This is a genomic window from Pseudomonas bubulae, from assembly GCF_900618535.1.
Lineage (GTDB): Bacteria > Pseudomonadota > Gammaproteobacteria > Pseudomonadales > Pseudomonadaceae > Aquipseudomonas > Aquipseudomonas bubulae.
The window spans coordinates 57,672-115,342 of sequence record NZ_UYJA01000001.1 but is presented as its reverse complement, the minus strand read 5'-3'; the positions used below and the strand labels follow the sequence as shown (position 1 = coordinate 115,342).

The 57,671-nt window shown below is 60.4% G+C and carries 51 protein-coding genes, 1 tRNA gene and 2 pseudogenes (2 of these 54 cut by a window edge); 25 read left to right on the top strand and 29 right to left on the bottom strand.

Annotation, left to right across the window (positions count from 1 at the left end):
• The 4 genes from alr to PPTH39_RS00505 form a co-directional block, all read left to right on the top strand.
• Positions 1-593 carry the 3' end of an alanine racemase gene (gene alr, locus PPTH39_RS00520; protein ID WP_095038891.1) on the top strand. It extends 637 nt beyond the left edge of the window, so 593 of the gene's 1,230 nt are visible here — the last part of the coding sequence; its start codon lies off the left edge, out of view; its stop codon occupies positions 591-593.
• 165 nt (positions 594-758) lie between these two features.
• Positions 759-1,271: a sigma-70 family RNA polymerase sigma factor gene (locus PPTH39_RS00515; protein ID WP_095000093.1), complete on the top strand. Its 513-nt coding sequence runs from the start codon at positions 759-761 to the stop codon at positions 1,269-1,271.
• A complete protein-coding gene (locus PPTH39_RS00510) occupies positions 1,268-2,239 on the top strand; it encodes a DUF4880 domain-containing protein (protein WP_095000092.1) in 972 nt (323 codons plus the stop codon). The genes PPTH39_RS00515 and PPTH39_RS00510 overlap by 4 nt, the downstream gene beginning before the upstream one ends.
• 111 nt (positions 2,240-2,350) lie before the next feature.
• Entirely contained in the window at positions 2,351-4,762 is a 2,412-nt protein-coding gene (locus tag PPTH39_RS00505) for a TonB-dependent siderophore receptor (protein ID WP_130871373.1), read from the top strand.
• Between the two features lie 45 nt (positions 4,763-4,807).
• Here PPTH39_RS00505 and nikR read toward each other — a convergent pair whose 3' ends face one another.
• Positions 4,808-5,215 carry a nickel-responsive transcriptional regulator NikR gene (gene nikR, locus PPTH39_RS00500; protein ID WP_095000090.1) on the bottom strand — a complete coding sequence of 136 codons (408 nt, stop codon included), beginning with the start codon at positions 5,213-5,215 and terminating at the stop codon, positions 4,808-4,810.
• A gap of 90 nt (positions 5,216-5,305) precedes the next feature.
• Here nikR and nikA point away from each other — a divergent pair, with 90 nt between their 5' ends.
• Genes nikA through PPTH39_RS00475 form a run of 5 tightly spaced genes read left to right on the top strand, consistent with a single transcriptional unit; the run spans position 5,306 to position 10,219 of the window.
• On the top strand, positions 5,306-6,880 hold the full coding sequence (gene nikA, locus PPTH39_RS00495; RefSeq protein ID WP_130871372.1) for a nickel ABC transporter substrate-binding protein: 1,575 nt from the start codon (positions 5,306-5,308) through the stop codon (positions 6,878-6,880).
• Positions 6,881-6,883: 3 nt separating this feature from the next.
• Positions 6,884-7,825, top strand: a complete 942-nt coding sequence (gene nikB / locus PPTH39_RS00490) for a nickel ABC transporter permease subunit NikB (protein ID WP_095000088.1) — start codon at positions 6,884-6,886, stop codon at positions 7,823-7,825.
• Positions 7,822-8,667: a nickel ABC transporter permease subunit NikC gene (nikC, locus tag PPTH39_RS00485; protein WP_095000087.1), complete on the top strand. Its 846-nt coding sequence runs from the start codon at positions 7,822-7,824 to the stop codon at positions 8,665-8,667. Before nikB ends, nikC begins: the two co-directional genes overlap by 4 nt.
• Complete coding sequence (locus tag PPTH39_RS00480; protein WP_095000086.1) at positions 8,664-9,437, top strand: ATP-binding cassette domain-containing protein; 774 nt, start codon at positions 8,664-8,666, stop codon at positions 9,435-9,437. The genes nikC and PPTH39_RS00480 overlap by 4 nt, the downstream gene beginning before the upstream one ends.
• Complete coding sequence (locus PPTH39_RS00475; protein ID WP_095000085.1) at positions 9,434-10,219, top strand: ATP-binding cassette domain-containing protein; 786 nt, start codon at positions 9,434-9,436, stop codon at positions 10,217-10,219. Before PPTH39_RS00480 ends, PPTH39_RS00475 begins: the two co-directional genes overlap by 4 nt.
• A 161-nt stretch (positions 10,220-10,380) precedes the next feature.
• Here the strand turns inward: PPTH39_RS00475 and PPTH39_RS00470 are convergent.
• Positions 10,381-11,474, bottom strand: a pseudogene (locus PPTH39_RS00470) (polyamine ABC transporter substrate-binding protein).
• Entirely contained in the window at positions 11,471-12,295 is an 825-nt protein-coding gene (locus PPTH39_RS00465; protein ID WP_130871371.1) for a carbon-nitrogen hydrolase family protein, read from the bottom strand. The pseudogene PPTH39_RS00470 and the gene PPTH39_RS00465 overlap by 4 nt, the downstream one beginning before the upstream one ends.
• Positions 12,296-12,388: 93 nt before the next feature.
• Between PPTH39_RS00465 and PPTH39_RS00460 the strand changes: the two genes are divergently transcribed.
• A complete protein-coding gene (locus tag PPTH39_RS00460; RefSeq protein WP_095000082.1) occupies positions 12,389-13,171 on the top strand; it encodes a helix-turn-helix transcriptional regulator in 783 nt (260 codons plus the stop codon).
• 103 nt (positions 13,172-13,274) lie between these two features.
• The gene (locus tag PPTH39_RS00455; protein WP_130871370.1) at positions 13,275-15,014 is read left to right on the top strand and encodes a dipeptidase; all 1,740 of its coding nucleotides are present in this window, start codon (positions 13,275-13,277) and stop codon (positions 15,012-15,014) included.
• Positions 15,015-15,091: 77 nt separating this feature from the next.
• Here the strand turns inward: PPTH39_RS00455 and PPTH39_RS00450 are convergent, their stop codons facing one another.
• The 10 genes from PPTH39_RS00450 to PPTH39_RS00405 all read right to left on the bottom strand — a co-directional run bounded on the left by PPTH39_RS00450 (position 15,092) and on the right by PPTH39_RS00405 (position 29,077).
• Positions 15,092-16,192, bottom strand: a complete 1,101-nt coding sequence (locus tag PPTH39_RS00450; protein ID WP_095018487.1) for a DmpA family aminopeptidase — start codon at positions 16,190-16,192, stop codon at positions 15,092-15,094.
• An 88-nt stretch (positions 16,193-16,280) separates the two neighbouring features.
• On the bottom strand, positions 16,281-17,381 hold the full coding sequence (locus PPTH39_RS00445) for a polyamine ABC transporter substrate-binding protein (RefSeq protein WP_095000079.1): 1,101 nt from the start codon (positions 17,379-17,381) through the stop codon (positions 16,281-16,283).
• Between the two features lie 269 nt (positions 17,382-17,650).
• Complete coding sequence (locus PPTH39_RS00440; protein ID WP_095019854.1) at positions 17,651-19,237, bottom strand: FadD3 family acyl-CoA ligase; 1,587 nt, start codon at positions 19,235-19,237, stop codon at positions 17,651-17,653.
• A gap of 19 nt (positions 19,238-19,256) precedes the next feature.
• A complete protein-coding gene (locus PPTH39_RS00435) occupies positions 19,257-20,288 on the bottom strand; it encodes a ferredoxin--NADP reductase (RefSeq protein ID WP_095038883.1) in 1,032 nt (343 codons plus the stop codon).
• A gap of 1 nt (position 20,289) precedes the next feature.
• A complete protein-coding gene (locus PPTH39_RS00430; RefSeq protein ID WP_130871369.1) occupies positions 20,290-21,051 on the bottom strand; it encodes an SDR family oxidoreductase in 762 nt (253 codons plus the stop codon).
• A complete protein-coding gene (locus tag PPTH39_RS00425) occupies positions 21,048-22,769 on the bottom strand; it encodes an FAD-binding protein (protein WP_130871368.1) in 1,722 nt (573 codons plus the stop codon). Before PPTH39_RS00425 ends, PPTH39_RS00430 begins: the two co-directional genes overlap by 4 nt.
• Complete coding sequence (locus PPTH39_RS00420; protein WP_095023322.1) at positions 22,766-24,511, bottom strand: FAD-binding protein; 1,746 nt, start codon at positions 24,509-24,511, stop codon at positions 22,766-22,768. Before PPTH39_RS00420 ends, PPTH39_RS00425 begins: the two co-directional genes overlap by 4 nt.
• Before the next feature lie 56 nt (positions 24,512-24,567).
• Positions 24,568-25,755: an acyl-CoA dehydrogenase family protein gene (locus tag PPTH39_RS00415; protein WP_095000073.1), complete on the bottom strand. Its 1,188-nt coding sequence runs from the start codon at positions 25,753-25,755 to the stop codon at positions 24,568-24,570.
• Between the two features lie 227 nt (positions 25,756-25,982).
• On the bottom strand, positions 25,983-27,548 hold the full coding sequence (locus PPTH39_RS00410) for an amidase (RefSeq protein WP_095032529.1): 1,566 nt from the start codon (positions 27,546-27,548) through the stop codon (positions 25,983-25,985).
• Positions 27,549-27,640: 92 nt separating this feature from the next.
• The gene (locus PPTH39_RS00405) at positions 27,641-29,077 is read right to left on the bottom strand and encodes a coniferyl aldehyde dehydrogenase (RefSeq protein WP_130871367.1); all 1,437 of its coding nucleotides are present in this window, start codon (positions 29,075-29,077) and stop codon (positions 27,641-27,643) included.
• A 173-nt stretch (positions 29,078-29,250) separates the two neighbouring features.
• Between PPTH39_RS00405 and PPTH39_RS00400 the strand changes: the two genes are divergently transcribed.
• From PPTH39_RS00400 to PPTH39_RS00375, 6 genes are all read left to right on the top strand, one after another.
• On the top strand, positions 29,251-30,231 hold the full coding sequence (locus tag PPTH39_RS00400) for a flavin reductase family protein (protein ID WP_095000070.1): 981 nt from the start codon (positions 29,251-29,253) through the stop codon (positions 30,229-30,231).
• Positions 30,232-30,260: 29 nt separating this feature from the next.
• A complete protein-coding gene (locus PPTH39_RS00395) occupies positions 30,261-31,034 on the top strand; it encodes a glucose 1-dehydrogenase (RefSeq protein ID WP_095000069.1) in 774 nt (257 codons plus the stop codon).
• Between the two features lie 102 nt (positions 31,035-31,136).
• The gene (locus PPTH39_RS00390) at positions 31,137-31,928 is read left to right on the top strand and encodes a fumarylacetoacetate hydrolase family protein (RefSeq protein ID WP_095000068.1); all 792 of its coding nucleotides are present in this window, start codon (positions 31,137-31,139) and stop codon (positions 31,926-31,928) included.
• Positions 31,929-31,949: 21 nt separating this feature from the next.
• Positions 31,950-32,879 carry an acetaldehyde dehydrogenase (acetylating) gene (locus PPTH39_RS00385; protein ID WP_095000067.1) on the top strand — a complete coding sequence of 310 codons (930 nt, stop codon included), beginning with the start codon at positions 31,950-31,952 and terminating at the stop codon, positions 32,877-32,879.
• Between the two features lie 10 nt (positions 32,880-32,889).
• Positions 32,890-33,912: a 4-hydroxy-2-oxovalerate aldolase gene (gene dmpG, locus PPTH39_RS00380; protein ID WP_095018480.1), complete on the top strand. Its 1,023-nt coding sequence runs from the start codon at positions 32,890-32,892 to the stop codon at positions 33,910-33,912.
• A gap of 71 nt (positions 33,913-33,983) precedes the next feature.
• Positions 33,984-35,297 (top strand): MFS transporter, encoded by a 1,314-nt coding sequence (locus PPTH39_RS00375; protein ID WP_095000065.1) that lies wholly within the window; start codon positions 33,984-33,986, stop codon positions 35,295-35,297.
• On the opposite strand, the gene PPTH39_RS00370 is transcribed toward PPTH39_RS00375, so the two are convergent.
• Complete coding sequence (locus PPTH39_RS00370; RefSeq protein ID WP_130871366.1) at positions 35,270-36,352, bottom strand: NAD(P)H-dependent flavin oxidoreductase; 1,083 nt, start codon at positions 36,350-36,352, stop codon at positions 35,270-35,272. The two genes, PPTH39_RS00375 and PPTH39_RS00370, sit on opposite strands and share 28 nt — an antisense overlap.
• Before the next feature lie 142 nt (positions 36,353-36,494).
• Complete coding sequence (locus PPTH39_RS00365; protein WP_095000063.1) at positions 36,495-38,054, bottom strand: L,D-transpeptidase family protein; 1,560 nt, start codon at positions 38,052-38,054, stop codon at positions 36,495-36,497.
• Positions 38,055-38,198: 144 nt separating this feature from the next.
• On the opposite strand from PPTH39_RS00365, the gene PPTH39_RS00360 reads away from it, so the two are divergent.
• Complete coding sequence (locus PPTH39_RS00360) at positions 38,199-38,918, top strand: murein L,D-transpeptidase catalytic domain family protein (RefSeq protein WP_095000062.1); 720 nt, start codon at positions 38,199-38,201, stop codon at positions 38,916-38,918.
• 53 nt (positions 38,919-38,971) lie between these two features.
• Positions 38,972-39,829, top strand: a complete 858-nt coding sequence (locus PPTH39_RS00355; protein ID WP_095019847.1) for a GNAT family N-acetyltransferase — start codon at positions 38,972-38,974, stop codon at positions 39,827-39,829.
• Positions 39,830-39,993: 164 nt separating this feature from the next.
• Here the strand turns inward: PPTH39_RS00355 and PPTH39_RS00350 are convergent.
• From PPTH39_RS00350 to PPTH39_RS00340, 3 genes are all read right to left on the bottom strand, one after another.
• Positions 39,994-40,068: transfer RNA gene (locus PPTH39_RS00350), tRNA-Gln, on the bottom strand.
• 274 nt (positions 40,069-40,342) lie between these two features.
• Positions 40,343-40,813 carry an anti-virulence regulator CigR family protein gene (locus PPTH39_RS00345; protein WP_130871365.1) on the bottom strand — a complete coding sequence of 157 codons (471 nt, stop codon included), beginning with the start codon at positions 40,811-40,813 and terminating at the stop codon, positions 40,343-40,345.
• Between the two features lie 87 nt (positions 40,814-40,900).
• Positions 40,901-41,413, bottom strand: coding sequence for a GNAT family N-acetyltransferase (locus PPTH39_RS00340; RefSeq protein ID WP_130871364.1), 513 nt, complete (start codon positions 41,411-41,413; stop codon positions 40,901-40,903).
• A 396-nt stretch (positions 41,414-41,809) separates the two neighbouring features.
• Between PPTH39_RS00340 and PPTH39_RS00335 the strand changes: the two genes are divergently transcribed.
• Positions 41,810-42,646 (top strand): endonuclease, encoded by an 837-nt coding sequence (locus PPTH39_RS00335; RefSeq protein WP_095018476.1) that lies wholly within the window; start codon positions 41,810-41,812, stop codon positions 42,644-42,646.
• Positions 42,647-43,158: 512 nt separating this feature from the next.
• Here the strand turns inward: PPTH39_RS00335 and PPTH39_RS00325 are convergent.
• From PPTH39_RS00325 to PPTH39_RS00300, 6 genes and pseudogenes are all read right to left on the bottom strand, one after another.
• Positions 43,159-44,148, bottom strand: coding sequence for a hypothetical protein (locus PPTH39_RS00325; RefSeq protein WP_130871363.1), 990 nt, complete (start codon positions 44,146-44,148; stop codon positions 43,159-43,161).
• A 48-nt stretch (positions 44,149-44,196) separates the two neighbouring features.
• Positions 44,197-45,174, bottom strand: coding sequence for a hypothetical protein (locus tag PPTH39_RS00320; protein ID WP_130871362.1), 978 nt, complete (start codon positions 45,172-45,174; stop codon positions 44,197-44,199).
• Positions 45,159-45,851 (bottom strand): hypothetical protein, encoded by a 693-nt coding sequence (locus PPTH39_RS00315; RefSeq protein ID WP_106117233.1) that lies wholly within the window; start codon positions 45,849-45,851, stop codon positions 45,159-45,161. Before PPTH39_RS00315 ends, PPTH39_RS00320 begins: the two co-directional genes overlap by 16 nt.
• A 5-nt stretch (positions 45,852-45,856) precedes the next feature.
• Positions 45,857-46,312 (bottom strand): annotated as a pseudogene (locus tag PPTH39_RS00310) (baseplate complex protein); the annotation flags it as partial.
• Entirely contained in the window at positions 46,249-47,007 is a 759-nt protein-coding gene (locus PPTH39_RS23585; protein WP_198417381.1) for a hypothetical protein, read from the bottom strand. The gene PPTH39_RS23585 and the pseudogene PPTH39_RS00310, both read right to left, overlap by 64 nt.
• A gap of 93 nt (positions 47,008-47,100) precedes the next feature.
• Positions 47,101-48,162 carry a site-specific integrase gene (locus PPTH39_RS00300; RefSeq protein WP_130871360.1) on the bottom strand — a complete coding sequence of 354 codons (1,062 nt, stop codon included), beginning with the start codon at positions 48,160-48,162 and terminating at the stop codon, positions 47,101-47,103.
• 102 nt (positions 48,163-48,264) lie between these two features.
• On the opposite strand from PPTH39_RS00300, the gene dusA reads away from it, so the two are divergent.
• Positions 48,265-49,275: a tRNA dihydrouridine(20/20a) synthase DusA gene (gene dusA / locus PPTH39_RS00295; RefSeq protein WP_130871359.1), complete on the top strand. Its 1,011-nt coding sequence runs from the start codon at positions 48,265-48,267 to the stop codon at positions 49,273-49,275.
• Between the two features lie 80 nt (positions 49,276-49,355).
• Here dusA and PPTH39_RS00290 read toward each other — a convergent pair whose 3' ends face one another.
• Positions 49,356-50,945 (bottom strand): tannase/feruloyl esterase family alpha/beta hydrolase, encoded by a 1,590-nt coding sequence (locus PPTH39_RS00290; RefSeq protein WP_130871358.1) that lies wholly within the window; start codon positions 50,943-50,945, stop codon positions 49,356-49,358.
• Between the two features lie 177 nt (positions 50,946-51,122).
• Positions 51,123-51,785 (bottom strand): TetR/AcrR family transcriptional regulator, encoded by a 663-nt coding sequence (locus PPTH39_RS00285; protein WP_130871357.1) that lies wholly within the window; start codon positions 51,783-51,785, stop codon positions 51,123-51,125.
• 213 nt (positions 51,786-51,998) lie between these two features.
• Here PPTH39_RS00285 and PPTH39_RS00280 point away from each other — a divergent pair, with 213 nt between their 5' ends.
• The 3 genes from PPTH39_RS00280 (at position 51,999) to PPTH39_RS00270 (ending at position 54,894) form a co-directional block, all read left to right on the top strand.
• On the top strand, positions 51,999-52,838 hold the full coding sequence (locus tag PPTH39_RS00280; protein ID WP_095021135.1) for a TauD/TfdA dioxygenase family protein: 840 nt from the start codon (positions 51,999-52,001) through the stop codon (positions 52,836-52,838).
• A 51-nt stretch (positions 52,839-52,889) separates the two neighbouring features.
• The gene (locus PPTH39_RS00275; protein ID WP_095021136.1) at positions 52,890-53,660 is read left to right on the top strand and encodes a class II aldolase/adducin family protein; all 771 of its coding nucleotides are present in this window, start codon (positions 52,890-52,892) and stop codon (positions 53,658-53,660) included.
• A gap of 130 nt (positions 53,661-53,790) precedes the next feature.
• Entirely contained in the window at positions 53,791-54,894 is a 1,104-nt protein-coding gene (locus PPTH39_RS00270) for an alkene reductase (RefSeq protein ID WP_095024602.1), read from the top strand.
• A 48-nt stretch (positions 54,895-54,942) separates the two neighbouring features.
• On the opposite strand, the gene PPTH39_RS00265 is transcribed toward PPTH39_RS00270, so the two are convergent.
• The 3 genes from PPTH39_RS00265 to PPTH39_RS00255 all read right to left on the bottom strand — a co-directional run bounded on the left by PPTH39_RS00265 (position 54,943) and on the right by PPTH39_RS00255 (position 57,556).
• Complete coding sequence (locus tag PPTH39_RS00265) at positions 54,943-55,890, bottom strand: LysR family transcriptional regulator (RefSeq protein ID WP_095032362.1); 948 nt, start codon at positions 55,888-55,890, stop codon at positions 54,943-54,945.
• A 161-nt stretch (positions 55,891-56,051) separates the two neighbouring features.
• A complete protein-coding gene (locus PPTH39_RS00260; protein WP_095000034.1) occupies positions 56,052-56,495 on the bottom strand; it encodes a nuclear transport factor 2 family protein in 444 nt (147 codons plus the stop codon).
• Between the two features lie 167 nt (positions 56,496-56,662).
• On the bottom strand, positions 56,663-57,556 hold the full coding sequence (locus PPTH39_RS00255; protein WP_095018463.1) for a LysR family transcriptional regulator: 894 nt from the start codon (positions 57,554-57,556) through the stop codon (positions 56,663-56,665).
• A 109-nt stretch (positions 57,557-57,665) separates the two neighbouring features.
• Between PPTH39_RS00255 and PPTH39_RS00250 the strand changes: the two genes are divergently transcribed.
• A protein-coding gene (locus PPTH39_RS00250; RefSeq protein ID WP_095000032.1) for an ankyrin repeat domain-containing protein crosses the window boundary here: on the top strand, positions 57,666-57,671 show its 5' portion. 654 nt of this gene lie beyond the right edge of the window; 6 of the gene's 660 nt are visible here — the first part of the coding sequence; its start codon is at positions 57,666-57,668; its stop codon lies beyond the right edge, outside the window.

Here is a 57,671-nt window from a genome sequence, read left to right as displayed (position 1 = left end):
TGCGTGCAGGGCTCAAGGCGTTCAACGAGCAGGCACAATGGCTGATCAATGTTGCAGAACTCGATCGCAGCAAAATCACCCTGCATGCGGCCAACTCGTTCGCCACCCTGGAAGTGCCGGAATCGCATCTGGACATGGTTCGCCCGGGCGGTGCGTTGTTCGGCGACACGGTGCCGTCGCACACCGACTACAAGCGCGTGATGCAATTCAAGTCCCATGTCGCCTCGGTCAACAGCTACCCCAAGGGCAACACCGTGGGCTATGACCGCACCTGGACGCTGGGGCGCGACTCGAAACTGGCCAATATCACCGTGGGTTACTCCGACGGTTACCGCCGTGCCTTTACCAACAAGGGTATCGTGCTGATCAACGGCCATCGCGTGCCGGTGGTGGGCAAGGTCTCGATGAATACCCTCATGGTCGACGTTACAGACGCGCCGGATGTCAAAAGCGGCGACGAAGTGGTGTTGTTCGGGCAACAGGGCAAGGCCGAAATCAGCCAGGCGGAAGTTGAAGACATCAACGGTGCATTGCTGGCCGACCTGTATACGGTGTGGGGCAACTCCAACCCGAAGGTCCTGGTCGAGAAGTAGGGCCTGCATAGAGCTTGTAGAGACTCTGTTGCAGGTCAAGCCCTAGTGTGGGAGCGAGCAGGCTCGCTCCCACATCTGACACAGCGCGAAACATTCCCGAGCATACGTTAATGAGAAGCGCTATCATTGCGATCCTTGTCAGTGTCTGCTCCGGGATTGCAATCGATGCTCACGTCCTCCCCTTCCTCACGCCGTGCCGTGGGTGAACTCTATGTTCAGCATCACGGCTGGGTGGTGCAGTTGCTGCGCCGCAAGCTGGGCAATCAGGAGCAGGCTCTGGATCTGGCCCAGGACACGTTTGTGCGCATGCTGCGTACCGACACACCCGCGCCGCTGCGCGAACCCCGGGCCTATCTCACCACCATTGCCAGCCGCCTGTGCGGCCAATACTTCCGTCGTCAGGCGCTGGAGCGGGCCTATATGGAGTCCCTGGCGCTCCTGGAGCCGCAGCTTGTGCCCTCCCCGGAATCTCGCCTGCTGGTGTTGGAGGCACTGGACGCCGTCGGCCAGGTGCTCGATGGCCTGGGCGCAAAAGTGCGGGAGATTTTTTTACTGTCGCAACTGGACGGCCTGACCTACCCGCAGATCGCCGAACGCATGGGCCTGACCGTCAACGTGGTGCAAAAAGCCATGCTCAAGGCTTACCGACACTGCTACAGCGCGGTCTACACCGGGTGAGTCTGTTCGAGCCCGCCAACACCCAGCGCCTCGACCAGGATGTGGTCGAGCAAGCCTTGCAGTGGATGGTCACCGTGCAATCGGGCGTCAGCACCGAGGCCGAGCTTCTGGCCTGCCAGCATTGGCGCGCGCAATCCGCGCAACATGAACTGGCCTGGCAGCGCCTCACCGGGCTTAATACCGACATTCGCGACAGCACCCGCATGCTGCCTGCCGCCGGTGCCCGGACGTTGCTGCGCTCGCGTAATGCCCCGGGCAGACGCACGCTGCTCAAGGGCTTTGCCGGTCTGGGCGTGATGCTGGCTACCGGCTATGGGGTGCGGGAACGGGTGCTGCTGCCAGAGCTGTTCAGTGACTATCGCACCGCCACCGGCGAGCGGCGCCAGTTAACTCTGGCAGAGGGTGTCGACCTGACCCTCGACACCCACACTGCCCTCGATACCCGCACCACCGCCGCTGGCACCGAACTGTTCCTGAGCCTGGGCCGCGTGCTGGTCAGCGCTGGCGATATCAGGCTCAGCACCGCCAATGGCCAGGTGCTGCCCGCGCCCCGCTCACGCCTGGTGATCAGCCACAACCTGCCGTGGCAGGCAGGCACCCAGGTCCAGGTGCTGAGTGGCAGTGCATCGATCAAGCTGGCACGGGGCGACAGCTTGAGTCTGGATGCCGGCCAGCAGGTAACGTTCGACAGCCAGACAGACAGCACACCGCGCCCGGTCACGGTCGGTGCCGATGCCTGGGTCAACGGCCTGCTGATCGCCGAACGCATGCCACTGGGCCAGGTGATTGCCCAGCTCAACCTCTACCGCCGTGGCGTGGTGCGCTGCGACCCGCAAGTCGCGGCATTGCGGGTGTCAGGATCGTTCTCCATCGACCGCCCCGATGCCAGCCTCGACCTGCTCACGCGGGTGCTGCCAATCCGCGTGCAGCGAGTGTTTGGCTACTGGGCCAACGTGGTCGCGGCCTGAAAATAAATATTTTCAATACCGCCGGCAGTTTTTCTTATCTGGTGCATCAAGTTCAGGGAAGACGCTGATTAACAGCGCAACGCCGACCCTTTTCACACATGGACAGTCTTTATGCACAGCCGACTTACCCCCCTCGCCGGTGCCTTGCGCACCTTTGTATTCGGTTTATCCATTGCCACGGCCAGCCAAGGCGCATTCGCAGCCTCAGGCAGCGAGCATGCCTACAGCATTGCGCCGGGCAGCCTGGACGCGGTGCTGGGCAGTTTTGGCCAACAGTCCGGGGTGATGATCGCGGTGGATTCGAGCCTGACAACCGGTATGCGCAGCAGTGGCTTGAGCGGCAACTTTGCCGTCGACGAAGGCCTGCAACGGCTGCTCGCCCCGCTGGGCCTGCAGGCGGTCACTGACGGCGACGGTTACCGGGTTGTTGCCAGACCAGCGCAAGGCAACGGTGAACTGCAATTGCAGGCCACCCAGGTTACCTCCAACCAGCTAGGGACCATCACCGAAGGCAGCGGCTCGTATACCCCCGGCACCATCGCCACGGCCACACGCATGGTACTGACGCCACGGCAAACGCCGCAGTCGATCACCGTGATTACCCGCCAGCATATGGATGATTTCGGCCTCAACTCCATCGACGAGGTGATGCGCCATACCCCTGGCATCACCGTCTCGACCTTCGACAGCGAGCGCACCAACTACTATGCCCGCGGTTTCTCGGTGGAGAACTTCCAGTACGACGGCATTCCCACCCTGCGCAACTCGGCGTACTCCTCGGGCCAGACCCTGAGTGACATGGCCATCTACGACCGCGTGGAAATCCTCAAGGGCGCCACGGGCCTCTTGACCGGTGCCGGAGCCCCGGGGGCGACGATCAACCTGATCCGCAAAAAGCCGACCCGCGAATTCAAGGCCAGCATCGATGTCGGTGCCGGCAGTTGGGATAACTACCGCACCCAGGTTGACGTCAGCGGCCCGCTGACCGACAGCGGCAACATTCGCGGCCGTGCCGTGGCGGCCTACCAGGACAAGCACTCGTTCATGGACCGCTATGAGCGCAAGACCGGGGTCTATTTCGGCACCCTCGAAGCCGACCTCAGCGATGACACCCTCCTGACCCTGGGCTTTGATTACCAGAACAACGACCCCCACGCCTCGGGCTGGTCGGGCAGCCGCCCGCTGTTCGACCGCAACGGCGAGCGTATCGACGTCAAGCGCTCGTACAACAACGGCGCCAACTGGAGCCGTTGGGAGCAGACCACCCAGAGCGTGTTCGCGACCCTGGAGCACAGCTTCGCCAACGGCTGGGTCGGCAAGGGCCAATTGACCCATCAGGTCAACAGCTACGATGCGCCGCTGGGTTCGGTCATGAGCGGCCCCTTCCCGGCCACCGGCCTGTCGTCGATCTATGCCAACAAATTCACCGGGAACACCCGCACCGACGCCGCCGATGCCTACTTCAGCGGCCCCTTCAGCCTGGCTGGCCGCGAGCATGAACTGGTGATCGGCGCATCGGCCTCCAGCGCCCACTGGCAAGGCAAGGACTACGGCAACCCGACCTTCCTCAGCGCCAACGTCATTGATTTCTGGAACTTCGACGGCAAGACCACCGAGCCGGACTGGGGCGCACCGACCCAATACAACGACACCACCACACGCCAGACCGCAGGCTACATCAGCGCACGCTTCAACCTGACCGACGACCTTAACCTGCTGTTGGGCACACGGCTGGCCAACTACTGGCTGACCGGGGATTACCACACCACCGAGACCGGCCGCCTCGTGCCTTACGTGGGTGTGACCTACGACCTGAACGACAACTTCACCGCGTATGCCAGCTATACCGACATTTTCATGCCGCAAACCTACAACCGCGATCGCAACAACAAAGTGCTTGAGCCCGATGAAGGCAAAAACTACGAAGTGGGAATCAAGGGCGAGTTTTATGGCGGCAGGTTGAACACCAGCCTGGCCTATTTCGAGGTACATGAAAGCAACCGCGCCGAACCGGACGCCGAGTACAACGCCGATCCGACCAACCCGTCGATCCTCTATGCATCAGTCGGCACCAAGGCCAAGGCCAAGGGCTTCGAAGCCGAGATGTCCGGCGAACTGGCACCGGGCTGGCAGGCCCAGGCCGGCTTTACTCACAAGGTCATTCGCGGCAGCGACGACGAAAAAATCTCGACCTGGGAGCCCGAAGACCAGTTGAGCCTCTACACCACCTATAAATTCAAGGGGCCGCTGGACCGCTTGACCATCGGTGGCGGCGCGCGCTGGCAGAACCGCAGCTGGCAGAACATCTACAACCGCGCCAAGGACCAGTACCAGGACTTCAGCCAGGACGCTTACTGGCTGGTCGATGCAATGGCCAAGTACCAGGTCAGCGAGCACCTGTCCACCACACTCAACGTCAACAACCTGTTCGACAAGCAGTACTACACCAATATCGGCTTCTACAACACGGCGTATTACGGTGACCCGCGCAATGTAATGGTCAATACCCGCTGGGATTTCTAAGGCGCATTCTTTGCGCCCGCTGGACACTCAAGCACTGACCCAGCGCTACTCGAGATCTCCCAATGGAATAATCTGCGCGCTGCCATGGCGCACTCCGCGCTCGGCCATCACCTGGCGCGTCAGTTGCGCCACCTCGCCGACCGTGCCCTTGAGCACCGAGACTTCCATGCACTTGCCCTGGTCCAGATGCACATGCAGCGTCGACAGGGTCAGGTCATGGTGCTCGTGAAAGGCCGTGTTCAGACGCTTGGACAGCTCCCGGGTGGCGTGGTCATAGACGTAGCTCAAGGTTGCCACGCAAGCGCTTTGCGGGTCGCCCTGCTCCGGTTCCAGCAGGCCGGCGCGCAACAGATCGCGGATGGCCTCGGAGCGCCCCTGGTAGCCGTGGGTGCCAACGCGCTCATCAATTTCGGCCAATAAAGCATCGTCCAGCGAAATAGTGACCCTCTGCATCTAATCGGCCTCGCAGTTATGAACTTTTGACATAGACTTCATACCCAGCATCTGATCAGGCCACTGGCCATCAACTGAGGGAGACGCAGTGTGAAGCAGTCATGGACTAAAAAACAGCTGACCTTATGGATGATTGGAGCCTGCCTGAGCGCAGGCTTGTCGACTGCATGGGCGGGCGATGCGGCCCCCACACTGACCTACTCGTGGCCAACCAATGCCGGGCCGCTGGACCCTCGCGGCTATTCGCCGAACCAGATGTATGCCCAGGCCATGGTCTATGAACCGCTGGTGCGCTACACCGCCCAAGGCACTCTGGAACCCTGGCTGGCCACGTCATGGACAGTGTCAGCAGATGGCAAGACCTACACCTTCACCCTGCGCGACGGTGTGACCTTCAGTGACGGCAGTTCGTTCAACGCAGCCGCAGCCAAGGCCAACCTCGACGCGGTGCTCGCCAACAGCAAGCGTCATCAGTGGATGGAGCTGGTCTCCACCCTGGAGCGTGTCGAAGCACCGGACGAGCACACCCTGGTGCTGGTGCTTAAACACCCCTACTACCCGACCCTGATGGAACTGGCGCAGGTTCGCCCGTTGCGCTTTGCCGCCCCCGAGGCAAAGCCCGGCGTGCCGGTGGGCACCGGGCCCTGGGTACTGACGCAAACCCGCCGTGGCGAGTTCGACCGCTTCGAGCGCAACCCGCACTACTGGGGGCCCAAACCGGGCTATGGTTCGGTAATGGTGAAAGTCATCTCCGACCCGGACAGCCGCGCCATTGCCCTGCAAACCGGTGAAATCGATCTGATTCAGGGTGCCGACGGCGAAATCTCCCCCGGCACCTTTGTGCGCCTGCGCGATTCGGGCTTCAAGACGGCCATTTCCGCACCGCTGGCCACCCGTACCGTGGCAATGAACACCGGCCTGGCTCCGACCAATGAACTGGCCGTGCGCCAGGCGATCAATCAGGCCGTGGACAAGGACACTATCATTGCCAAGGTGCTGCATGGCCAGGAGCCGCGGGCCGATGCGCTGTTCGCCAGCAACATGCCGTATGCCGACCTGGGCCTCAAGGCACTGCCCTACGACCCCGAACAGGCCAAAAAAAACCTGGAAGCGGCAGGCTGGAAAGTCCCTGAAGGCAAACGCATTCGTGAAAAAAACGGCCAGCCGCTAAGTATCGAACTGGTGTTTCTGGGCCCCAGTGCCCTGCAAAAAAACCTCGCCGAAATCATTCAGGGCGAACTGGCCAAGGTCGGCATCGACGTCAAGTTGCGCGCCGAAGAAGACGGTGCCCTGGTGCAGCGCCAGCGCGAGGGCAAGTTCGGCATGATCTTCGCCGATACCTGGGGCGCTCCCTATGACCCGCACTCGTTTGTCAGCTCCATGCGCTACGCCGGACACGCCGACTACATGGCCCAGCTCGGCCTGCCGATGAAGGCGGCCATCGACCGGAAAATCGCCGAAGTACTGGGCGAAACCGACGAGGGCAAGCGCGCTGACGATTACCGCGAGATCCTCACCACCCTGCACGATCAGGCCGTGTACCTGCCGATCTCACACCTGACGGCCATCAGTGTCAGCGGAAAAAACGTCGACAATGTTCAATTCGGCAGCACGCTGTTTGATGTGCCGTTCGAAGTGATGCACCCCACCACAGGGAAGCCATAAACCATGCTGCGCTATATTATCCTGCGGCTTGTGCTGCTGATCCCGGTGCTGCTGGGGGTGTCACTGATCGTCTTTGTCCTGCTGCACCTGGGCAATGGCGACCCGGCCCTGGACTACCTGCGCCTGTCGCAGATCCCTCCAACCGACGCTGCGCTGGCCGAGGCACGCCACGCACTGGGCCTGGACCGGCCACTGCCCGAGCAGTACCTCACCTGGCTGTGGAACGCCGTGCACCTGGACTTCGGCACCTCCTATATCACCGGGCGCCCGGTGCTCGATGACATCCTCTATTACCTGCCCGCCACCCTTCAGCTGGGTGGTCTGGCGCTGCTTGCCACGCTGGTAATGAGCATTCCGCTGGGTCTGGCGGCGGCCCGCTGGAAAGGTCGCTGGCCCGACCAGGTGGTGCGTTTCATCACCTTTATCGGTGTTTCCATGCCCAATTTCTGGTTGGCTTTTTTGCTGATTGCATTGTTCTCGCTGTGGTTGGGCTGGTTGCCGCCGATGGGCCGTGGTGGTCCGCAGCATCTGCTGATGCCGGTACTGGCGATTGCCCTGATGTCGATGTCGATCAACGCCCGCCTGCTGCGCGCCAGCCTGCTGGATGTGCGTGAGCATCGACACGTGTTTTATGCCCGGGCCCGTGGCCTGAACGAAAAGCGTGTATGGCGCGACCATATCCTGCGCAATGCCTGGATGCCGCTGGTGACCGCCACCGGCATGCACATTGGCGAGTTGCTCGGAGGTGCCCTGGTGATCGAAACCATCTTCGCCTGGCCCGGCGTTGGCCGCTTCGCGGTCAGCGCCGTGCTCAACCGTGACTTCCCGGTGATGCAATGCTTCACCCTGCTGCTGACCACACTGCTGGTGCTGTGCAATCTGGTGGTGGACATCTGCTACGCCTGGCTAGACCCGCGCACACGTTTCTCGGGGGTGATGGCATGAGCGCAATAGCGGCGGTCTATACCGGCAAAAAATACGCCGCGCGCATCGGCTACGGGCTGGTTGCCCTGCTGTTGCTGATGGCGCTGTTCGGCCCCTGGCTGGCACCCTACGACGCCACCCTGGTGAATCTGGACGAGCGTTTGCTGCCCGCCAGTACCAGCCATTGGCTGGGCACCGACCACCTGGGGCGCGACGTGCTCTCGCGCCTGATCGTCGGTACGCAACTGTCCCTGGGCAGCGTGGTGCTGGTGCTGGGTCTGGTACTGGTGCTGGGCGTGGTGATTGGCGGTATCGCCGGGATAGTCGGCGGCAAGCTCGACATGTTCCTGATGCGCCTGTGCGACATGTTCCTGACCTTCCCCACCCTGGTGCTGGCGTTTTTCCTGATCGCCTTGCTGGGTACCGGCCTGACCAATGTGATCATCGCCATCGCGCTGTCCCACTGGGCCTGGTATGCGCGGATGGTTCGCGGCATGGTGCTGGCCCAGCGTAACCGGGATTATGTGCTGGCTTCACGACTGGCCGGTGCCTCGCGCCTGACCCGGCTGCGCCAGCATGTGATGCCCAACGTCGTGGGGCAACTGCTGGTGCTGGCGTCGATGGACATTGGCCACATGATGCTGCACGTCTCGGGCTTGTCCTTTCTGGGTCTGGGCGTCAGCCCGCCAACCCCCGAGTGGGGCGTGATGATCAACGATGCCAAGGAATTTATCTGGACCCAGCCGCAGTTGCTGCTGTGGCCGGGCCTGATGATCTTTATCTCGGTGATGGCCTTCAACCTGCTGGGCGACGCCTTGCGCGACCGCCTTGACCCCAGCGTACTGGCGGAGATCAAGGAATGAAACACACATTGGTGATTCGCGACCTGACCCTCAAACACCGGCAACGCACCCTGGTCGACCGGGCCGAACTGACCCTCAGGGCCGGCCAGGTGCATGCGCTGGTCGGTGCCAGCGGTTCAGGAAAATCGCTAACCAGCCTGGGCATCCTCGACTTGTTGCCTCCTGGCGTACACAGCAGCGGCGCCACCCTGTTGCTGGATGGCCAGGTGGTGGATGCTGCGCAACTACGCGGGCGCGAAGTGGCATTGGTGCTGCAGAACCCGCGCAGCGCCTTCAACCCGGTACGCTCACTGCGCCAGCATGCCCTTGAAACCCTCCAGACCCGCGACCTGCACGGTGCCGAGGCCGAGCAGCTGATTCAGAGCACCTTGCAGGAAGTGGGCCTGCACGATGCTCAACGGGTGCTCGACTCATTTGCCTTTCAATTGAGCGGCGGCATGCTGCAACGGATGATGATCGCCCTGGCCCTGCTCGCCGACAGCCGTTTTTTGCTGGCTGACGAACCTACCAGCGATCTGGATGTTGTGGCGCAGGCACGTTTTCTCGACCTGCTGGAACGGCTGGTAGCGCAGCGCAACCTTGGCGTGCTGCTGATCACCCATGACATGGGCGTGGTGGCGCGCTGCGCCGATCAGGTCAGCGTCATGGCCCACGGCCGTATTGTCGAACAGGCCGATGTTCACCGGCTGTTCAATTCACCGCAAAGCCAGGAAGCACGCACGCTGCTGGCAGCACACCACTCATTGACAATGGAGAGCTGCGCGCCATGAGTTTTATTCAGGTACGCGACCTTGAGCACGGTTACAGCGCTGGCGGGCTGTTCAGCAAACGGCATCGGGTACAGGTGCTGAGCGGCTTGAATCTGGACCTGCACGAAGGTCAAAGCCTTGGCCTGCTGGGAGGTAGCGGCAGCGGTAAAAGCACCCTGGCGCGCCTGCTGATGGGGCTGGAAAGCGCCGACCAGGGCAGCATTGTGTTCAAGGGTCAGCCTCCGTTTTTACAGCGTGTGCAGATGGTCTTTCAGGATGCCCTCAGCGCTTTCAATCCCCAGCGCAGCATTGGCTGGAGCATTGCCGAGCCTTTGCGCCATCTTTCAGACATGGACGCCTCGGCGTGCAGGGCCCGGGTTGAGCAATTGCTCCAGCAAGTCCAGCTTGAGGCCCGTGACATCGACAAGCTCCCGGCACAACTGAGCGGCGGGCAACTGCAGCGCGCCGGTATTGCCCGGGCCATGGCGATCGGCCCGCAGCTGATTATCCTCGACGAAGCCCTGTCCAACCTTGACCGGGTGTTGCAAGTGCAGATTCTGGATTTGCTCGCACAGGTACGGCGCGAGTCCGGCACCGGTTTTTTGCTGATCACCCATGACCTGAGCCTGGTGCAGCGTTTTTGCCAGCGGGTGGTAGTACTGGCAGACGGCAAGCTGGTGGAAGACCTGCCGGTCACGGCGCAGATGCGCTTTACTCACCCGGCTGCGCGAACCTTGCAGGAGGCGGTGTTGCCGGCGATGCCCAGGGCCAGGAGCGTTCGTGAGCCGCAGTTGCAGGCCTGAAACGGCTAACACCCACAAACCGTAGCAGTTGCCTGTTCCTTCGACAGCGGCTACAGGAAACTGCAACTGTGGGAGCGAGCTTGCTCGCGAAGGTCGTTCGCGAGCAGGCTCGCTCCCACAATAGGGCTTGACCTGTCACAGAGTATCGACAAAGTTTGGCTTCACGTTCCGCTTTTAACCTTGCTCCACACCCGCGTGCGCACCCGTTCAAGCTTGAGCGGCAACGGCTCCAGCGGGAACAAAGTGGCCATGACTTTCTCGTCAGGGTAGATATCCGGGTTATCGCGCAACGACGGGGCCATCAGTGGCCTGGCGTCCTGGTTCGCATTGGGATATTTGAGGTAGGTCGAAGTCCGGGCTATCACCTGCGGGCGCAGCATGTAGTCGATAAAGGCCAGCCCCTGCTGCGGGTTGGGCGCGTCGTTGAGCAACACCAGGCTCTCAACCCAGATCGGCGCCCCTTCACGGGGGATGCTGTAGCGGATGTTGCGCCCATTGCCGGCCACCTGCGAGGCGGTTTTGGCGTCTTGCACCCCGCCTGCCCAACCCAGCACCACGCAGACGTTGCCATTGGCCAGGTCGGTAATGAATTTCGACGAGTCAAAATAGCGGATATAAGGACGTAACGTCAGCAGCAACGCTTCGGCCTTGGCATAGTCCCGGGGGTCGCTGCTGTTGTATGGCAAGCCGAGGTAGTGCAACGCAATTGGAATGATTTCACCGGGGGCATCGAGCATGGCTACACCGCACTGGCTCAATTTGCTCAGGTTCTCGGGCTTGAAGATCAAGTCCCAGGAATCCACCGGCGCATCCGGCCCAAGTATCGCCCTGACCTTGTCGACGTCATAACCCACCCCGGTCGTGCCCCACAAATACGGCACGGCATAACGATTGCCGGGGTCATTGCTCTGCATCTTGGCAAGGATGGCCGGGTCCAGGTGTGCGAGGTTGGGCAACTGCCCCCGATCGAGTTCCTGAGCACCCCGGCCTTGATCAGGTTGGGTAGCAGGTCACCGGTGGCCACAACCACGTCATACCCGCTGCGACCGGCCATCAGCTTGCTTTGCATCACATCGCTGTTGTCGAACACGTCGTACATCGAGGCTGTGCCGGTTTCGGCCTGGAAGTTTTTCATCGTGTCCGGAGCGATAAAGTCGTACCAGTTGTAGATATTCACCTGAGGTTCGGCGGCGTGAACCAGGCTGCAACCCAATAGCGCAGCCAGGGCAAGTCCCGTCGTGTTTTTAGTCTTCATTGGCTGGCTCCGATCAACAGTTCGCGACGCCCGTCCGGGTGCTCAATCTGTTCACCCGACAGCAGCAAGCGACGATCCTTGAGGTAGTCGTAGTCTCGCCGGGCAGCCTTGAGCTGATCCAGATCCAGCGCTACAACATGGCGAATCTCATCGCGCCCGGCCTCGAGCAACACCCGCCCGAACGGATCGACCGCCATGCTGCCACCCGCGAACACCAGCCCGTCATCCCCGCTACCGACGCGATTGACCATCACCGCAAACGCCTGGTTCTCCTGGGCACGGGCCATGATCGAGGTACGATGCACCGGGCCGTAGGGGTCCATATTGCCGTTGGTGGCAATGATCAGTTCAGCCCCCAGTTGCGCCAGTGCTCGGCCGGTTTCCGGCAGTTCAATGTCATAACAGATCAGCAGGCCAACCCGCACACCCTGCCAAAGCACGGTGGTAAAACGGTCGCCGGGGGTAAAGTCGCCGCGTTCACTTGGCCACAAATGGGTCTTGCGGTACTGCAAGGCGATCCCCTCGGGCGTGACCAGTACCGAGGTGTTATAGAAGGTGCCGTGATGATTTTCCGCCAGCCCCACCACCACACTGACTCCACGTTCGCGTACGGCCTGCAATACCGCACCCAGGGTCGGGCCGGTCAATGGCTCCGCCACCTGCGCCAGTTGCTGGCCGCCGACAAAGCCGGTCAGGTGGGTCTCCGGGAATACCAGCAGCGCAGTATCGTCAGCGCAGCTGGCGATGGCGCTCAATGTACGCGACAGGTTATAAGCGGTGTCGCCGTCACGGCCTGCCAGTTGCACCAGTTCAATGTTCATCTCGGATCCTTGCAGGGTGGGATGAGCCGAGTATGGTGCGCGGCACCGCGCCAATAAATGACTTCGATGGGGTAACACCCGGTGGGTAGTGAGATGAATCTGACCTTGCAGGATGTGGCCTGGCATGACGCGATGGGCCGCGTGATCGAAACCCTGGACCGGCCCAATTTCTGGACTGCGCTGGTACGTTTGCTGGGCCGCTATGTACCCGTGGACAACTGGGTGGTGCTGATCTACAGCGCTGGCAAGCCACAGGTTCTGGCCGAGTCCCCCGGTGCAGACGGTGGCATGGATTCGCTGTTCCAGGACTACCTCAAGGGGCTTTACCTGCTGGACCCGTTTTATATCGCCAACCGTGAAGCACCGCAAAGCGGCTTGTTCCGCCTGCAGGACGTGGCCCCCGAATGCTTTGAACAGACCGACTACTACCAGCGTTATTTCCGCCTGAATATCGTTACCGACGAGGTGCATATCAATGTGCAACTCGACAATCAACGCACCCTGAGCCTGTCACTGGGCAGCCAGTGCCGTTTCAGCCTGGAACAGAGTGCATTGCTGGGGTTGGTGCAGCCGTGGGTGGCCGCCTTGATGCGCCAGCGCCTGGTTTTTGAGCGCGACCCCAAGGAGGCACCGGAGCTCACGCCCAACTGGCAAAGCCGCCTTGAAGCGGCTGCCGAGCAGTTGACCTCGCCGTTGACCGCACGCGAAATGGAAGTCGCCCTGTTGCTGCTAAGTGGTTGTTCGAACAAGGAAATCGCCCGAAAACTGGCAATTTCTGCGGAGACCGTCAAGGTCCATCGCAAGCACATGTACGGCAAGTTGGGAATCAAGTCACAGTCCGAACTGTTCTCGCTGTTTTTGCAGGCTCAAGAATAAAAAGCGCTTAACGTGGCAGCGCCTCGCAGTGTAAGTTTGGAAATGTTTTGTTTCACTTACTTCATGTTTCCATCCAACGACCTGTACAGGAACGCCCTGCAAAATGGACTTTTCACTTAAACAACTGGCCGCTGCAACCATGATGATGGCCAGCCTCGCTGCGTTCAGCACTGCAGCCCACGCCACCATCACCCCGCAACAGAGTGCTGTCATCCTCAAGACGTTCAGCGACACCCATGTCACTGACTTCCGTCAGTTTCTGGGGGCGTTGGCCAAGAGTGAGCTGGCGCAAAAAGATAATCTCGGCCCGACCATCAGCGCCTTTCTCGACAACAAGGCACTGGCCCCCGAGCAACAGAACGAGATCTATCGCCTGCTGGGTCTGTATACCCGGCTCAAATACGGCAAGGCGGCTACCGACACCCTGCGTGAACTGGTGGCCATCCCCACCGTCAACCTGGACGACGTGCCCCAGTACGAGAACCCGCAATTTCTCAAGATCGCCGACAAGATCAAGGATCTGGCCAAGGCCTTTAACCTGAACTTTCGCAATATCGACAACCGTGTCTATGAAGTCTCCCTCGAAGGCAGTGGCGATGAAGTGGTCGGTATTCATGCCCACGCCGACGTAGTGCCGGTAACCCCGGAAAACTGGGTACTCAAGGACGGCACCCAACTCGACCCGTTCAAGGTCACACTGATCGGTGACCGTATGTACGGGCGCGGTACGGAGGATGACAAAAACGGCATCGTGGTGGCGATGTACGCCATGAAAGTCATCAAGGAAGAACAACTGCCACTGGCCAGGAACTTCAAGTTGCTGATCGACACCACCGAAGAAACCAGCGGTGATGCCATTCCTTATTACTTCGAACACAACCCGGTGCCCAACTACAACCTGGCGCTGGATGGCGGCTACCCGGTGGTGATTGCCGAAAAAGGTTACGGCACCGTTATGGCCACCTTTGCCCGGCGCAAGGGCGAAGGCCAGGGCGCCGAAATCGTCTCGCTGACCGGCGGCATGGCGACCAACCAGATCCCGTCGACTTCGGTAGCAACCCTGGTGACCGACAAACCCGCCGAGCTGGCGGCCAGCCTGAACAAGGCCGGTGCAGAATATGCCAAACGCAATGGCGGTGATTTCGAGGTCAATGCCAAGGTGGTTGGCAAGGATGTCGTGCTGACCGTAACCGGGGTTTCTGCCCACTCCTCAGAGCCCGAGTCGGGGGTCAACCCGGTGGCACGGATGCTCGACTTTATCAGTAGCGTCGACGACCCTATCGCCCTCAAGCACAACCACATTACCGAAGCAGCGCACTATGCTGCCGACAACTGGGGCCTGGACTACAAGGGCGGCAAGCTGGGGGTCGGTTTTGCCGATGACTTTATGGGGCCGCTGACCACCTCACTGACCTTTGTGGGGCTGGACGACAAAGCGCTCAAGCTGGCGGTCAACCTGCGCGTGCCCAAGGGCAAGTCGCCGGAGGCACTGAAAGCGCAGATTGCCGAGAAGCTGACAGCCTGGAGCAAGAGTCAGCAGGTACCGGTGAGTTTCGAGTACTCGATTGCCGAGCCGATGTACCGCAACCCCGAGGGTGAGTGGGTCAAGGCGCTGTTGGCGGTAGCCAGCGAAAACCTGGGCATGGAGCACACGTACGGTACTTCGGCGGGTGCAACCTCGGTGCATGAACTGCCTAATGGCGTGCAATTCGGCCTGGCCATGCCAGATGTGAAATACACCGGGCATACCGATAACGAGTTCAAGACCGTGGAGCAGTTCATGCTGGACCTGCAGATCGTCACCGAGATGATGGCCCGGGTGGGGCAGTTGCCGAAACTGTAAGGGCAAATCCCCGTAGCAGCTGCCGAGGAACGCAGCCTCGTTCCTACGGCAGCTGCTACGCAAGGTTGAGGCAGCCCTCAGGAGGCTTTCCAGCCCACCTGCTGCAACGCTGCCAGCAACCGCTCGGGCTTGAGCGCCAGCACGGTATTGCCACATCCGCTCAGGTCATCCGCACCGAGCATGGCATTGAGTATCGCCTCCTCTACCGCATCCGCCGCCGCCACAAACAGCGCCGAGATGTAATCGTTGTTGACCATCTGCAATGCCGTGGTCGGCTCACCCGGATGGCCGAAGTTGGCCGCCGGCAAATTGCTGTTGCCCACCGCAAAGGCAATAAAAATATCGCCGCTGGAGTCTTCAGTGCCGCCCCCCACTCGCGCCAGCCCGACACTGGCACGCTGCGCCAGACGGGTACACTGGTGCGGCAACAACGGCGCATCGGTGGCGATGGTTATCACGATCGAACCCATGCCCGGCACGCCCACATTTTTCTCGCTCTTAAACGGGGACGGTACGTCATCCAGCACGGTACCCACCGGGTACCCCCCTACCCGCAAGGCTTCGCGCACACCATAGTTGGCTTGCACCAGCGCACCGACGGTCCAGCCCCCCTGCTCCGGGCTCAACACTCGCGAGGATGTGCCAATGCCACCCTTGAACTCGTGGCAGATCATCCCTGTGCCACCGCCCACATTGCCCTCCTGCACAGGGCCTGTCCTGGCATCCTGCAGGGCAAGTAGCACATGCTCGGCCGTGACATGCTGACCCCAGATATCGTTCAGCGTGCCGTCGTAGGTTTCCAGCACCACCGGCATGCACCAGTAGGTGTGCTGCTTGCCCAGCTCACGCTCGGCTGCCACCAGCGCATCGCGCACCACGCCAACACTGTGGGTATTGGTATAGGCAATCGGCGAAGTCAGCAAACCGGCTTCGCGAATCCACTCCAGCCCCGTGGCGTCGCCGTTGCCATTGAGCACATGCACGCCGGCGAAGCAGGGTTGCAGGTGGGTGGCTCCCGCACGCGGCTCAATCACGGTGACACCGGAATGGATGGAAACATCGCCGTTTTCAACGTTGAGGGTGTGATGACCCACTCGCACACCCGGTACGTCGGTGATGGCGTTGTACGCCCCCGGGGTGCCCGAACCGATGGTGATGCCAAGCTCACGGATACGCATGGTGCTTTCTCGTCGTTCGATTAAGTGCAGCCAGTGTAAGAACCTGGCCGGCACTTGACGATAACCCCCATGCACTACCTCCGAGGGGTTACTTGTCCGACTTGATGCTGGTCCACACCCGGGTGCGCACGCGCTCCATTTTTTGCGGCAACGGTTGCACCACATACAGCGACTTGAGCGCCTCGCTGGTCGGGGTCAGGTTGGGGTTACCAGTGATGTCCTTGTTGATCAGTGCCAGCGAGTCCTTGTTGGCATTGGGGTAACCCAGAAAATCACTGATCCCGGCAATGACCTTGGGCTCCAGCAGGTGGTTGAGAAATTCGTGGGCCTCTTCGACATTTTTTGCACTTTTAGGGATGGCGAAGGTGTCAAACCAGATCGGTGCGCCCTCCTTGGGCAAGCGCCAGTCCACCACCACGCCGTTGCCCGATTCTTTGGCGCGGTTGCCGAACTGATAGAAGCTGCCGGAATAACCAATGGCCACGCAGATGTCACCATTGGCGATATCCGTCATGTACTTGGCCGAGTTGAAGTAGGTCACGTAGGGGCGGACCTTGAGCATCAGCGCCTTGGCTTTTTCATAATCGGCCGGGTTCTGGCTGTTGGGGTCCAGCCCTAGATAGTGCAGGGCCAAGGGCAGGATTTCCGAAGGTGAATCGAGCATCGCCACGCCGCAGGATTTGAGTTTGGCCATGTTTTCGGGTTTGAACACCAGGTCCCAGCTGTCCACCGGCGCATCCTCACCCAGCGCAGCCTTGACCTTGGCCGGGTTGAAACCGATCAGCACCGTACCGTACATATAGGGTACAGCGTACTGATTGCCTGGGTCATTGGTGTCCAGCAGCTTGAGCAGGGCCGGGTCCTGGTGCTGCCAGTTGGGCAGCTTGCTCTTGTCCAGCTTCTGGAACACCCCGGCCTTGATCTGGGTATCGAGGAACTGGTTGGACGGCACCACCAGGTCATAGCCCGAGTTGCCGGTGAGGAGCTTGGCTTCCAGGGCTTCGTTGGTGTCGAAGGAGTCCCAGGTGACCTTGATGCCGGTCTGTCTGGCGAAGTCCTTGGGCACGGACGGCAGGATATAGTCCGCCCAGTTATACACCCGCAGCTCGCGCTGTTCGGCCTGTACGGCACTGGCCAGCAGCGTCAGCCCACAAACAGTGGCGCTCATCAAGCGTTTCAGAGTGTCCATGGCTCAGTTCCCCGGATTCGGCGTGAAATCGATCGTTGTTATGTTCTGTACACGGCAGCGGCCTGCAAAAGGCCAAGGGCAAGGACGAAGTGGTTTGTTGTTATTGAGTGACGGGGTTGATTCTTGCCGAGAGCCCGGCACGATCACAGAGGGAGGCAGGCCAAAAGGGGACAGTTATGGCCATTGTCGATGTCCGGTTCTATGTCCGAAAAAGCCCCCCTCACCCCGGCCCTGGAGGCCAGAGTGAGGGCGAGCGCACAGGTGGCCCGTTACATGAATCCCGCCCGCAACTCATTCTTCGCCACCTTGTTCGACGCATTCACCGGCAGCGCGTCATGGAAGCGCACCACACGCGGTACCTTGTAATTGGCCATATGTTCACGCGCCCACTGGATCAATCCTGCCTCATCCAGTTGCACACCATGACGCAACACCACGCACGCACACCCTACCTCGCCCATACGCGCGTCGGGTATACCGATTACCGCCACCTGGGCAATGCCCGGATGCTCCATCAGGCCGGCTTCTATCTCAGCCGGGTAACAGTTGAAACCACCGACGATAAACATGTCTTTAAGCCGGTCGGTGATGCGCAGATTGCCCGCAGCATCCTGCTGGCCTATATCCCCGGTGTGCAACCAGCCTTCACTGTCGATGGTTTCAGCGGTGGCCTGCGGGTCTTCAAAGTAGCCCTGCATCACATGAAAACCGCGCAGGCAGATCTCCCCCGTGCTGCCCGCCGGTAAAGCCCGGTTTTGCGGGTCACGGATGCTCACCTCGGTGCCCGGAATCGCCCGGCCACTGGTGCTGGCGATGATCGTCGCCGAGTCAGCAGGGTCGCAAATAGTGGCCAAGCCGCCGCATTCGGTCAGGCCATAGGCCGTGGTCACCACCGCAAACCCCAGTTCGCTGCGCATGCGCTCGATCAGGATCGGCGGCACCGTCGCCGCGCCGGTCACGGCAATGCGCAGGCTCGACAGGTCGGTTTCCGCCAGCTTGGGATGGGCCAGCATCGACAGGTACAGGGTCGGCGGCCCCGGCAACACGGTGATGCGCTCTGCGGCAATGCGCTGGAACACCGCTTCGGCGTCGAACACCGGGTGCGGCAGGATGGTCGCCCCCGCCAGCAAGCAGGTCAGCCACCCCGCCTTGTAGCCAAAGGCATGAAAAAACGGGTTGATCACCAGATAACGGTCACCGGCCTGTAAACCGATCACCGACACGTATTCGCTAAAGGCCCGAATCGTTTGACCATGGGCGCTCATCACGCCCTTGGGCTTGCCGGTGGTACCGGAGGTAAACAGCAGGTCGCTGAGGTCATCGCTATTCACGCTGGCTGCACGCAACAGCGCGGCAGACTCGCTGGTGGCCGCGCCAATGGCCACAAAACCGTCCCAGTCCAGGCCGGCGGAACTGGCCGCCGTGGTTTCGCCCAGCAACACCAGGCACTTGAGGCTGGCCGGTCGATAGGGCGCGAGCAAAGCCAGGTAATCGGTGCCCAGAAAACTCGGCTGCACAAACAGCAGACGGCTGCCGCTGCGCAGCAAGATATCGGCCGCTTCAGGGCCTTTCATCCGGGTGTTGATCGGCACCATGACCGCCCCCGCGCAATGAATGCCCAGCGCGGCAATGATCCAGTCCCGGCCGTTGGGTGCCCAGATCGCTACCCGATCGCCCTTGCCAATGCCCTGAGCCATCAGGCTGCGGGTTACGCCCAGGGCCAGGCGCGGCAGTTCGCTGTAGTCGATGCATTGGCCATGTTCTTCAATGGCCGTGCGCCCGGCATGCTGCACCGAGGCGTTGAACAGCAGTTGCGGGATCGAGCGCGGCAGGCTCTGTTGCAGGCTGGAAGTCATCGGTCACTCGTCTGGCAGGTTATTCGGGAAAGCACACGCGCAGCTGTTCGCTGCTGGGCACCGATTGGCACGCCAGCACCCAGCCGTCATTGAGTTCTTGTGGGTCCAGGGCATCATTGCGCAGCATTTCGACACTGCCGCGCTCAACCGTACACATGCAGGTTGCGCAGGAACCCACCAGGCAGGAGCTGGGCGGTTTCAGGCCGGCGCGATGCATGGCATTGAGCAGGGTTTCGCCTTCTGCACAGGGCACTTCGTACTCCTCCCCGTCCAGGCGCACCGACAGCTGGCTGCCGATCACATCGGTGTTGACCGGTGCCGGAGCGGCCACACTGCCCTCTTCCGGCAGCGAGACAAAACGCTCGACGTGGATGTGCCCGTGCTCCATGCCGATGTCGTGCAAGGCGCTGACGGCCGCATCCATAAACGGGCCGGGGCCACAGATATAAGCCTGGGCATGCACAAAAGGCTGTGCCATCTGCGCCAGTTGTGCCACCGCCGGTATGCCCTGGACCGAGTCCAGCCAGTGGATCACTTGCAATCGTTGCGGGTAGGCGCTGGCCAGGGCTTTAAGCTCGGCGGCAAAGATCACTGACGCTTCATCGCGATTGGCGTAAATCAGCAGGATCCGGCCTGTGCCGGCAATCAGCGCCGATCGCAGGATCGACAGCACCGGTGTGACCCCGCTACCACCGCCAAACAGCACAAAGTCATTGTCAAAATGCCGCGGTACAAATACCCCGGCCGGCGCCAGCACTTCCAGCTGGTCGCCCTCACGCAACTGCTCACACAGCCAGTTGGAGGCACGACCGTCACGTACTTGCTTGATGGTGACGCGCAGGGGCTCGTCCTCCAGCGGGGTGCTGGAGAGCGAATAACAGCGCGGCAACCAGCCGCCTTCAAAGGGCACGCGCAGGGTCAGAAACTGCCCTGACTTATAGGTAAACTGCTCACGCAAGGCCGCAGGGACATCGAACACCAGGGAACGGGAGTCCGCGGTTTCAGTCACAATTTGCGCTACGCGCAGGGAGAAATACGCCGGTTGGCTCATATCAGATACTCATCACAAACTGGCCGCTGTCGATCCGCAGCTCGATACCACTGATGGCGCGGGACTCGTCACTGGCCAAAAACAGTACGCTGGCGGCGACATCTTCGGGCAGGCACATGCGTCCCATGGGGTCGGCATCGATGGTCAGGCTCCACGGGTCGAGCCCGGCGGGCAGGCTCGCGGTGGTCATCGGTGTGAGGATGCCGTCAGGGTGCAGGGAATTGCAGCGAATGCGGTATTTGCGCCGGCGGCACAACACCGCCACGGTACGCGACAGGGCAGCGACGGCGCCTTTGGAGGCGCTGTAGGCAACGTAATCATCGCGTCCGGCCACCGCCGCAATCGAAGACATGTTGATAATGGAGCCGCCCTCGCTTTCCTTCATCAGGCTTATGGCGGCGCGACAACCCAGGAAGACACTGTCGGAGTTGATGCGCTGCACCCGTTGCCAATCACTATAGGCGGTATTTTCAATATCGCCCTTGAGCAGGATCCCGGCGTTGTTGAACAGGATATCCAGCCGCCCGTGGTGCTCGCGAACGGTGTCGATCACCCGCGCCCAATCTGCTTCGCTGCCCGCGTCATGCTCAATAAACAATGCTTGCGCACCGATCTCTTCAGCCAGGGCCAGGCCACCTGCCACATCGATATCGCTGATCACCACACGGGCACCTTCACGGGCGAGCAGCAGCGCCGTTGCCCTGCCCACGCCACTGGCCCCACCGGTAATCAACGCCACCTTGCCTGCAACACGTGCGCTCATAAGGTCACCCTTGCACTGTCTGTGGGAGCGAGCCTGCTCGCGATTGTTGTGCCAGGCTCGTTCCTGCCTGAGGCGGCAAGGCCGGCACGCCGCCCCGAAAACACGCAGTCGGCCAGGGACAAGCCGCTGATGTACAGGTGCGACGCCACACCGATGGCGGTGCGCCCGGCGCTGAACAGGCCGGCAATCGGCTGGCCATCGGTATCGAGTACAGCGCCGTTGCTTTCATCAACTTTAAGCCCGCCCAGGGTCAGCGCCCCCAGCGGAAAGATCGGGTTACCGACGCTGATATCGCAAGCGTAAAACGGCCCCTTATCCAACACCTGGCGGCTGCCTTCAGACTTGCCAAAGGCATCCGGCCCATCGCCCCGGGCACCGGCGTTGTAAGCGCGCAGGGCACCACTCAGCTCCCCCGCCTGCATGCCGCAAACGCTGGCCAACCGGTCCGGGTTGTCACCCTTGCGCACCTTGAGCAGCATCAAGGCCAGTGCCGGCAGGCTCTGGAACCACCAATAGCCACCGAACAGCGCCTGACGGATTGCCTGTTTGCGCAAACGCGCATCCAGCACCAGCCACGCCTGCCCGCCCTGCTCATCGCACAGCGGCTGGCCAAGGGTGGCGCCGTAGACTTCTTCGTTGCAAAAACGCTGGCCATTGCTGTTGACCACAATGCCCTTGGGCCAGCAGTGTGGCGGGTTGATAAAGCGCCAGGCCGACACCCGGCTCAACCGCTCGCTTCGGGCCCCCACCGACTGCCCCAGCAGCAGACCGCTGCCATCGCAACCGGTAGCGCCCACCTTGAAATTGCGCCTGAAGTTGGGCGCATGATCGCGAATCAGCCCGCGATTGAAGATAAAGCCCCCGGTGCTGAGGATAACCGCGCGCCGGGCCCGGATCAGCAACGGCTGGCCATGGTCACGCTCCAACTGGCTGACTTTGAGGCGCAGGCGGTCGCAGTAACCGGGGGCGAAGTTTTGCAGGCGCTCGGCCCGTGCCGCCAGGCGTGCATGCAAGCGCGCTTCGCGGCGGCCCTGGGGCAGGCGCCAGAACTCGGCACCCACCACCCGCCCGCTGGCATCCACCACCAGCCGACGTGCCGCCGATTGCAACAGCGGTTGCACCCCGGCCCGCAGACACGCGGCTTTGAGATGTCCATACAGCACCGCGCCACACTGGCCCTTGCCCACCGTACGATGGCCGCGGGGGGCCGGTGGCCGGGTGCCAGCATGGGAAGGCACCAGCTCATTGCCCGAGTAATACAAAAAATGGCCATCGGACGGGTATGAGGTCTTCCCTCCCGGCGGCACGCTATGGGCATAACGCGCGCCGTGGCTTTCAAGCCAGTCAAGATTGCTGACACTGTCATCGCAGAATTTTTGCAGGGTTGCGTCGCTGACCACGCCTTGGGTTTCGTGCTTGAGGTAGTCAAACATCGCTTGGGTGCTGTCGGTGTAACCCGCGGCCTGTTGATGCCGGGTGCCGCCACCGGCGTAAACCACACCACCGCTTTTGGCACTGGCGCCGCCGCCGGTAAAGCGGTCGGCCACGATCACCCTGGCGCCATTGCTGCTGGCCTCCAGTGCGGCGCAGGCACCCGCCGCCCCCCAACCGATGACCAGCACGTCACAGGTGTCATGCCAGTCCCCTGCACTCAGGCGCTCGGCCTGCAAGGGCGCGAGAATTTTGCTGTTGCTGGACGTATGCTGCGCTCGGCTCATGACAGTGCCCGCACCTTGCTGCTGGCCGTAGCCGGCACGCTGCTGGCGATATGATTGGCGGCGATATAACCAAAGGTCATGGCCGGGCCCAGGGTGCCACCGGCGCCCGGGTAGCTGGTGCCCATCACCGATGCCGAGCAATTGCCGATCGCATACAGGCCGGGGATCGGCTGGCCGTCCTCACGCACCACCTGGGCATGCTGGTTGGTCAGTAACCCGCCCTTGGTACCGATATCACCGGCATCCAGGCGCATGGCGTAGTACGGCCCCTTGCGCAACGGCGCCAGGCACGGGTTGGGTTTGATATTACTGTCGCCGTAGTAGCGATCGAAGACGTTGCCGCCGCGATCGAAGTCCAGGTCGACACCCGTTTGGGCGTAGCCATTGACCTTCTGCACGGTGCTGTCCAGCCCCTGCGCATCCACGCCGATCTGCATGGCCAGGGCTTCAAGGCTGTCGGCCTTCCAGTACACGGTGTTGAGCCACTCCTTGCGCAGCCGGCTGTCGGGCATCACCTGGGCCGGCATCAACGGGCCCATGGCGTAGTGGAAGCGAAAGTGCCCGTCGAAGATCACCCACGAAGGCACTGATCGGCCATCAGTCTTGCGATTGTCCTGATACATGGCGTCGACGAATTCCAGGTACGGCGCCGCTTCGTTGACGAAGCGCTGACCCAGGCTGTTGACCACAATAGCCCCCGGGAACGCCCGTTCGGCAAACACCCCGCGGGGTTTTTCTTCGCCGGGTACGGCAATGGTCGGTGCCCACCAGGCCCAGTCCATCAGCGCGGTGGCCGCGCCAATGTGCATGCCGGCCTCAAGCGCTGCCCCGGTATTGTTGCCCGGTGGCGTGGCGCTCCAGCTGGCACGGGTCGGCTGCGGCAGGAACTTCTCACGCAGCGTCTGGTTCTGTTCGAAACCGCCAGAGCCGAAAATCACGGCGCGACGGGCCTTGAGTTCAAGCACCTTGCCGCCGGTGGCGACCTTGATGCCGCACACCCGGTCACCGTCGAGCACCACATCCTGAAAGTCGGTGTTGAGCCACAGCGGCACGTTGCGGTCCATCAGTGAACGACGCAACGACGCCACCAGCGAACTGCCCAACGCAGCGCGGCGGTCGTACTTGCTTTTGCGCCGCCATTTGAAGTCGAGCTTGTAGCGCGCCATCAACTTGAAGATCAGCCATTGCCAGCCAAAGCTGCGCGCCATGGCCTTGTGCGCGTCGCGGGCCGTCCAGGCAATGCGCCCCATCAACAGGGTGGAGGGTGAAGGCTTGCGCAGGTTGGGCAGTTCTTCGGCCAGCAGGCTGGTGTCGAACAGCTCCGGGTCCAGGGTGCGACCACCCGGCAAGGCGCCGGGCAGTTGCGGGTAGTAATCGGGGTATTTGTCGGCCACCGCATAACGCACGTGGCTGTTGGCAGTGAGCTTTTTGATCATCGGCGCGGCGTGATCCAGATACGCCTTCAGGCGCACCGGGTCGCCATGCTCGCCGGTGGCCGCCTTGAGGTACTGCATCGACAGCTCGGGGCTGTCCTGCCCGCCGAGCGCGGCAAAGTAGTGGTTGTTGGGGATCCAGATACCGCCACCGGAAATCGCCGAAGTGCCACCGTATTTATCGCTTTTTTCGACAATCAGGACCGACAGGCCCTGATCAGCCGCAAACAGGGCTGAGGTCATGGCGCCGGCGCCGGAGCCGACAACAATTACGTCATAGCTGGACTGAGACTGATCGTGAGCCGTCATTATTGTTATGCCTTGCGCTGAGGTCAGAGGTGTTTTGCCGGATGTAGATCAGCCGATCACACAAACGGATCCGCGTTGGGCAGGCCCAATTGCACCAGGCCGTAACTGCGCCGGTAAGCCGCCTCGTTATTGGCGATATGCCCGCGAGCCTGATGCAGGTCACGGAAGAAGCGCGCCACCGGGTTGGTGTTGTACAAGCCCGATGCGGCCATGCAGCGCAGCAGGTCACTGACCCGGTCGGCGCACACATTGGTCACATGGGAAGACTGGTAGCGATACAGCAAGCGGGTTTCCACATCCGGGTATTCCCCGGCGGCGGCCAGCGCCATCAGGTTGGCGTAGTTGCGCATCAGCACCAGTTTGAGCGAGTCGACGGTGATGATGGCTTCGGCCACGGCAGCCTGGGCGGCCGGGTCTTCGGCGGTTTTGGCGCCATGCTTGCCGATGTGCTTGGCCGCGTTGTCACGGAACTCGTTGATCGCGCCTTGCAGGGCGCCGAGGGCCGAGGTAGAGACGGCACGGGCAAACACCTGGGCAAACGGGATGGCGTACATCGGGTTGGTGTTGACCAGCCGCCCCGGTGTGGCTTCGATGCCGTAATTGTTGGTGCGCTGTACTCGATGGGCCGGAACAAAAGCGTCTTCAACGACGATATCGTGGCTGCCGCTGCCGCGCAGCCCCAACACGTCCCAGTTCTGCTCGATACGGTAGTCGCTGGCCGGGATCAGGAAGGTGCCGTGTTCGGTAGGGCCGGTTTCATCTTGCGGCACGATGCCGCCAAGCAGACACCACTGCGCATGCTGGCTGCCACTGGAGAAGCCCCAGCGCCCGCTGACCTGATAGCCGCCCTTGACCGGCGTGACCTTGGCCACGGGCATATAGGTCGAGGCCACCAGCACCGAGCTGTCCTCGCCCCACACATCACGCTGCGCCTCTACCGGGTAACGCGCCAGTTGCCACGGATGCACACCCACTACGCCATAAACCCAGGCGGTGGACATGCAGCCTTCCGCCAGGGTCATCTGGATTTCAAAAAAGGTGCGCAAGTCGATTTCATGGCCGCCCCACTTTTTCGGTTGCAGGGCACGAAACAGCCCGGCTTCCTGCATTTCGCGAACGGTTTCGTCAGGTAGCTTGCAGTCCTTGTCCGCCTGGGCTGAACGGCTTTTAAGCGCAGGTATCAAATTGCGCGCGCGTTGCAGCAGCTCAAGCTCAATCGGACTTTTCTCTCGTATCTGATCCATCCGTGTGTTCTCCGTCAGTCTCTCGCTGCGCGAATGCGCGGGCGGTGTGTGACGAATAATCCCGCCAGCGGGGTTGTGGATCATCGTCAAAGCGGACTAGTCGGGATATCGGGATATCGGGTGAAGGCTGGCCCTCACCCCAACCCTCTGCCAAAGGCAGAGGGAGCTAGCCGCAGGGTAAACGCCAATCAATCCCCTCTACCTGAGGGAGAGGGTCAGGGCGCTTTTTAAACCACCGGCAACTTCGCAAAAGGCCGATCCTGCTCGATCTGCGCGCCCAAACGCAGCAACACGTCTTCACCGCCCAATGGCGCGGTGAACATCATGCCGATGGGCAGGCCGTTGTCGCTCATGCCCACCGGCAACGACAGCGCCGGCTGCCCGCTGACGTTGGCCAACACGGTAAAGGCCGCGCTGCCCATGGCGTTGTGGGCATAGCTGTCCCACGGCTGGTTCAGGCTCAGCAGGCCCAGGTCCGGGGTAATGTTGGCCGTTACCGGCGACAGGATCACGTCGTACTTCTGGAACTGCTCTTCCATATAACCGCCAATACTTTCGAACGACTGCCGCGCCCGGTACAGACCCTCTCCAGTGACTTTTTGGGCATTGCCCAGTACCACCTGGGTGATGCGTTCATAGTCATCGGCCGTGGCGCTACGCCCCAGCACTTGCTCGCGATCGTGCACCATGGTCAGCAAGGCATCGCCAACCACCGAGCCGTGGGCTCCGAACAACTGCCGTGGGTCGATGCTCAGGCGCAATTCTTCAACTTCATGGCCCTGGGCGGCCAGGCGTTTGGCAGTGTCGTCCAGCACCCTGACCACCGCCGGGTCCAGCGGCGAGCCGGTCAACGAGTCACGCACCACACCGATACGCAGACGGCCCGGTGCAGTGCGCAGCTCTTCAACGTAAGGACGTACCAGCGGTTTTGCCCAATACGGGCTGCCCGCCTCATGTCCCTGCCCCACGTCCATAAACAGCGCCATATCGCGCATATTGCGCGACACAACGTTGCCCACGCTGGCCCCGAACCAGCCCTCGTACTTGCCCGGGCCGCTTGGTGTGCGGTAACGCGTCGGCTTGAGCCCGACCAGCCCGCAATAAGACGCCGGAATGCGGATCGAGCCGCCGCCGTCGGTGGCATGGGCCACCGGCACAATACCTGCGGCAACCGCCGAAGCAGCTCCGCCGGACGAGCCGCCGGCGCTTTTGGCCAGGTTCCAGGGGTTGCGGGTCTGGCCCCACAGCAGGGATTCGGTGGTGGTGGTCAGGCCGAATTCCGGGCAGGTGGTCTTGCCAAACGGCACGGCCCCGGCTGCCTGATAACGGTCAATCAGGGTACTGGTGTGGGGCGCTGGTGGCGCGTCCTTGTACAACCTGCTGCCATTGGTGGTGCGGGTACCTTGCAGGTAGGTGTTGAGGTCCTTGATCAGGATCGGCACCCCGGCCAGTGCGCCGGTATTCGCAGTCCCGCTGGCACTGCGGGCCTTGAGCAGTGCCTGGGCGTAGTCGTCATGGCGCATATTGACGGCATTGACCTTGGGGTTGACGGCATCACAGCGGGCCATGGCCGCTGCCAGCAGAGCGTGCGGGCTGAGTTCGCCCTTTTGTACGGCGCGGGCCATGTCGGTGGCATCCATTGCCAGGTACTCGGCGGGCGAAATGGCGGTGCCTTCAGCGGCATTGGCAAAACGCCCCAGCAGCCCGGCACCCACGGCTAGGGCGCCCGCTTTGAGGACGTGACGACGGGGCCAGCCAGTGGATTGTTCAGGTGTTTCGGCAGGGTTTTGCAAGGTCAATCTCCAGAGCAAATCTTGTTTTTATTTAAAGAGCAACGCCCCTTGTGGGAGCGAGCCTGCTCGCTCCCACAAGGGCATTTCGGGTTTCAGTCGGCGGTGACCATCGCCTGCATGGCGGGTAAAAAGTGCTCGCCATAAGGCGGCAACAGGCCCCACTCGCGGCGCGGGTCGTGGGCCGCAGCCTTGTACACGGTGCGCATATGGCTGAACTCCAGGAACCCTTCGCGGCCGTGGTAATGGCCCATGCCCGAGGCGCCAATACCGCCAAAAGGCGCATCGTGCAAAGCCGCATGCATCATCACGTCGTTGATGCTGACCCCACCGGAAATCGTGTTTTGCAGCACATGACGCTGCTCTTCTTCACTTTGCCCGAAGTAGTACAGCGCCAGCGGGCGCTCGCGTGAATGGATATCGGCCAGCGCACGGTCAAGCTGCTCATAGGGCAACAGCACCAGTGCCGGACCGAAAATTTCTTCTTGCAGGATCAGGCTGTCGCGGGGCGGATTGATCACCACCTGCAACGGTCGCCTGCGTGTGAGCGCGTCGACCTCAAGAGCCCTAGGGAAGCGCTCGACACGCGCGCCACGCTGGCGGGCGTCCTGCACATAGCCTTCGATACGCTGCAGATGCCGGTCGTTGACCACCGCAACCACGTCAGGATTGGCGTCGGTGGCGGGCAACAGCTCACTGTAGGCCGCGCCCAGCAGGCCAAGGAAATCTTCCATCTGTTCGCGGGGCACATACACCACGTCCGGATTGATGCAGATTTGCCCGCCGTTATTGGCCTTGGCCACGGCAATGCTGAAGGCCGTCTTGGCCAGGTCGGCACTACGGGAAATAATCACTGGCGACTTGCCGCCCAGCTCCAGGGTCAACGGCACCAGGTTTTGCGCCGCATTGCGCATCACCGAGCGGGCCACCGCAGTGCTGCCGGTAAACACCAGATGGTCGAAGGCTTGCGCAGTAAACACTTGCGCCAGTTCGGCGTCGCCGGTGACCACGGCGATTTCCAGCGGATCGAACAGCTCGGCAAAAGCCCCGGCAAGCACATCGGCGGTACGCGGCACCACTTCAGAGGGCTTGAGAATCGCCCGGTTACCCGCCGCCAGCACGCAGGCCAAGGGGCTGAGCAAGGTGAACAGCGGCGCATTCCAGGTGCCGAGAATGCCGATACTGCCCTTGGGCTGGTGCATCACCCAGGCCTTGGCGCCCAACTGGTCATAGGGCGCAAACACCTGGCGCGGCTCGTCTGCAACCCAGTGCTCGAGATGGTCGCGGGCGTATTTGAGCGAAGCCAGGGAACCCAGCACGTCATTCATCAACGAAAAGCCCTGGGGCCTGCCGCCAAAGTCGGCATCCATGGCCTCGACCAGCGGCTGCTGGAAGCGCACCAGCAACTCGATCACCCGCTGGATGCGCTCCCGACGCAGCTCGGCACTGACGTGGCCTGCGCCGACAAAGGCTTTTTTCTGCGCCGCCAACAGGCTGGTCAGCTGTTCTGGAGCAGTGCTGCTGAACGTCATGGATAAGTCCTCTGATACACCGGTTCGATCAACCGACGCTAGCGAACTGCGCCCCGCAATGCCTCGTCCGATCGGACGATAATCGGCCATATCCGTTAGTCCATTAAGACGATGTAGCCCCCGCAAGCCAGGGGAATACTGCCAGCACGAAAATTCAATCCATGAGGTTCGTCATGGCAGTGCAAAGCAGTTTTGACCCGCAGGCATTCCGTACCGCGCTGGGCACCTTCACCACCGGGGTGACGATCATCACCACCCAGGCCGAAGATGGCTCGCCCATTGGCATTACGGCCAACAGTTTCAACTCGGTATCGCTCAACCCGCCGCTGGTGCTGTGGAGCCTGGCCAAGTCCGCCCGCAGCCTGCCGGTATTCAGTGCCGGTTCGCACTGGAACGTGCATGTGCTGTCGACAGAGCAGGAGCCGCTGTCCGGACGCTTTGCCATGCAGGGCGAGAACAAGTTTGCCGAAATCGAACTCGATAACGGCATCAGCCCCGCGCCGCTGTTGCAGGACTGCACCGCGAGGTTTCAGTGCCGCACGGCTTTTCAGTATGAAGGCGGCGACCATGTGATATTCGTCGGGGAAGTACTCGCCTTCGATCACAGTGACCGTGCACCGCTGGCCTTTCAAAGTGGCCAATATGCCCTGGCAACCCGCAAGCCGCGCAGCGAGCTGCGCCTGGCAACCACCCCGCCACCGCCGGAATGCAGTTACACCGAAGACCTGCTCGGTTACTTGCTGGGCCGCGCCCATTATCAACTGCTCGACGCCCTGCATCGCCTGCTGAGCAACCAGCAGCTGGACGAACATGCCTTTTTTATCCTGTCAGTGCTGTGTATTCGCGACAACCTGACCCTGGATGAAATCAATCACTTCGTCAGCTATACCGGGCATGTGGTAAGCGTGGCAAGCATGCGCTTTCTTGAAAAGCAGAACCTGGTCGCCCTCGAAGGCAGCCAGCAGGCGCCACGCTATGTGCTGACCGCCACCGGCCGCGAGGCCTCGCTGCAACAGGTGGCGCTGGCCAAGGCGGTGGAAGAGAACGTGTCGGCCCGTCTCGCTCCCGGTGATGCCCAGGCGCTCAAGGTGCTGCTCAAGCGCCTGATTGCCGCCAGTGATCCCGGCTTGCCCGACCTGTGGGCGCCCCGCTAGCTTTGTACCTAAAAAGGAAAAGGACTTTTATGAATATTATTCAGCGCTTCAACCTGACCGGCAGCGTGGCGGTGATCACCGGCGGCGGCCGCGGCATCGGGCGCGGCATCGCCCTGGCCTATGCTGAAGCAGGCGCCGACGTGGTTCTGGCTGCCCGCACCCTGGCCGACGTTGAAGCCGTAGCCGAAGAAGTACGCAGCCTCGGCCGTCGGGCCCTGGCCCTGAGCTGCGACGTCAATGACAGCGAACAGCGCAGCGCTCTGGTCACCCAGGCCCGCGAGCAGATGGGCCGCATCACCCACCTGGTAAACAATGCTGGCGGCGCCGGGCCCAACGACCCGTTGACCCTGAGCGTGGAGCGTTTTGAAGAAATCATGCGCTTCAACGTGTCTTCGGCCTATCACCTTAGCCAGCTGTGCGTGCCGCATATGCGCGAAGCCGGCAGCGGCAACATCATCAATATCACCTCGGGCGCGGCGCGTTATGCGCAAACCCAATTCAGCGCCTACGGCACCGCCAAGGCGGCGCTGAGCCATATGACCCGCCTGCTGGCCCAGGACTTTGCGCCGCAGGTACGGGTCAACGGCATTGCTCCCGGCCCGGTACTGACTGCCGCCCTCAATGGCGTGCTGCCGGTGGCCATGCGCGACGGCATGATCAAGGCCACGCCGCTGCAAAGCCTGGGCGAAGTTGAAGATATCGCGGCTGCAGCGCTGTACCTGGCCAGCCCGGCTTCACGCTGGGTCACCGGCAAGATCCTGGAAGTAGACGGCGGCGCCGAATCGAGCGTCTGGCCGGGTTGAGCCACCATCAAACCGTGGGAGCGAGCCTGCTCGCGAAGAAGTTTCGCGAGCAGGCTCGCTCCCACAAGAGGATTTTCTGCATAGCCTCCCGAGAGCCAATTTATGGACACACAGTTGATTGAAGCCCTGGGCGACGAGTTGTTTCACGCCCTGCTGGAGCGGCGCAGCCTTGAGCCATTGACCGCCCGTTACCCGGATTTGACCCTGGACACGGCCTACCGCATCTCCCTGCGTTTCTTGCAACGCCGCCAGGCGCTGGGCGAGCAGGTGGTCGGCAAAAAAATTGGCGTTACCAGCCGTGCCGTGCAGGACATGCTTGATGTGCACCAGCCCGATTTCGGCTTCTTGACCGACCGCATGCAAGTCGCCGACAACAGCGATGTGAGCTTTGCCGCCCACCACCTGGTGCAGCCACGGGCTGAAGGCGAAATCGCCTTTATCCTCGGCGAAGACCTGCACGGCCCCGGCATCACCGCCGAAGACGTAATGGCAGCCAGCCAATGGGTGGTGCCGTGTTTCGAAATTGTCGACTCGCGCATTGCCGACTGGAAAATCCGCATTCAGGACACCGTGGCCGACAATGCTTCCTGCGGTGTTTTCGCCCTGGGCGAACAGCGCATCAACCCGCGCGAGCTGGATCTGGCCAAGGTCGAGTTGCACTTGCTGAAAAACGGCCAGCCTGCCGGTCATGGTTTTGGCTCGGCGGTACAGGGCCACCCCTGTGAGGCCGTGGCCTGGCTGGCCAATACCCTGGGCAAGTTCGACATCCCGTTTCGCAAGGGCGAAATCATCCTTTCCGGCGCACTGGCGCCGCTGGTTCCGGTACAACCCGGCGATGAGGTCAGCCTGACTCTCAGCGGCCTGGGCTCTGCCAACCTGCGTTTTGTGCCCTAACCCCCCTTCGAGACCTTAGCCATGAGCAAAAAGATCAAATGTGCCCTGATCGGGCCGGGCAATATCGGCACCGATCTGCTTTACAAGCTGCTGCGCAGCGAAGTGCTGGAGCCTGTGTGGATGGTGGGCATCGATGCCACCTCCGAAGGCCTGAGCCGCGCCCGCGAGATGGGCCTGAAGACCACCAGTGACGGGGTCGACGGTCTGTTGCCGCACGTGCTGGCAGACAATATCCAGATCGCCTTCGATGCCACCTCGGCTTATGTCCATGCTGAAAACAGCCGCAAGCTCAACGAGCTGGGCGTGCTGATGATCGACCTGACACCGGCTGCCATTGGCCCGTATTGCGTGCCGCCGGTCAACCTCAAGGCCAACCTCAAGCGCGGCGCCATGAACGTCAATATGGTCACCTGCGGCGGCCAGGCGACCATTCCGCTGGTGGCGGCCGTGTCCAGCGTCCAGCCGGTGGCTTACGCTGAAATCGTCGCCACTGCCGCGTCCAAATCGGTGGGCCCGGGCACGCGCAAGAATATCGACGAATTCACCCGCACCACGGCCAGTGCCATCGAGCAGGTGGGCGGGGCGAAAAAGGGCAAGGCGATCATTATCGTCAACCCCGCCGAGCCGCCGCTGATCATGCGCGATACCGTGCATTGCCTGACTGAAACCGAACCGGATCAAGCCGCTATCAGCCTGGCCATCGCCAGCATGATCGAGCAGGTGCAGCAGTATGTGCCCGGCTACAAGCTGGTCAACGGCCCGGTGTTTGACGGCAACCGGGTCTCGATTTTCATGGAGGTCGAAGGCCTGGGCGACTACTTGCCCAAGTACGCCGGCAACCTGGACATCATGACCGCCGCGGCCGCCCGCACCGCCGAGATGTTCGCCGAGGAAATCCTCAAGGGCGAGCTGCAACTCAAGGCATCAGCCCCCCAACCTGCCCTCGCTTAAGGAGCCGATCATGGATCTTCGCGGCAAAAAAATTACCGTGCATGACATGTGCCTGCGCGACGGCATGCACCCCAAGCGTCACCAGATCAGCCTGCAGCAGATGAAAGACATCGCCTGCGGCCTGGACGCAGCCGGCGTGCCGCTGATTGAGGTCACCCATGGCGACGGCCTGGGTGGCAGCTCGGTGAACTACGGCTTCCCGGCGCACACCGATGAGCAGTACCTGTCGGCCGTGATCCCGATGATGAAAAAGGCCAGGGTGTCAGCCCTGCTGCTGCCGGGTATCGGCACCGTGGACCATCTGCAAATGGCCCATGAACTGGGGGTCAATACCATCCGCGTGGCGACCCATTGCACCGAGGCGGACGTGTCCGAGCAACACATCTCCTATGCCCGCAAGCTGGGCATGGACACCGTGGGTTTCTTGATGATGGCCCATATGAACAGTCCCGAGGGGCTGGTCAAACAGGGCAAGTTGATGGAGAGCTTCGGCGCCAACTGCGTGTACCTCACCGATTCGGCCGGCTACATGCTGCCACACGATATCAAGGCGCGGGTTGCAGCCCTGCGTGCGGCCCTGCACCCGGACACCGAGATCGGCTTTCACGGCCATCACAACCTGTCGATGGGCGTGTCCAACTCCATCGCGGCCATCGAGGCCGGAGCCACCCGCATCGACGCTGCAGCGGCCGGGCTCGGCGCGGGTGCGGGGAATACGCCGATGGAAATCCTGGTGGCCGTTTGCGACCGCATGGGTATAGAAACCGGGGTCAGTGTGTTTGGCATTCAGGACGTGGCCGAGGATCTGGTGGTGCCGATCATGGACTTCCCGATCCGCAGCGACCGCGATGCCCTGACCATGGGCTACGCCGGGGTGTATGGCTCGTTCCTGCTGTTTGCCAAGCGCGCCGAGAAAAAGTACGGCGTGCCAGCACGGGAGATTCTGGTGGAGATGGGTCGCCGCGGCATGGTTGGCGGCCAGGAAGACATGATCGAAGACACCGCCATGACCCTGGCGCGCCAGCGGGCCTGAGGCGTCGCACCTTGACGGAGGCGCTGACCGGGTCAGCGCCTTCGGCGTTTTTACCTCACAGGAAACCCACCATGTCCAACACTCATGTCGGCTGGCGCAGCCATGCTTTGCTGTTATTGCTGGCAGCGGTGTTTGCCGACAACTTTGTCGGGCGCCAGATTCTGGCAGTGATGATTGAGCCGATCAAAGCCGAGTTCGGCGTCAGTGACACAGCGATGGGGCTGATTTCCGGCCTGGCCTTTGCCGCGGTATTCGCCCTGCTTGCCCTGCCTGCCGGTCGCCTGGCCGACCGTATGGTACGCACCCGCTTATTGGCCATCGCCTGTTTGCTGTGGGCCGTGGCAACCATGTTGTGCGGGCTGGCAGTGAGCTTCTGGATGCTCGCCCTGGCACGCATGGCTGTGGCGGTGAGCGAGTCGCCGACCACCTCGACATCGATGTCGATCATTGCCGACCTCTACCCGCCCCATCGCCGATCGTTTGCCATCAGTTGCTTCACGGCGGCACCGACCTTCTCCGCAGTGATCGGCCTCAGCCTTGGCGCCTGGGTGGTTGAGCACTATGGCTGGCGCACCGCGTTTATCGTGATCGGCATGCCGGCGCTGATGTTCTCCACGCTGCTGGCCTTTGTGGTGAAGGACCCGGCGCGTGGCCGCTGGGACCTGGCCAGCGCCCACGCGGCCCACCCCCTGCAGAGCATGGGCAGCGAGGCACGCAAACTCTGGGCCCTGCCCGCTTACCGTTGCCTGGTGATGGCGGGTGGTTTGACCACCCTGGGCTCGTATGCAATCGGCATGTGGAACACCAGCTTTCTGGTGCGCTCCCACGGTTTGTCACTGCAACATGCCGGGTTGCTGGCGGGTTTTATCTGTGGCGGCTTTGCCGGGATCGGCGCCTTGTTCAGCGGCTGGCTGAGTGACCACCTGACCCGGCGCAACCCGCACTGGCAAGTGGGCATTCCGGTCATAGGGCATGTGACAGCGCTCAGTGCGCTGTTCGCCTACCTGCTGTGGCCAAACACAGTGTGGCTGCAGGTGGGCAGCGTACCGGTGCCCAGTGCGATGCTGCTGTGCGCGCTCTACAGCTTTTTTTCGGTGTGGTGGGTGGCGCCGTCGTTCAATCTGATCACCCAACTGGTCCCGGCCAACCGCCGGGGTACGGCGATGGCCTTGCAGACCATTATTTCGACCCTGCTGGGGATTGGCCTGGGGCCGTTGCTGGCCGGTTTGCTCAGCGATGCCCTGCAGCCGGCTTTCGGTATCGAATCGCTGCGCTATGCATTACTGCTGGTAAGCCTGCCGGTGGCAGGTGCAATCATGTTGCTGATTCGCACCGCCAGCCATGCCGGGCAAAATTGCTATAGGCATGTAGAGCGGGCGGCATAATCGTCGATAAATTTGCGTGTCAGCTCATACGACGTCAGCTCGGCCATGCGCCCGGGGCTCAGGGGGAAAGCCTGGCCCGCCCACAGGTTGATAAAGTCGCCGCTGTCAGCCCCGGACTTGGCCTTGAGCGGCAGCAGCACACCACCGGCCAACGGAAAGGCTGGCGCCTGGGAGTTGATCGGGCCCAGTTCGCGCATGACCCGATTGACGATGCCCCGTGCTGGCCGCCCGGTAAACAGATTGGTCAGCGCGGTATCACTGGCCTGAGCCTCGCGCAACGCACGGTGATGAGCCCTGGCCAGCTTTGCTTCAGGGCAAAACAGGTAAGCAGTGCCGATTTGCACGGCACTGGCGCCAAGTGCAAACGCCGCCGCGATCCCTCGCGCATCGGCGATGCCGCCTGCAGCAATCACCGGCACTGACACGGCATCGACGATTTGCGGCACCAGAGCGAAGGTGCCGATTTGCGTGGTCAGCTCACGATGCAGGAACATCGCCCGATGACCGCCCGCTTCATAGCCCATGGCGATAATTGCGTCACAGCCGTGGTGTTCCAGCCATTGCGCCTCGTCAACCGTCGTGGCCGAACTGAGCACCCTGGCCCCACAGGCCTTGACCCTGGCCACAAACTCCGGTGCCGGCAGGGCAAAGTGAAAACTCACCACTTCGGGGCGCAATTCCTCAACCAGGGCGCAGGTGGCTTCATCGAAAGGGGCGCGGCTGGATATCGGAGTGGGCGCGTCATAATCGGCGCCGAGCTCGCTGTAATAGGCCTTGAACAGCGACTTCCACTGCTCGATGGCAGCCTCGTCGTACTCCGGAGGCTGATGGCAGAAAAAGTTCAGGTTGAGCGGCTGGTCGCAGGCAGCCCGAAAGGTTGCCACCTCGCTGCGGATGGCCTCCAGGCTCAACGTGGCACAGGCCAGTGAGGCCAGCCCCCCGGCCTGTGCCACGCCGATCATGATAACGGCGCCAGCGCCCAGCATCGGTGCCTGAATCAGGGGGTGGGCGATACCCAGCAGATCGGTGAAACGCGAATCGGGCCAGCAGCTCATGGGGGCTCTCAGGGTCGACAATCGGGAGCTGGATACTAGTGGCTCGCCTGCAGATGAGGCAAGTTGCCCAAGACTATGTAGCAGCTGACGAGCGGAGCGAGGCTGCGTTCGTCAGCTGCTACGAAAGTCCGCAATGGCCGAATTATTTTTTGCTGGCCAGAGCCGCAATCAATGCCGGGTCATGATTGTAGATATCCGGTGCGTAGGTCACCTTGCCGTCCTTGTTTGCCTGGGCGGTCCAGTAGGTCATCAGGATCGGTGTCGGGTTCGACAGCCTGAACTCATGGGTCAGCCCGGTACCCAACAGCTCCTCGCTACGGACTTTTTCGGCAGGTGTCACCAGCAAGTCACGCAGCTGGAACACCGCTTCAACCCGCACGCAACCCGAACTGAAAGCCCGTGGCCCCTTGCTGAACAAGGCCTGGCTAGGGGTGTCGTGGAGGTACACCGAGAACGGATTGGGGAAGCGGATGGCAATACGGCCCAACGGGTTCCTCGGCCCCGCGCCCTGGCGCAGCAGGATGTTGCCCGGTCGATCCCAGTCGATATCCTGAGCCGCCAGCGGCTGGCCGTTGCTGTCCACAATCTGCAGGTCCTGACGGCTGAGGAAAGACGGGTCGCGACGGATCTGCGGCAGTTTGTCTTCACGAAAGATGGTCGGCGGAATGGTCCAGGTCGGGTTGAGCGTAAGGCGATTGACCCGGGACTTGAGCAGCGGGGTCTGGCGCTCGGCACGACCGACCTGGGTGCGTGTCTGCCACACCGGCACACCGTTGCGGTACACGGTCAGTTGCGCTGCGGGCACATTGACCAGCAGGATATCGGGCTCCAGATCCTGGGCTATCCAGCGAAAGCGCTCCAGATTGATGCGCAGCTGCTCACGCCGCGCCTGGGGGCTGATGTTGAGTTCTTTAAGGGTGCCCGCGCCGATTACACCGTCGGCCTGCAACGAATGGTCGAGCTGGAAGCTCTTCACCGCCGCCACCAGTTCATTGCTGTAATGGTGATCGACAGTCGCCGGCAGGTGGCTGAGGTAGCCTTCACTGACCAGTCGCCGGGCCAGCTCGGGCACCCGCGCATCCTCAGCCCCCGGACGCAGCAACGGCCCGCTGGCCAGTGGTTGCCATTGTGGCAAGGGTTGCTGACGCTGGCGGGCATAGACCCGACGCAGGTTTTGATACAGCTCGTTTTGCGGGCGCGCCTGTTCAAAAGCCCGGGGCAAGTCCGCCAGGCCCGGGCCGGCAAAGGCCAGGATGCGGGCCTGGCGGTCTTGTGCAACCTCACTGGCATGCCATACCGGCTCGAACCGCGACTGCTGCAGGCGACCATAGTGCAGGTCCTGCAAGGCTTGCAGATACTGCTGGCTGATCCCGATATCGGCACACAGATCACCAGCGACAGGCAGTTTGTAGGTGTCGGGGTCCAGACCGTCATCCGCCAACTGCGCAAGCTCCCCTTGCAGGGCGCTCAAACGGCCATTGACCGACCATACCGGCTGGTCATTCTGCCCCTGATAAAACCCCTGCAGCATTCGCAGCATCGGTGCATTGACCCGTGGCGCCAGGACCGGACAGGCTTGCGGCAGTTGGCTGAGCGCTTGTTGTACCGGGCTTGTGGTGTCTGCCTGTAGGGGATCGGCTACAGCGACCAGTGGCACAGTCAGCAAGGCAATGCTCAAGTAAAATGCGCGTTTTTTGAACAACTGCTTTACTCCAATTATGGGCCGTCATCTTTAACTTCAGCTCAATCAGCGGTCACGGCAAACCCACAGGCTAGCAGTTAAAACCCAAGCGCCAAGTTATCGGCGCAGCATTACTGGTCTGACTCCATCGAGAATACGCAAATCATGCTCAACTTTTTACGCCGTTTTTGCTTTGCAGCCATCGCCTTAAGCGCAACCTGCACTACTGCCTACGCTGCTAATCCGCTCTTGCTCAACAAGCTCAGCCATGCCGCCCCGGAACTCAACCCCCAGGCCCTGAAAAGTGCCCTCAGCGCCATGCAGTGCGCGGTCAATAACGGAGCCAAACAGGCTCGGCATCTGGCGGTAATCGACTTCTCGCAACCTTCAACCGCTCGCCGTCTCTGGATCTTTGACCTGACCCGCAAGACATTGGTTCTGCGTGATCTGGTGGCCCACGGAAAACAATCCGGCGAGAACTTCGCCACCAGCTTCTCCAATACCGAAGGCAGCAACCAGTCCAGTCTCGGCCTGTTCAGCACCCAGGAAAGCTATGTGGGCAGCCATGGTTACTCATTGCGCATGGACGGCCTTGAGCCCGGCATCAATGATCAGGCCCGTGAACGGGCGATCGTGATCCACCCCGCCAATTACGTGAACCCGCTGTGGAGCAAAACCCAGGGCCGCATCGGCCGCAGCCTCGGCTGCCCGGCGGTCCGCCCGCAAGTGGCGCGTCAGGTCGTAGATAAACTCAAAAATGGCCAGTTCATGTTTGCCTGGTACCCCGACCAGCAATGGCTGCAATCCTCGGCCTACCTCAACTGCCAGCCACGTCAGGTGGCGAGCATCATGTCGGCCAGGCATGAGGTCGCACACGGGGGTTGAAAGCGCGGCGGCAATACCTGTAGATAGTGCGCACATGTTCCAGGAGTTTCATCATGCCCGCGCCGCAACAGGCTGCCTTCACTTACCGCGCCATGATCCGGGCCGACTTGCCCGCCGCCCACAGGTTGTCCGCGCAACTGAACTGGCCCCATCGCCTGGAAGACTGGGCGTTGTTGCACCGGTTGTGCAAAGGCTTTGCGGCCTGCGAAGGTGAGCGCTTGATCGGCACGGCGTTCGCCTGCCCACAAGGTGCGTTTGCAACCATTGGCCTGGTGGTGGTCAGCCCCGATTATCAGGGCCAGGGTGTTGGCCGCCGATTGATGGAGCTGGCGCTCGAGGCCTGCAAGCCGGCCACGGCGATCCTCAATGCCTCGGCGGCAGGCGCACCGCTGTATCTGAGCCAGGGCTTTATCGAGTTCGGCACCCTCGAGCAGCGCCAGGGCCCGGCACAATGTATGGCCCTTGAACCGCTGGCCGCAGACGAACACTGCCGCAGCCTCAACGCAGAGGATCAGGCACGGCAACTGGCACTGGCCAACGCTGGCAGCGGGCTGGATCGCAGTGCCATTTTCGCCCATCTGCACGACACTATCGAACACACGGCCGGTATCGAGTGCGGTGGCCAGTTACAGGCGTTTGCCCTGTTGCGCCGCGCCGGAAAGGGCCATTGCATTGGCCCGGTGATTGCCCAAAATCCCCGGCAGGCCAGGCACCTGATCGCCACCCTGCTCTCACGGATCCCTGGCCAGTTTGTGCGTATCGATGTGCCACATAACAGCGGTCTGTGTGAATGGCTGACGCGGGCCGGCCTGGGCCCAGTAGACCGGGTGACCCAAATGGCCCTCGGCACACCCCCGCAATCCACTGAAGGTGTTCACCAGTACGCACTGCTTTCACAGGCAATGGGTTGAGCTGCAGAAACGCGCAGGACTGATCCGCCACAAACCGAATGGGCAAGAAAAAGACAGTGGTATTAATTGGTATGGGATGGGTGACTAGCGAGGTTGCGTCAGGCCGAACGGCGTTGACGCTGTGCTTGGAGAGTCTTGCCCGATGCTGGACAAGATCTGGAAAATGGCAGGGGCGGCTGGATTTGAACCAACGCATGGCAGGATCAAAACCTGCTGCCTTACCGCTTGGCGACGCCCCTGTAGTTGTTGCGATGAATGCCTGGCATTCATTTAACGTCCTTGCAGCTTGCGAATGTTGCCAATCGCCGTGAACCTGTAAGGGTTCGCTGTGAGAACGAGCGCAAATATACCCGCACTCTGAGGATATGGGAAGCACTTTTTAAATAAATTTATTCAAAAACAGCCACTTAGTGAGAAACACTGGCACATTGCCCCGGCTGGCCGGGCTTTTCCCGGGTCTAGTCGAGGGATAAGCCCGGAGTTTCAGGCACTGATCGACACAACGGCGTCACATCAATCAAAGGCACCATTGAGAATCTCATAAACCAACCCGGTGGCAATGGATACCAGAATCAACTCCGTGCCCACCTGCTGCCATTCGTACCCCTCGTAATGAGGCAGCCTGCTGACCAGTCGGCCATCCAGCTTTTTGGCAATACCCGGCGGCAGCGGCTTGCCCCGCGCCAGATTCTTCTGGATGCCGGGCGGCAGCGCCTGGCTTCGGCTACAGTAATCTCTATGCCCGTGAATGATTTCAAGCGTGGCTGCACGATTGATACTCGGGCCATGCGCCCTGTCGTCAGCGCCTGACTTCTTACCTTTATTGCCCTGGCCACCTTGCTTGCCATGATCCTGGTCATAGTGCTGACCGCCTTTGTCATTGCCTTTACTGTTCCCGTTACCTGGATCGGCCGAGGCAGTGACCGGGCCACAAACAAGCGCAACACACGTAATGGCTGTAATCAGTGAACGAGGCGTTAGCATGGTCGAGGACTCAGAATAAGGGTGGTCCTCTGACTATAGACGACAGCTTAAGTTCGTCAGGGCATCAAGCTGCCACCCAGTGCTGCTTCAGCTGTGCTCCGGTGCGAACCAGGCCATGGTGATATCCGCGATCAGACTGCCATCGGGTAGGCGTATACGCTTTTCAAGACGACCTTCTTCCACAAAGCCGAACTTCAGATAAAGGTGCCTCGCACGGCGATTGACCTCACGCACCCGCAGTTCGACTTTTACCAGCCCCGGGCGATCCCCGGCCCACTGCAACAAGCGCGTCATCAACACATGGCCGATACCCTGCCCCACATAGTCGGGATGCACAACGATAGTCAGGCTCATAACGTGCTTAAAGGCCTCAAGCCCGATTGGCTCAAGCAAAGCATGCCCGACAATCTGGTCATTCCATTCAACCACCAGGTAAAGGCCATCATCCTTCAGGGCAAGAATTTTTCGCTCAAAGGCTGCAGTGTTAAACTCACTTGGCCGCGAGACAAGCAAACCGGGGGTTTTGGCCGTTTCACGCTCGGCATTGCAGAGCTGCGTCGCATCCGTTAGTTGCGCATGACGAATGACCAGGTTTTCCAAGCGATAGCTCCCTATAAACTGTTCTGAGTAGGTCAACTGCTTGCGCTCGAAAACACGCAATTCCTGATTAACTTACGCACCCTTACAGCGCACACAAATCTGCGCGGTCTGCATTTCCCTCCGCCCTCAGCCCTTCAAGCAATAACTGTTCCCGTTGATCAATCCTCGTAGAGCAAGGCGTTCTTGCGATGTGTTTTGTAGCACTCCCGTGGTACAAACAGCAGTAATACGTGACATTGAATACCCTGACGCGTCAGGCATTGAGCGAGCTTCTGGCACATCACGCCTGGACTATTGGTAAAAGCTGCGCGGTGAGGTGTTCAATTGCATTGCCCCGAACTGAAATTGGCCATGCTTGGTACATAGGCCTACTGATCCACCTTGAAGGTGCACCCCATGCCCGCCCCTACTGCTCGCCCCGACCTTGTTTATACATACCCGACCCACCTGCGCGCTCAGGTCGAGGCCGCCCCGCGAGCACCCGGGGTGTATTTCTTTTACGCTGCTGGCGAGTCCATGCCGCTCTATATCGGTAAAAGCATCGATATACGCAGCCGACTGCTTTCCCACCTGCGCGCGCCGGAAGAAGCCCGAATGCTGCGCCAGACACAACGGATCGAGTACCAGCAAACCGCAGGAGAAATCGGTGCCCTGCTGTTGGAGTCCCGCCTGATCAAAGAACTGCAACCCTTGAAGAACAAGCGACTTCGTCGTCAACAGCGTCTGTGCTCATTGCGGATTGTCGACGGGGTACTGGAAATCATCGACACCACCACCATCTGCGACGGGCCACAGTTGTACGGGCTTTTCCGTAACCGGCGGATGGCCACCGAAGCCCTGATGCAGATTGCGGACGAGCACCGGCTCTGCCACACCCTGCTGGGCCTGGATAAATCAACGGGACGGGGCTGCTTTCGGGCTCAGATAGGCAAGTGCGCCGGTGCCTGCAAAGGGGCAGAAAGCCCTAAGGCGCATACCCAACGCTTGTTGAGTGCCTTGGAACGCTGGGCCGTGCATCACTGGCCCTATCCAGGCGCAATCGCATTGCACGAGCAGCATGGCGAGATCGAGGAGTACCACGTCGTGGACAGCTGGCGCTATATCGGCACCTATACCTGCGAGTCTGAAGCCAGACTGGCCCCCAGACTGACAGGGCAGGCATTCGATGCCGACTGCTACAAAATTCTGGTGCGGCCCGTCTTGCTCGAGAGCACGGCAATCATCATGCTTTGATTGCGAACGTGCCGATCCAGGATAACTGCCTCGAGCTTTTTGACGACCTTTATGTGCCGCTGAATGACTGGCCCATCTCTTCCACTCGCTTGGCAAGCTGGACGTAAGCCTACAGCCAACACACGTTCACATGACTGACGGTGTGTGCTTCAGTCCGTCGACTGCATCCAGTATTTGCCGCACCCGATCTGTAACAGACATGTCCCCTTCAAGCTTTAAGACCGTACAGGTAAGCGCAGACAGCCATTCCTGATGCCTGGCCAGGCTACGTCCAGGGACGCCCCCCTCATCGTACTGAGCTGCCCAAGCCAGAAACTCCGGCTTTGCATTCTGTGCAAATGGCAATCGCCTGCAGAGCCCCACGGCCCGCCTGGGCTGCAGGATCGTTTGCACTACATTCGAATTTGCACAAAAAAAGGACACAAGGCCCGTCGGCGGGAGGGGGATAAGTGCTTTTTCATGTGCTTTTTTCTTTGGGTGGAGTTTTTCGGATAAACACTATGGTCTTGCGATCAGCTTTCGTCTAAGCCGAAGCATATTGAATCTGAGCAAAACACTTTACTGTAGCACTGATAAACTACATGCTTGTTATATATGCTGAGGGAAGGAAGGTCGTCATGAATATGCACGGCACTGATTTTTTTTGTTGCTTTAAATAATTTAATCTGCCTATCTGTCAAGCACCCTGAGGCCGCAGAGTCAATATCAGAAAATATATATCGTATGAAACTTTTTGAACTCAAATTAAAATCAAATGAGAGATAATCCTGCTCAGGGAGCGGAGTACTAAATCCTCGATCAGACAAAAGACAAGAGTGATTTTCGTAGGTGTGAATGAAAACCGTCAAGTAATAGTCTTGGTTACCAAGTAGACTTTCAATCATACTGTTTAAAAAATTACTTTCATTCTTCGCAAGGGGCGCTAGCACAAGAAAGATCACTCCTAACCACTCAACATAGTCGCTTTCTGATATCTTGAGTATTTCACAAAGATATCTTTGCTGCGGCTTGCTACCGGTCAGTACCCTTTCGAAGTTAGCTAGATGAACTGGATCCGTAGGTTTGAGGTTTCTTAAGTGAGGAAAGGTGTTTAGAACCTTTTTCGCTGAGTATGGATTGCGAACAAAATTCATGAATTTAATGGTAAGTATGTTAAGTATTTCCGACGTCACATCAGCCCCTGGAGCTTTCAGCTTCCCGAGCAACTCTAAAGTTACATCCTTGACGCCTGATTCATACTTTTGAAACAAATGCTCAAAGTTGTATCTGTCAGCGCCATCACTCAGCACATCAAAGCTAAATAAGTCACTAAGACTAAGAGCCCCCCTTATTGGCGTCCCTTTTTTAGAGCGCAACTTTATCCTGTGGTTCTCTCGATCAACAACCTCAAACTCGAATATCCGCATCTCCTTCCCGTTGGCGGACATAGGGTTTGATGCATTTAAACGCTGTTCTGACTGCGACAAAAAATGTTGATTTTTTGTACCATTCTTAAGGCTCACTCTCACACCCCCCTAATGCTGTCCACTCACAATACACTATGCATATATTCACAGCGTAACCGGCTTCAGCTTTTCGGCTAGAGCAATCGTTTGAGTACTTATTGTCATGAAAGTAGCAGCATCCGTAGGGCTGGGAGTCGGTCCCGGTACGTGCGTATGCCCCGCCAGTTGAGTGCTCATCTCCTGCACCAGGTCGAGCAAATCACAAACCACCTGAAACAAGTTCAAGCTATCCGACCCGATCCAGTTTTTAGGTGCGACCAAACGCTGGCCCTCCCCCGCCACGCTTTTGCGCAGACCCTCGATCCGCTCCTGCATATCGCCACCCACGGTGGCGTTGTACTTATCCCCAACCACCAGATTCAGGTCGCGGCCAGTGGCTTGGTGCAAATCATCTACAGCTGCCACGCTCATTGACCCGCCTGACAGCAGTTTCATGGCGCCCAGGGCTTCTATGGATTTGACCCCGCCGACTGTTTCCTTTGAGTGGTCGTCCACGGTTTGGCTGTGGCTTTGATAGTGCTCCTGGTTGTCTAGGGCCTGCACTTCGCGGTCAGCTGAAAAGTCCTGTATGCGGCCATCGGTCTGCCGCGACCAGTTACCGTCGGCGTCCACGCGCTGCTGGGCGGTTTCGCTGTGCTGCCAGACTTGATCCCCTTTGGGCACCTTCGGCAAGCTCAGGCCGTGGGGCAAGATGGTCTGGATAAAGGGCTTGCTGGGCATGCCGTAGGCGAAGTTGACCACGACCATGGTGCCTTCGGCCGGGAAGGCGAAAAAACCCATCTCATCACCGCCCACGGGCACGGGCAGCGGTACACCGGCCAGGATCGGCAGGTTGGGGTCAGGTTCACCGTCCTCGGCCAGTACCTGCAGGTCTACCGCGTACCGGGGCCGGAAGTTGTCGCAGATCCCGGACTGGGCCGGGGCATCGGCCACGCCTTGCACTAGGGCGAATCTGGGCAGGTGGTAGCCGCCGCTCAGCTCGGGGAATTGACGTTCTACGGCGCGTTTTATTGCTTCTTCCACTTCAAACCCATTTGATTTGCGGCCAGCGACACCGAAACGATGCGTTGCGCCTGGTTAAAGGTTGCACCAGGGCGAATGCCTGGCATGGCGGCTACCATGGCGCTTTCGTTGCCCTGGTAGCCGTCGAACAGTTCGATTGGCAGCTGCAGGGGCTCTCGGGCACCAAAAAAGCTGTCGGCCCAACTGCCCACAAAGACTTCGCCGTCGCCTTGCTGCTGCCAGATCGGGTCGGGGATGCTGAAAACCCGGGCCAGGCTGTCCATGGCTTGAATGCCGGTGGCCAGGTTGTAAAAGAACGGGGCTTTGACCTTTGCATAGGGCTGGTCAGGCACGCGGAATGTAAGCCCTGTCTTGTTGCTGATAGCGGTCAGGACGGCGCGCAGATCCACGTGGCGCAGGTTCAGCGGCAGCGGCTGGCTCAGGATTGCAGCCAGTTCGCGGCAGAACAGCACCTGCTCGACGGCGTTCACGCTGGTACTGCGCTCGACGTAGCCAATGAAAAACCGCTGTAGCGGCTTGTCGTTGTATCCAATGTCCAGCGTCACCAATCCTTTTAACGGGGCTTTGGCCTGCACCGTGAACGAGGCTCGCCCCGGGGTGCGCAGCTCCAGCCGGACATCATCTTTGACCAGCGGGTATACGGTGCCGCCGATGGTCAGCACTTTGTGCAGTTTCATGGCGGTCAGCCCATCCAGTTATCAATTTTTTTCAGCACGGCTTCAAAGCCGGTCAGCTCTTGCCCGGGTTTTTCCGGATCACTGCCGTTCTCACCGGCAACGCCTTGCCCGGGCGCCGACTGACTGGCCACGCTGTTGCCGGTACGACGACCTTCTACCCGCTCGGGGTTGCTCAGCTTTTCGGTCAGCGTGAACTGGATCAGCCAAGCCTGCAGCGTGTCGTGTTCCCGGGAGCTGACCCCATCGCTGAATTGCACCTGGCGCATGCCAAATGCTGCGGCCGTGTCGTGAACGATGCGATAGGTTTTAAGTTGGCCACCGCTCTCCGTTGCCTCGGCCAGGCGCATCAGTGTGCGCAACCAGTCCGCATCGGCATGCCGAATCAGCCCGGAAAAGGTCAGGGTTTTGGGCTTGAAGCCGGTGTGGGCCGTGTCGCTGTTGCTGGTCTGGCCCGACATATCTCCCATTCATGGCCTGGGGCCTGGCCTTCCAGCAGTTGGGCGCTCAGCTCGGCGCCGTTCCCCGGGCCAATCAGTCGGCATTGCATGGTGGTTTCAGCGGCGTTCCCGGTCAGCAACTGCTGCAGCTCGGCCAGCTTGCGGTCGTGGGCCTGACTGGCCTTGCGTGCAGCCAGTGCCGCCAAGTCGGCCATGGGCGAGCTGTCAGCGGCGTAGCCCTCCAGCGCCGCCAGTTGGCTGGACAGCGCCTGGCTTGCGGCTTTGGTCACGGTGCAGCGCTCCAGGGGCATCTGGCCCCAACGCGGCAGCGCGCCGGCAGACGGCAATTCCCACTTTTCCGCTTCCAGCTTGAACAGCTGCTGGGCACGGCGCTGGGCGCGCTCCAAATCCGGGAACGGCAGCAAGGCGTTGAAACGCGCCAGGGTGGCGGCGAACTGGTCGTACCGCGTGCCCAAGAACAGGATCACCAGGGCGTACTGCTGGCCGGTGGGCAACCCGATGTCGTGGCTGTCCTTGAGTTTGGCGCTCAGCAGCTGCAGCAGGTTCGGCGCGGCCAACAAAGCCATGAGCCGCCCGGGTTCATCAGCAAAGCGCTCAAACACCACAACCGCGCTGTAACGCATGTCCGCAAAGTGCATGCCCTTCAGATCAGGCTTCCAGATCAGATCCTGATTGACCTGCCCTAGCTGCAACCACAAGGACAAGCTGCTGTACGCCCGCCATGATGAACCCTGGATGATCATTTGCGGGCGACCTGAAAAGTGCAAATTCACAATGCATGTGAAGGAGATTTACAAAGACCTTTTCGAGAACTGGAGCAAACGGGTATAGCGACGCATCGAGTTCCAGTCGCGGTGCCCCGATACACTGGCCACCCTCGGTATATCCCAATCCATTTCAAACAAGCGACTGACACCCTCATGGCGCAAGTCGTGAAAGTGCAGATCGATGATCCCCAAAAACTTGCAGGCCCGTGCCCAGGATGCGGAAGTTGATTCAGCACTGTAGGGAAAAATCACGTCTACTGTCTTTGGCATTGACTGCAGGATGGCCAAGGCTTCAGGCGGTAGATGACACCACACATCATTGCCTATCTTCTGCCCGGGATTCTTCATATCCCGCACCAGGACTCTACTCCCCTCCGCGTCCAGATCCGACCACTTGATCCGGGTGATCTCTTCCTGACGCCGAGTCGAGAACAAGGCAAACGCTGTCATCTTGAGCATATTGATCGAAGTCGGGCGCCTGTCCTGAATCGATTGGAAGTACTCCAGCAGCCTATCCAGCTCATCCAGAGTCGGGCGGCGGTCACGTTCACGGCTGCGCATGTTGTAGCCCAACTTGCGCAAGACTTTGCGGGCATTGCCCATTACTTGAGGGTCGACGTCATAGCCCCATGCCGGGCGCGCAATCGAAAGCACAGCCCCAAGGTGCGCCAAATCATTGCCAGCGGTCTGAGGCAGCACCTCGCCGCCCTCTGGCCCCATTCGCCAGACCGCGTACTCAACCAGAATCTGGCAGTTCAAGTCCTGGTCACTCACCGCGCCCAGGTAGGACTCGCTGATAGCTTTGAGTGTGGCCAGCTTGGTTTTTCCCAGGCCACGGGCTTTTTCCATTTCGACCATGTATCGATCGATCATTTCCTTAACCGTGGCGCCTATCCGGTTTGCCCGCTCGATCGCGCCGGGTTGATCCAGTTCGGCTTCACGCTTGCGAACCCATGCTTGGGCGGCCTGTTTACGGGCGAAAGTCTGGCTCTCTTGATAGACTTGCGCCCCTTCACGAATCAGGCGTATTTGAGCCGTGTAACTGGTGCTGCCGTCAGTGCGTTTGCGTGCTCTGATCGTGGCCATGGTCAACTGGTACAATTCGAAATTGAGATGGTACATTGTACCAGTGACATGCAAAAAACGCCCTTTTACCCCCTAAAACACGCCTTAAACACGTAGAGCAAAATGGTAGAAAAATCAGCTACAAACCCCGCAAACAAAGGCTCTGCGGTGTCCAGGCGCTTTAGCGTGGCACCTATGATGGATTGGACAGATCGCCACTGTCGGTTTTTTCTGCGTCTGCTATCCAAAAACGCCTTGCTGTACACCGAAATGGTCACTACGGGTGCGCTGATCAATGGTGATGCCGAGCGCTTCTTGCGTCATGACGCGTCTGAGCATCCGCTGGCCTTGCAACTGGGAGGGAGTGTTCCGGCTGACTTGGCCGTTTGCGCACGCATGGCTCAGGATGCAGGGTATGACGAGGTGAACCTGAATGTCGGCTGCCCCAGCGATCGGGTGCAGAACAATATGATCGGCGCCTGCCTGATGGCGCATCCGACGCTGGTGGCCGATTGTGTCAAGGCCATGCGCGATGCGGTCGCTATCCCTGTCACGGTCAAGCATCGTATCGGCATCAACGGCCGCGATAGCTATGCACAACTGTGCGATTTCGTCGGTACGGTTCGTGATGCCGGCTGCACCAGTTTCACCGTGCATGCGCGTATTGCCATTCTCGAAGGGCTGTCGCCTAAAGAAAACCGCGATATCCCGCCTCTGCGCTATGACGTTGCCGCGCAGTTGAAAACCGATTTCCCTGAACTGGAGATCATTCTCAACGGCGGGATCAAGACCCTCGAGCAATGCCAGGAACATTTACAGGTGTTTGATGGTGTGATGCTCGGTCGCGAGGCCTATCACAACCCGTATATTCTGGCCGAGGTCGATCAACGTCTGTTTGGCAGTTCTGCCCCTGTCATTTCGCGGGTAGAGGCGCTCACGCTGTTGCGGCCTTATATCGCAGCGCATATAGCCGCGGGTGGTTCAATGCACCATATCACGCGTCATATTTTGGGGCTGGGCCAGGGGTTCCCTGGCGCCAGGCGCTTTCGTCAACTGCTGTCGGTGGATATCCATAAGGCCAAGAACCCGTTGGCATTACTGGATCAGGCCGCAGAACTGCTGGTAGGCCGCTGAAACCAGCGCAATAGCGCCGGCGCAAGGTACACAAAGGCCTGCATGAGACTTCTCATGCAGGCCTTTGTTTTTTTGCACCACTATTGCGTTACTTCGACACAGGCATAGCTGTCGGCATTGTCGATATCGCCCTTGCCCGCATAACGGGCGACCTGCGGCCAGGCACATAGCGGGCGGGTGCGCACAACCTTGCCGTCTTCAATTTTCGAAGCGACGATGCGCTGCGGTGCTACGCCGTGTTCCACCCAATTGTCGATAAAGGCCAACTTGTCAAAGGTGTCGCAGCCCGCACCGCCGTAACAATGGCCCATGCCCGGGATCAGAAACAGCCGGGCCGAGGCCCGGGCCGCCTTGCCCGAATCGCGCAGCAGTGACTGGTAGTAGTCGATCAGCTCCTGGCCGTTATGAAAATCGTTCCAGCCCACATAAAGCAGTAGCTTTGCCCCCCGGTCGAAAAATGCCGTGAGGTTGGAGTCAACGTGCAACAAGGGCCCGAGCCTGTTCACAGCCTCATTCACGGTCTTGTCCCAGTCCATGGTCGTCCAGTCCCAGTCCGGATCCTGGAAAGCCGCGTACTTGAACAGGTCCAGGGCCACCGGGAACGCTTGGCCATCGACAAAATCACCGAGCAGGTTTTCATTGCCCTTGGCCACGCCAGGAAAGATCACTTCCCCGGTACGCGGGTTGATCGGCCCTCGATAGAGCTGCTGCATCAGCTCTACCTGCCCCGCCGTCAGGCAGTCGGCTGTCTCGGTGCCTTTGCACTGCAATTGTTCAGGCTCAAAATCGCAATGCTGCGGGTCGTTGATAAACCCCTGCTTGAGGCCAATGGGCGTGGCGCAGGCCTTGAGCGCCGCCTTGCTGACCATCTCGAGCTTGGCCTTGGTCATGTTCACATCGCGGTGGCGACCGAGCAACCAGCCGGGCCAGAGCTGGGCGGCATTGAACTTGACCAGCGGGTTGGGCGGCGCACCGGCGACGATACCATCGTAGTCATCGGGAAAGCGCCTGGCTTCGATCAGACCTTCAAGGCCGCCCAGCGAACAGCCTATCCAGTACGCCCGGCTGGTGGGTTTACCGTAATAGGCCTTGATCAGTTCCTTGGCATGTACCGTCATCAAGTGATCGGCGCGCCAGGCATAATCGATCAGCTTTTCCGGGTGGCCCAGGGCGAACTGCCCGCCCTTGCCTTCTTCAGTACTGCTGTCGTGTCCGGTATCGGTCGCTGCCGTGGCGTAGCCCTGCTCAAGCCCGGCGAGCATGGCCGGGTACATCATCGCTCCGCCCCAGCCAAAACTGCCGACACCCAGTAACTTGCCGTTCCAGCCATTGAGCGGCAACCAGACTTCGATCTTGATATCTGAATCGCTGCTGGGCCTGAGTGTGGCAGCAACCCTGCAAAAGGCCGGGTTTGGCCCGACTGCGGGGCGCCCTGCCGGGTTCATGCCGGAGAAACTCGCCAGCCGGGTCAGCGGGTTTTCCGGCATTTGGTACTGCCCGGGGGCAATGGCCTCGGCCACGGTGATGGTCGCATCGGGCAAGGCCCTGGCGGCCAAGGTGCTGCAGGTGTCTTCTGCATGGGCTTGCGCTGCCATAGCCAGGGTCAGCAAGCTGACGGCTGCGTACCGGAGAAACGGGCGTAGTGCTGAACATGGGTGATTAATTTGCATATCCCTGCCTTCGGATCACGCTCAAGAACAGACGCTGCGCGGTGGGTGCACTACCACGACCTTAGTTGCAGGATAAAGAAGGTCAAGGTGCAACTGGCTGTTTCAAGCTGACTGATGATCCGTGTAGCGCCCGCAACTGCTCGGCGTGCGAAGCCGCACAGCGGGCCGACCTCCAGATCACTCCCGCGTGCAAGGCCGCAGGCACCCCATGGCCATGGCCACCAGGCTATCGAGCAGCGCCCTGGATTCAAGCTGGTCCGGCATGTCTTCCAGTACCGAGCGGATAACACTGCGCAGCCCCTGCCCGAGCAGGTAAGCGGCCATGGCCGGGTGTTGCGTGGATATTTCATCCTCATACAACTGCAGCAGGGGCAACCAGGTCGCTTCGATAAATTCCCCGGTGGTGGTATATGGCCCGCGCCACATGCCCAGGTGCAAGGCCGAGTGATAGCGCAAATGAAACACCTTGTTCAGCCTGAACAAGCGTGTTTCGACGCGAATGATGTTGGCCAGAATTTGTTCCAGCGCCGACTTCAGGGGCACGCCAATCAACTTTTCCCGCACCTTCAGCATCTGCTCGGACTCTTCGTCGAGCACACGCTCGTACAGCAAAGCCACGATGGCGTCCTTGCTGGGAAAATACTGGTAGATCGAGCCGACCGCGACACCAGATACCTCGGCGATGCGGGCGACCGTCAGCGCCGCCTCTCCTGCTTCATCCAGAATCTGCAGGCAGGCTTGCTCAACAGCATCGACCAGTGCCCGTGAGCGGGATTGCACCGGCCGCTTGCGCAGCGCAGGCATCAGACCCTTTGTATTGTCATCGGCTGGCTTGCTCATGGGAACCCGAGCGGAGTATTTACTGCTGTTCTTAATTTCAGATATTTTCCTTTTATATCAGTAGGTTAAACACACAATCAGATGCCCGCAGAATGCGAATATCTCAACCCTGATGACGTCAGTATGATCTTTGGAGACGCTCGGACATCGTCCAAACGTGTAGTGATACGCCCTCTATAAGATCGGATATTTCAGCCTGCCGGGAGATTGCCCATGCCTTCACCACTCACCCTCCAGCCCCTTGGCCCACACCTGGGCGCCGAAGTGCTTGACCTGGATCCTGCCACTGTTTTTCAGCCGCAAACCCTGGCGGCACTGGAAGCTGCGCTGGTCAAACATGAAGCCCTGGTACTGCACGCCCCATGGCTACAGCCAGAACAACACCTGGCCATTGCACGATATTTCGGCGAGCCCGAAGTTCACACGTTCTATCCCAACCTGGGCGCAGGCTTTGAACAGATCACCGTGATCGACTCCAGGCTGGGTGACCGGGCGGATATGTGGCACCACGACGAGAGCTTCCTGCCCGACCCGCCGATTGTCACCATGACCCACGCCCAGATCCTTCCCCCCTGTGGCGGCGATACATGCTGGATCAGCATGACCACGGCCTATGACAGCCTGTCCGGGCGTATGCAGCACTACCTCGACGGGCTCAGCGCCTGGCACGACATGAACGGGCCCATGACGGCAGCGCTGCGCCAGAGCGTCGTCAGCCATGAGCGCTATGCCGAGGTCGTGCAGATGAACCGCCGCCACCTGCACCCGCTGGTGATCCAGCACCCGGTGTCCGGTCGCAAAGCCCTGTATCTGAGCCCGACCTACACCACCCATATCGAAGGTATGGCCCCCTCTGAAAGCGACGCGATCCTGGACTATCTCCACGCGCACTGCCAGCACGTGCAATTCGGGTTTCGCCATCGCTGGCGTGTCGGTGACATGGTGCTCTGGGACAACCGAAGCGTGTTGCACAACGCCATTCTGGACTACCAACCCCATCAACGGCGCATGCAGCGCACCTCGGTATTCGCCCGCGAACCCTTGCAGGCGTGAGTTCTGAAGGAACATTCACGGATCACAACCGCTGCAGAGGAGCACACCAGAATGATGAACGATGAACTTAATCACGACCTCCTGGCCCGCTACATTCCCAGGCCAGGCCGGTATGCACTGTTGCCCGAACTGACTGCGCACCAACGCGTGGCGCTGCTGTGCCGGGTGCTGTATCGAGAGGGTTATAACGACCATATTGCCGGTCATGTCACCGTCAAGCAGGACGATGGCACCTATTTGGCCAACCCCTGGGAGCTCACCTGGGGCGAAGTAACCGCCTCGGACATCCTGCGCCTCGACCAGACCGGCAAGGTCATCGAAGGCGAATGGAACATCACCCCGGCGATCAACCTGCATATGGATTTACATGCCGCGCGCCATGATGTTGAGGTGGTCATCCATAACCACCCGCGCTGGGCAGGCGTCTGGTCAGCCGCGGGGCGCATCCCGCCGGTTTACGACCAGACCTCCGCCCTGGTTGATAGCGACCCGGTGCTCTACGACGAATATCGCGGTACCGTCGAGGACACCGTCCTCGGCCGCGCCGTAGTGACGGCACTGGGAGCCCAGAAATGGGCCATGCTCGCCAACCACGGTGTGCTAGTGGTCGCCAATGGCATTCGCCAGGCCCATTTGCGCGCGATCACACTGGAGTGGCGCAGCCGCCTGGCCTGGCATGTCGAGGCACTCGGTGGCGGCGCGCCGCTTCCTGCCCATGTCGCCCTCGCCACTGGAGAGCGCACCGATGCCAACGGTTTCCCGTTTCTGTGGGAAGCCATGGCACGGGAAGAAATCCGCCGCGACCCGACTGTTCTGGAGTAATTAACCCCGCAAATTATGGAATTCAACTCCGCAATGTTTGGAATCCAGGACCGATTATCCGGGATCAATATCACCGTATATTGACCCGGACTGGCGCCACGCAGCGCCCCACACCGGAGGTCCCTGCCCTATGAGTATTCTGTTTTCTCCATACACCTTGTCGGGAATGGAACTGAACAATCGTGTCGTGATGGCGCCCATGACCCGTGCCCGCGCCTTGAACGATATTCCTGACGCTTTGACGGTGCTGTACTACCGCCAGCGTGCAAGCGCCGGCCTGATCATCAGCGAAGGTGTGCCGGTTTCCATCCAGGGCCGCGGCTATCTGTTCAACCCCGGCCTTTATAATCAGGAACAAGTGGAAGGCTGGAAGCACGTCACCCGGGCCGTGCATGAGGACGGCGGCAAGATCTTCGCCCAGCTCTGGCATGTCGGCCGGGTATCCCACACCACGCTGCAACCGGACGGCGGTGCGCCGGTGTCATCCAGCAACAAGTTGGCGGCCAACTCCATGACCTATGCCTATGACGAGCACGGTCAACCGGGCCCGATCCAGGCCAGCCAGCCGCGCGCGCTGTCGACCGAAGAAGTCGGAGCGATCAAAAATGACTTTGTTCAGGCTGCCCGCCGGGCTATCGAGGCGGGGTTTGACGGGGTCGAAATTCATGGCGCCAACGGCTACCTGTTCGAGCAGTTTATCAATCCGTGTGTAAACGATCGTACCGACCGTTATGGCGGCTCAATCGAAAACCGCATTCGCCTGCTGCTGGAAACCATTGATGCGGTTGCCGACGCCATTGGGCGTGGCAAGGTTGGCGTGCGTATCTCGCCGTTTGGTCGCCTGTTCGACATGGCGCCGTTTGATGACGAAGCCCAGACCTGGGTCGCGGTGGCTCACGCCATTCATCAACGCGACATTGCCTACGTGCACTTGAGCGATCAATTAACCATTGGCGCCGAGCGCATGCCCGAAGGCTTTGCGCAGACTTTTCGCGAGTCGTATCAAGGCACACTGATTGCCGCTGGCGGCTTTGATCGCGAGTCGGCGCAAGCCGCACTGGAATCAGGCGCCCTGGACCTGGTCGCGTTTGGGCGGCCTTTTATTGCCAACCCGGATCTGGTGGAGCGGATGAAAAATAACTGGCCGATTGCAACCCCGGACCGCGCCACGTTCTACGGCAACAGCGGCGAAAAAGGCTATGTCGATTACCCCTTCCACTCGCCGAACCTGTAACGGTATTCAGCTGCAGCGCTTCACGTCATGGAGCTTGAGGCGCTGCATTCATGAACCCTGGGGGTTGGGCGCGCCCTGATCCGGGCGAAAAATCCCGGCATCGCGTCGGGCCAGTGCCAGCAGTTCATCGACGACCATTCTGATCTTGGGCTGTATGTAGCGCGTGCGTGGCCAGATCACGTGAATAGGCATCTCGGCACCGGCATATTGCTCAAGTACGGGCACCAGCAACCCCTGCTGGATATGCGTCTGCACCAGCCAGGTGGGCAGTTGGGCCAGGCCGCCCCCGGCCAGTGTCATGTCCAGCAACATTTCACCGTCTCCCACCTCATGCTTGACCCGCACGTCGTGCTCGTTGGTCTGCCCCTTTTCATCCACCAGCATCCAGCTTTTGCGAGTGCCGTTGCGCCAGCCGACAATGCAGTCATGCTGCAGGAGATCAGCCGGTGCCTGGGGCGTGCCATGCCTGTGCAGGTATTCGCGGGTCGCGCAAATCAACAGGCTCTGGCTGCCCAGCTTGCGGGCCACTATTTCAGCGTCATCCTTCAATGAACCGATTCGGACCACAAGATCGATACCCTCATTGACGATATCCACCAGCCGCTCACTGAAGCTGATGGAGAGATCGAGCTGCTGGTATCGCACCGCCATATCGATCAAGGTCGGCAAAATATGTCGGCGACCAAAGGCCGCCGGCAGATCGATCCGCAACCGACCGACAGGTTCCTGTTGGCCGGTGGTCAAAAAGCCCTGGGTCTCGGCCAGTTCATCCATTACCCGCAGGCAACTGGCCAGATAGGCCTCACCCTCGCTGGTGAGGTTCAGGCGCCGGGTGGTGCGATGCAAAAGCTTGACGCCAAGGCGCGCCTCCAGGCGAGTCACGCTCTTGCCAACGGCGGAACTGGTCACGCCAAGCTCCAGGGCTGCCGCTGTAAAGCTCAGTGACTGGGCCGCAGACACAAACTCACGAATACCGTCAAATGGGTTGCCCGTCATTGTGGCGTCCAAGGCTAAAGTTTAAGGATCTGCAGCTGAACAATAGCAAAGCCATGCAGTAATAGAGGGGTAAAACCCCGAGGCTTACCTTCTGCGCAAACAAAAATGCGCCCTGGATAAAGGCGCATCGTTCATGCTCAATCCTCGGAGCTGGCCCTGGATCAGGCTGCACGCTCAGGCCAGACCACTTCAAGGCGGGTATGGGTGATACGCCACTCGCCATCGATACGCCGGTACGTGTCGGCGTACAGCCCGAGCAACAGCAGCGGGTTCGGATCGGGCTTGGATGCGGTCTCGAAATCAATCAGGTAGCAACGCCCTTGCGCGGTATCGGGCCCGGTCAACTTGATCCAGTGGTTGGCGATCGCATGCAGAAACGGATAACTGCCCTGGTGGTCGCGATCGAAGAGTTTGAAGGCATCATTGAGGCCACTGCGGATGGCATCTATACCCGTCATTTTGCCGACCGTAACCTCCACCACCGCATCTGCCGAGAACACTTCGTCAAGGGCGTCGATAGTGTTGCTGTCCAGGTGATGTGCATAGAGGGTTCTGAGATTGCGAATCTCTTCGCGATCAAGCAACGCTTTGAGTTTGGTATCCATAACCTGTGACCTCTGTAGTAACTGGCTTGCCTGTGAAGGCTTGGGCTGCTCAGGACAATCAGCTCCTGACCTGTAAAACCTCTACTTTAGTCATGTTCCAGCACAAGATAATCACCCACAAATTCCAAACATTCTGGAATCACAGGATCAAATTCTTTATCTCTCACTCAACTGGCCGCGTTTTGAAGGGCTCGTTCACCAGCCTGCTCATCGTTAGCAAGCGTCTGGCACAGATCCAGCAGTTGGCATTGCAGCAATTTGCCCGCATGGCTCAGAGCGTTTTGCCCATACAACGCCAGAAATACCCCCTGGATATCCGGCAGGCCGCTGCCGGCATCAATCACCCTGTGTTCCGGACTGATCACCCGCAACGGCAACAAGCTGATACCCAGGCCCGCCGCCACGGCGGCGCAGACACTGGCCAGACTTGCGCTGGAGTAGTTGATGCGCCAGCGCCATCCCCCCACTTCAAGGTGATGGAGCATTTCATTGCGGTACAAACCGCCCACCGGAAACGCCACCAGCGGCAAGGGCTCGCGCCCCAGTGCGGGCGCTGAACGGCTGTCGACCCAACACATGGGTTCGGGCCAGCAAGCCAGGCAATCATCGCCCTGCCCCATCTGCTTGACCAATAACAGGTCGAATTCATTCTGGCGATAAAGCCGCATCAGTTCAGGCCCCAAGCCGCTGGTGACTTCCAGGCGCACTCCCGGGTGCTCCAGGCCGAACCGCGAAAGGATCGGCATCAAGCGCTCGGCAGCAAAGTCTTCAGGCACGCCGAGGCGCAACACCCCCTCACTGGCCTGGTTGAACAGCACATCGCGGGCTTCCTGATCAAGCGCCAGAATGCGCCGCGCATAGGCCAGCAGGCGCTCACCTTCAGGGGTGGCAATCACCCGGCGCTGTTCGCGGTCGAGCAGCTTGCAGCCAAGGCTGTCCTCCAGACGGCGGATCTGCTGGCTGACCGTCGACTGGGTGAGATGCAGACGCTGCGCCGCCCGGGTGAAATTGGCGCAGTCCACCACCGCGACAAAACTGCGTAACAGTATGGGATCAAGCATCCGCCTCACCATTCACATTGCCACTTAAAGGCATGGCTATATTTAATTTCAGAATACCTGCTGCGCTGACCATACTGGCTTTTCACGGGATGTAAAAGAGGGCTCAACCATGGGC

Coding starts and splice junctions, on each gene's coding strand:
- PPTH39_RS00435 (WP_095038883.1), bottom strand. CDS start 20,288: ATGAGCCAACCGGCGTATTTCTCCCTGCGCGTAGCGCAAATTGTGACT.
- PPTH39_RS00370 (WP_130871366.1), bottom strand. CDS start 36,352: ATGAGCTGCTGGCCCGATTCGCGTTTCACCGATCTGCTGGGTATCGCC.
- PPTH39_RS00405 (WP_130871367.1), bottom strand. CDS start 29,077: ATGACGTTCAGCAGCACTGCTCCAGAACAGCTGACCAGCCTGTTGGCG.
- dmpG (WP_095018480.1), top strand. CDS start 32,890: ATGGATCTTCGCGGCAAAAAAATTACCGTGCATGACATGTGCCTGCGC.
- PPTH39_RS00385 (WP_095000067.1), top strand. CDS start 31,950: ATGAGCAAAAAGATCAAATGTGCCCTGATCGGGCCGGGCAATATCGGC.
- PPTH39_RS00400 (WP_095000070.1), top strand. CDS start 29,251: ATGGCAGTGCAAAGCAGTTTTGACCCGCAGGCATTCCGTACCGCGCTG.
- PPTH39_RS00430 (WP_130871369.1), bottom strand. CDS start 21,051: ATGAGCGCACGTGTTGCAGGCAAGGTGGCGTTGATTACCGGTGGGGCC.
- PPTH39_RS00255 (WP_095018463.1), bottom strand. CDS start 57,556: ATGCTTGATCCCATACTGTTACGCAGTTTTGTCGCGGTGGTGGACTGC.
- PPTH39_RS00260 (WP_095000034.1), bottom strand. CDS start 56,495: ATGGATACCAAACTCAAAGCGTTGCTTGATCGCGAAGAGATTCGCAAT.
- PPTH39_RS00465 (WP_130871371.1), bottom strand. CDS start 12,295: ATGAACATTGAACTGGTGCAACTGGCAGGCCGTGACGGCGACACCGCT.
- PPTH39_RS00345 (WP_130871365.1), bottom strand. CDS start 40,813: ATGCTAACGCCTCGTTCACTGATTACAGCCATTACGTGTGTTGCGCTT.
- PPTH39_RS00455 (WP_130871370.1), top strand. CDS start 13,275: ATGGACTTTTCACTTAAACAACTGGCCGCTGCAACCATGATGATGGCC.
- PPTH39_RS00285 (WP_130871357.1), bottom strand. CDS start 51,785: ATGAGCAAGCCAGCCGATGACAATACAAAGGGTCTGATGCCTGCGCTG.
- PPTH39_RS00275 (WP_095021136.1), top strand. CDS start 52,890: ATGATGAACGATGAACTTAATCACGACCTCCTGGCCCGCTACATTCCC.
- PPTH39_RS00335 (WP_095018476.1), top strand. CDS start 41,810: ATGCCCGCCCCTACTGCTCGCCCCGACCTTGTTTATACATACCCGACC.
- PPTH39_RS00265 (WP_095032362.1), bottom strand. CDS start 55,890: ATGACGGGCAACCCATTTGACGGTATTCGTGAGTTTGTGTCTGCGGCC.
- PPTH39_RS00515 (WP_095000093.1), top strand. CDS start 759: ATGCTCACGTCCTCCCCTTCCTCACGCCGTGCCGTGGGTGAACTCTAT.
- PPTH39_RS00355 (WP_095019847.1), top strand. CDS start 38,972: ATGCCCGCGCCGCAACAGGCTGCCTTCACTTACCGCGCCATGATCCGG.
- PPTH39_RS00475 (WP_095000085.1), top strand. CDS start 9,434: ATGAGTTTTATTCAGGTACGCGACCTTGAGCACGGTTACAGCGCTGGC.
- PPTH39_RS00300 (WP_130871360.1), bottom strand. CDS start 48,162: ATGGCCACGATCAGAGCACGCAAACGCACTGACGGCAGCACCAGTTAC.
- PPTH39_RS00395 (WP_095000069.1), top strand. CDS start 30,261: ATGAATATTATTCAGCGCTTCAACCTGACCGGCAGCGTGGCGGTGATC.
- PPTH39_RS00270 (WP_095024602.1), top strand. CDS start 53,791: ATGAGTATTCTGTTTTCTCCATACACCTTGTCGGGAATGGAACTGAAC.
- nikB (WP_095000088.1), top strand. CDS start 6,884: ATGCTGCGCTATATTATCCTGCGGCTTGTGCTGCTGATCCCGGTGCTG.
- PPTH39_RS00460 (WP_095000082.1), top strand. CDS start 12,389: ATGAATCTGACCTTGCAGGATGTGGCCTGGCATGACGCGATGGGCCGC.
- PPTH39_RS00360 (WP_095000062.1), top strand. CDS start 38,199: ATGCTCAACTTTTTACGCCGTTTTTGCTTTGCAGCCATCGCCTTAAGC.
- PPTH39_RS00280 (WP_095021135.1), top strand. CDS start 51,999: ATGCCTTCACCACTCACCCTCCAGCCCCTTGGCCCACACCTGGGCGCC.
- PPTH39_RS00415 (WP_095000073.1), bottom strand. CDS start 25,755: ATGGATCAGATACGAGAGAAAAGTCCGATTGAGCTTGAGCTGCTGCAA.
- PPTH39_RS00315 (WP_106117233.1), bottom strand. CDS start 45,851: ATGAAACTGCACAAAGTGCTGACCATCGGCGGCACCGTATACCCGCTG.
- PPTH39_RS00390 (WP_095000068.1), top strand. CDS start 31,137: ATGGACACACAGTTGATTGAAGCCCTGGGCGACGAGTTGTTTCACGCC.
- PPTH39_RS00290 (WP_130871358.1), bottom strand. CDS start 50,945: ATGCAAATTAATCACCCATGTTCAGCACTACGCCCGTTTCTCCGGTAC.
- nikR (WP_095000090.1), bottom strand. CDS start 5,215: ATGCAGAGGGTCACTATTTCGCTGGACGATGCTTTATTGGCCGAAATT.
- PPTH39_RS00450 (WP_095018487.1), bottom strand. CDS start 16,192: ATGCGTATCCGTGAGCTTGGCATCACCATCGGTTCGGGCACCCCGGGG.
- PPTH39_RS00505 (WP_130871373.1), top strand. CDS start 2,351: ATGCACAGCCGACTTACCCCCCTCGCCGGTGCCTTGCGCACCTTTGTA.
- PPTH39_RS00480 (WP_095000086.1), top strand. CDS start 8,664: ATGAAACACACATTGGTGATTCGCGACCTGACCCTCAAACACCGGCAA.
- dusA (WP_130871359.1), top strand. CDS start 48,265: ATGGTAGAAAAATCAGCTACAAACCCCGCAAACAAAGGCTCTGCGGTG.
- nikC (WP_095000087.1), top strand. CDS start 7,822: ATGAGCGCAATAGCGGCGGTCTATACCGGCAAAAAATACGCCGCGCGC.
- PPTH39_RS00420 (WP_095023322.1), bottom strand. CDS start 24,511: ATGACGGCTCACGATCAGTCTCAGTCCAGCTATGACGTAATTGTTGTC.
- PPTH39_RS00425 (WP_130871368.1), bottom strand. CDS start 22,769: ATGAGCCGAGCGCAGCATACGTCCAGCAACAGCAAAATTCTCGCGCCC.
- PPTH39_RS00440 (WP_095019854.1), bottom strand. CDS start 19,237: ATGACTTCCAGCCTGCAACAGAGCCTGCCGCGCTCGATCCCGCAACTG.
- PPTH39_RS00445 (WP_095000079.1), bottom strand. CDS start 17,381: ATGGACACTCTGAAACGCTTGATGAGCGCCACTGTTTGTGGGCTGACG.
- PPTH39_RS00375 (WP_095000065.1), top strand. CDS start 33,984: ATGTCCAACACTCATGTCGGCTGGCGCAGCCATGCTTTGCTGTTATTG.